A 45,697-nucleotide genomic window follows, 5' to 3' on the forward strand; every position below is an offset into this window, starting at 1 on the left:
GGGAAGGAAGACTGTGGTGAATCGGTTGTCCAACCCCGCCGCGGAGCCCGGGCTGTTGGTCCCGCGGCGGGGTGAACGATGAGTCGTCAACCGGTGCGGCGGCGCCGGGGAAGCGCCGCCGCGGGTGACTGGGTGGCAGTTCCTAGTGGAACTGGCCCTCCTCGGTGGAGCCCTTCAGGGCAGCCGTCGAGGTGTTCGGGTCGACAGTGGTGGCGATGCTGTCGAAGTAGCCGGCGCCAACCTCACGCTGGTGCTTGACGGCGGTGAAGCCACGCTCGGCAGCAGCCTTGAACTCGCGCTCCTGCAGGTCGACGAAGGCGGTCATGCCCTCACGGGCGTAGCCGTGCGCCAGGTCGAACATGCCGTAGTTGAGCGAGTGGAAGCCGGCGAGGGTGATGAACTGGAACTTGAAGCCCATCGCGCCGAGCTCACGCTGGAACTTCGCGATGGTCGCGTCGTCCAGGTGCGCCTTCCAGTTGAAGGACGGGGAGCAGTTGTAGGCGAGCAGCTGGTCCGGGAACTCGCTGCGGACGGCCTCGGCGAACTGCTTCGCGACCTCGAGGTCCGGAACACCGGTCTCCATCCAGATGAGGTCGGAGTACGGGGCGTAGGCCTTGGCGCGAGCGATGCAGGGCTCGATGCCGTTCTTGACGCCGTAGAAGCCCTCGGCGGTGCGAGTGCCGTCCAGGAACGGGCGGTCACGCTCGTCCACATCGGAGGTGATGAGGGTCGCGGCCTCGGCGTCGGTGCGGGCGATGACGACCGTCGGGACGTCCGCGACGTCGGCCGCGAGGCGAGCCGAGGTCAGGGTGCGGATGTGCTGCTGGGTCGGGATGAGCACCTTGCCACCGAGGTGGCCGCACTTCTTCTCCGACGCGAGCTGGTCCTCCCAGTGCGAACCGGCAACGCCGGCCGCGATCATGGCCTTCTGCAGCTCGTAGACGTTGAGGGCGCCACCGAAGCCGGCCTCACCGTCGGCGACGATCGGAGCGAGCCAGTTGTCGACCGAGGTGTCACCCTCGACCTTGGCGATCTCGTCGGCGCGCAGCAGCGCGTTGTTGATGCGGCGCACGACCTGCGGCACCGAGTTGGCCGGGTAGAGGCTCTGGTCGGGGTAGGTGTGGCCGGACAGGTTGGCGTCGCCGGCGACCTGCCAACCGGACAGGTAGATGGCCTTGAGGCCCGCGCGGACCTGCTGCACGGCCTGGTTGCCGGTGAGGGCGCCGAGGGAGTTGATGTAGTCCTCGTTGTTGACGAGGTCCCACAGGATCTCCGAACCGCGGCGAGCGAGGGTGGCCTCTTCGACCACGCTGCCCTGGAGCTTCACGACCTGCTCAGCGGTGTAGTTGCGGGTGATGCCCTTCCAGCGCGGGTTGGTGTCCCAATCCTGCTGGATCTGCTCTGCGGTCTTCGGGGTGCCGGTGGTCGACATCAAGACTCCACTCTCTTCGGATCAACTGCCCGTTGGGGACCTCGTCCAGTACGTCCGTACGGCTTCGCATCCTTGCCAGGGCCTTGCTGTGTACCTATCGAGAGTGACACAGGCAAAAACTGCCGTCTACCTGTTGCGAATGCCAACCTTGGCTAGTTTCTCAAACCGTATTGTTAACTTTGCAAAGCCCGTGACCCGTTCTAGAACAGGTTCCAGTCGCACGTAAGTTACCGTCAGGTAGCGAAATCGCAGGCAGAGGCACCTGTCGAACGGAAGACCAATCGTCCGCTCGGCGGACCTCCCTCGAGACGGCGATGCGTCCGTCCTCACGCGTCGACACGCCGAATGTGAGGGCAATCACCGAGGGCAAACCTTCGCATCGGAGCGAATCCGGGCGGCCTTCACAAGTCGCGCGGCTCGTGTCGGCGACCTTCGATATGGTCCGGGCATGGCACACCCCGACGACTTCAGCGCCCTCGAACCCGTCCGATTCGTGGCAGGAATCACCGCCTCCAGCATCATCTACTCCCCCGGCGGGCCCGAGTACCACGGCCACAGCTCCGTGCTCGACGCCCACGGAATCGAGGGGTCTGGATACGACTTCACCGGCGCGCTCCAGGCGGTCCTCACCGACAGGTCGCCGGAGTCGATGAGTGCGGTCGGGTTCGACCCGGAAGCCGGCATGGTCAGCGTCTACGGCAACGACACCGACGCGCTGCTCGTCGCAGCGAAGGAACTGCACACCCTCGTCGTCGACGCCGCCGCACTCGACGCCGCACTCCACCGCGCCGCAGAACTCGGCTTCGAGGACTAGGACTACGGTCACGGGGATGCGACTGCGACTGGGACGCCCCGACATCGCCGCCTACCGCGACCGCTTCGACGTGCCCCCGGCCCGCGACGGCCTCGCCGTCACGTTCCTCGGTGTGTCCAGCCTGCTGATCGACGACGGCTCGTCGGCGATCCTCACCGACGGGTACTTCAGCCGACCGACGATGGCACGCGTGGGGCTGGGTCGCATCGCTCCCGACCCCACCCGGATCTCGGCGGTCCTCGACCGAGCCGGAATCACCGCCCTCGACGCGGTGATCCCGGTGCACACCCACTTCGATCACGCGCTGGACTCCGCGGTCGTGGCCGAACGAACGGGTGCGGCACTCGTCGGTGGCCCGTCGGCTGCGCAGATCGGCCACGGGCACCCACTGCCTCCCGAGCGGATCGTCGTCGCGGAGCCCGGAAGCACCCTGCGGTTGGGCGGCTACGACGTCACGTTCGTCGCGTCGCATCACTGCCCACCCGACCGGTTCCCCGGCACCATCACGGCTCCGGTGCGGACACCGGTTCGCGCGTCCGCGTTCCGCTGCGGCGACGCCTGGTCGATCATCGTGCGCCACTCCACATCCGGCCGCTCGGCGCTGGTCCAGGGCAGCGCCGGCTACGTTTCGGGGGCCCTCGCCGGGCAGTCGGCCGAGATCGCGTACCTCGGGGTCGGCCAGCTGGGGGTGCAGTCCGACGAGTACATCGAGACGTACTGGCAGGAGACGATTCGGGCCGTCGGCGCCCGCCGAGCGGTTCTGATCCACTGGGACGACTTCTTCCGTCCCCTCACCGAGCCGCTGCGCGCGCTGCCCTTCGCAGGAGACGACCTGGACCGCACCATGACGGTGCTGGCCCGGCTCGCCGATCGGGACGGCGTCACACTCTCCTTCCCCAACGCGTTCGCTCGCGAGCACCCCTGGTCCTGACACCGAGGGTTTTCGTTGCCCACCGCGCGATCCGCGCCGTGGTGCACTTCTCGAACGGAACCGCCGCACCCTATGGTGCGTCCAAGTCCACGACCGCACCGCACACTCGACAGAACCGACCCGAAAGTGAACGCATGAGCACCCACCTGCCTGTTCGACGTCTACTCGCCACCGCGCTGCTGTCCGCGGCGGTGGCCACCGCCGTCACGGGGTGCGGCGGTGACGCGTCGAGTACCGCGGCACCGGCGCCGGTCGTCGAACTGTCGGCGTCCGCGACGCCCGCCGAGCGGCTCGAGGCGGCGGTGGTCAACACGTTGGCGGCGGGGCCGATTCGCGTCTCGTCCGTCGCGAACGGCATCTCGACGGAGAATCAGCTCGACTACTCGAAGCGGGTGACCTACTCGTCGATGGAGAACGACTCGTCCTCGCCCGTCAGTAGCGTGTTGATGCGCGACAACGTCGTCTACGTGCGGTTCGCCAAGGACACGAACGGCGCGAAGGCGGGGACCTGGTACCGCGCCCCCGCCGACGAGGGGATGACCCGAATGTTGGCGAAGTCCTTCGACATCGACTGGGTCAAGAAGGTGATCGTGAGCTCGACGGACATCGTCGAGAACGGCGCCGAGGATGTGAACGGCTCACAGGCGACTCACTTCGTCGTGACTCCCGACCGCGACGTCATGGTCGACCTCGCACTGCAGGCGATCCCCGACGCCCTGGTGTCCTCGGGCACGGTGACGCGGGAGGCCCTCGCGTCCCAGGTCCCCGCGGAGCTGCACTACTGGGTCAGCGACGCCGGCTACCTGGTGAAGGAGGACGATGGTTCCCAGGTCAAGACGTACTTCGGTTTCGGTGAGCCGCTCGACCTCCCGGAGTTCGACGAGTCCACCGTCGAGATGGTGCCCGCGAGCTGACAGGTCACCGGAACCCCCGCTGCACAAACCTTTTCGTTCAGTCGCAGGGCGATTCGACGCCGATCACCCCTGTGCACACTCCACACGGTGTGTGTGCAGGGGTGGTGCGACGACGGATGTCGCCTACTCCCGCGTCACTGCACGGTCCCAGTCCGAGAAGCCCGCGACGGGTGCACCCAGCGGCGCGCTGCGCTTGCGGCTGACGTAGTCGGCCGTCACCGAGTACGCGGCGCCGACGTACTGGCCGGACGCGTCGTAGGTGATCGACTTGTCCTGGGCGAAGCCCATTCCCGCGCCGACTGATACCGCGTCGATGTTCGCGCCGAGGAACACGTAGTCCCACGCGAACTCGCTCTCCTGCCGCGTGATCGCGGCCTTCACGGCGTCGAGCGCCCATTCGGTGCTGGAGTTCTCCTCACCGTCGGTGACGACGAGGACGATCACCGTCCCGGGACGTTCGTGCTCCGGAAGCGCGGCGAGCTCCTCACCGATCTCGGTGGTCAGCCGTCCGATTCCGTCGAGCAGCGCGGTGCTGCCCCGCGGGCGCAGTTCCAGCGGCGGTACCTGGTCGATCGGGATCGACGTGTAGACCCGCTCGTAGTCGTTGTCGAACTGGGCCAGCGTCACGATCGCGTCGCCAGGCTGCGTGCGCTGTTCGGCGATGAAGGCGTCGAACCCGCCCTCGGTGTCGGACTTGATCGACTGCATCGACCCCGACCGGTCGAGCAGGACGGCGATCAGGGTCAGATTCGGGTTCGTCATGGGAACTCCTGGGAGCGTTCGGGCCGACGGATCGGCGCCGCCTGGTGGCCAGCCCTGCAGGATGCCATCAGCCACCGACACGTCCGCCGAACATCCGCTCTGCGCAGGCCTTGTGGCGCTGCCACACGGCAGATCCACGCAGAAATCCCCTGCGCACACTCCGGAAGGTGTGTGCACAGGGGATGTGCGACCGCGTCAGATGCTCCGCATGACCGCCTTGATTCCGACCCACAGCCCGACCGCGCACGTGACGAGCGCGGCGACGATCCCCCATGCGACGTCGGCGTCCCACATGATGCCGGTGAACAGGGCGCGCTCGGCGTCGACGATGTAGGTCAGCGGGTTTACCTTCGACGCCGCCTGCATCCAGCCCGGTCCCGCCTCGAGGGGAAGCATCATGCCCGCGAGCAGCAGCAGCGGGAAGATCACCGACTGCTGCACTCCCCAGAACACCCACTCGCGGCCCTTCGCCGCGAGTCCGAGTGCGTACGACAGCGCACCGAGGCCGATCCCGAAGACGCCGAGGATCAACAGCCCGACCAGGACGTGCAGCGGATAGAACGTGAGCCCGAACGGGATCGCGACAACGGTGATGAGCAGGGCCTGGACGACGAGGGGCGCGAACTCCTTGAGCGCGCGGCCGACGAGGATCGAGGAGCGGTCCAGCGGGGTCGCGAGGATCCGTTCATAGGCGCCGGTCATCAACTCGTACAGCAGGTTGCCGCCGACCATGCCGGTGCCGAAGATCGCGATCATCACGAGCACGCCGGGCAGGAACCACTGCAGGGCCGACTCGCCCTCGATCCCGCCCGCGCCGAGCATCCCGTCGAGCAGCGGCCCGAAGAGGCCGAGGAACACCAGGGGCTGCAGCAGCGAGAAGATCAGTGAGAAGGGATCCCGCAGGACTACGAGGATCTCGCGGGTGAACACGGCTCCGGTGTCGTGCAGCCACTTTCCGACGCGGGAGCGGTCGGCGACGGGGTAGGGCGTTGTCTCGGTTCGGGTGATGACGTCGGTCATGCCGCCTCCTCGCGCAGGGACCTGCCGGTCAGGTTCAGGAACACGTCGTCGAGCGACGCGGGTTTGACATCGGTGGACGCCACGACCACACCGGCCGAGTCGAGCGTGCGCAGCAGCGGCGGAACGAGTTCCGGACCGTTGTGCGTCGTGAGCGCGAGGCGCACCGCGCCGCCGTCGGTGACGGTCTCGGTGACACCGGTGACCGCGGACGGAAGCACCGACCGCGCTGCCGCGACGCCCTCGCCCGAGACCAGCTCGACGGTGACGACGTCGTCGGCATAGTCGCGTTTGAGCACCGCGGGCGTCGCGTCGGCGATGACGGTGCCGTGGTCGATGAGCACGATCCGTTCGGCCATCGCGTCGGCCTCGTCGAGGTAGTGGGTGGTCAAAAGCAGTGTCATCTCGTTCTGCTCCCGCAGCCGGAGCACGTGGTCCCACAGGTTGGCGCGGGCGTGCGGATCGAGCCCGGTGGTCGGCTCGTCCAGGAACAGCAGCTTCGGATGGTTCATCAGCCCCATCGCGACGTCGAGGCGTCGACGCTGGCCACCGGACAGCGACTGCACCGTCCGCTTCTCCATCCCCGTCAGTTCGAGGGCCTCGAGCAGGTCGGCGGAGCGTCGGCGTGCTACGTCGGCGGGCACGGAGTAGAACCGCGCCTGGTTGCGCAGCTCGTCTCCCACCCGGTACGAGTAGCCGCCCGCGTTGCCCTGCCCGACGTACCCGATGCGCGCGCGGACGTCGGCGGGGTTGCGGACGACGTCGCAGCCGGCGACCTCCGCGGTCCCGGACGTGGGGCTCAGCACCGAGGTGAGCATCCGCATCGTGGTGGACTTCCCGGCCCCGTTGGGGCCGAGGAACGCGACGAGTTCCCCCTGTTTCACATCGAGGTCGACGCCCTTGACCGCTTCCACGGTCTCCTTCTTGCGACGAAAGGTCTTCGTGAGCCCCCTCGCCCGAATCGCATTTTCCGTACGCCGTACCGATTCAGTCACGAGATTTACGGTACGCTGCACGAGAAATCCGCGCAACGGCATTTTTTCCGGAAGGTTCCATGAGCGACGCGACACCCGAGACGCCCGCGGCGGACAACCAGCGCTTCGCGCCCCTCTGGGAGGACCCGGCACCGGCGGCCACCCGCGGGAGGCCCGCTCGCGTGAACCGCGCCCAGGTGGTGGACGCAGCCGTCGCTGTCGCCGATGCGAGCGGCCTCGATGCGGTGTCGATGCGGTCGGTCGCGCGAGCGCTCGGCGTCGGGACGATGACGCTCTACTCCCACGTCCCCAGTCGCGAACACCTCGTCGACGCGATGATCGACCGCGCCTACGCCGACTTCGACCTCCCCGACCGGGAACTCCCGTGGCGTCCCGCGCTGGAGGCCTACGCCCGCGGATACTGGTCGCTGCTGCGCACACATCCCTGGCTGCTGTCCGTCAATACATGGCGAATGCCGCTGGCGCCGAACGTGTTCGACGCCGAGGAGTCCGGCCTTCGGATTCTCGTCGACACCGGACTCACCGCGGGGCAGGTAGTCGAGACGATCGCGATCGTCAACCAGGCGGTGTCCGGGTTCGCGCGGGCCGCCGCCGCCGAAGACGCCGACGTGAGCCGTCAGGGCACCGACTACGAGGCCTACTGGGCGTCCCAAACGGACTTCTGGCAGAACACCTTCGAGCCGAGCCGCTATCCGACGATGACACGACTGTGGACCGTTGGCGCCTTCGACAACGGAGCGACACCGTTCGAACTGCGCATCGGAGCACTCCTCGACACCATCGAACTCCTCATCGAGAAGTCCGGCGGCAGCGCGATTCCCTCGTTCGACGACTGCATGGCGGTGCCGTGGCCGGATCCCGACACGGACTGCCCGGCGCCGCCGGACCCATCCGACTGATCGCTGCACTTCCCGGCCTCGGCGTTGCATCCGACGGCGTCGACGGGCCGGTTGAGCCTGGCGGCGCACGCGGAAGCTAAGCATGCAAAGGCTCGATTGCGAAGACCGTGGAACGCATCTAACCTGGTGCAATGGCCAAGACCTTCGTCGGGGCACGCCTCCGGCAGCTACGCACCGAACGCGGAATGAGCCAGGCCGCGCTGGCCAAGACGCTGGAGATCTCGGCGAGCTACCTCAACCAGATCGAACACGACGTCCGCCCCCTGACCGTTCCGGTCCTTCTCCGCATCACCGAGGTGTTCGGCGTCGACACGTCGTTCTTCTCGTCCCAGGACGACACCCGGCTGATCGCCGAACTCCGCGAGGTCGCGCTCGACCAGGAGATCGGGTTCGACGCGGACCCGCAGGAGCTCGCCGAGATGGTGTCCGCGCACCCGTCGCTCGCCCGCGCGGTCGTCAACATGCACCGCCGCTACCGCAACACCACTGCGCAGCTCGCGGCGGCGACCGAGGACCGGTACAGCGACGGCAGCGGCTCCGGCTCGATCACGATGCCGCACGAGGAGGTGCGCGACTACTTCTACCAGCGGCAGAACTATCTCCATGAACTCGACACGGCCGCGGAGGATCTCACCGCCCGGATGCGCTTCCACCGGGGCGACGTCGCGGGCGAGATCGCCAAGAGGCTGCAGAACGTGCACGACGTCCAGATCGTGCAGCGCATCGATCTCGGCGAGGGTGTCCTGCACCGGTACGACCCCGACGCCCGCGTCCTCGAGATCTCACCCCACCTGTCGGGTGGCCAGAAGGTGTTCAAGTTCGCCGCCGAACTCGCGTACCTGGAATACGGCGACCTCATCGAAAGTCTCGTCGACGAGGGCAGTTTCACGTCCGAATCCTCCCGGTCACTGGCGAAGCTGGGCCTGGCGAACTACTTCGCCGCGGCGACCGTCCTCCCCTACGGTCAGTTCCACGACGTCGCCGAGGACTTCCGGTACGACATCGAACGCCTGTCTGCGTTCTTCTCCCAGTCCTACGAGACGATCTGCCATCGACTGTCCACCCTGCAGCGGCCCAAGCTGCGCGGGGTGCCATTCTCGTTCGTCCGTGTCGATCGCGCCGGGAACATGTCGAAACGCCAGTCCGCCACCGGTTTCCACTTCTCGTCCAGCGGCGGCACCTGTCCGCTGTGGAACGTCTACGAAACCTTCGCGTACCCGGGCAAGCTCATGACGCAGATCGCGCAGATGCCCGACGGCCGCAACTACCTGTGGGTCGCGCGCACCGTGGAGCGTCGCGCGTCGCGGTACGGCCAGCCGAGCAAGACGTTCGCGATCGGCCTCGGTTGCGAACTGAGGCATGCACACCGCACGGTCTACGCGGACGGCCTGAACATCGAATCCGATGCTGCCGCAACCCCGATCGGCGCCGGCTGCCGGGTGTGCGAGCGGATGAACTGCCCGCAGCGGGCCTTCCCGCCACTCGGGAAGGAACTCGACATCAACGAACACCGCAGTTCGGTCTCGCCGTACCTGATCGCCGACACCTGACGACTACTGGTCGAGCGCGGACAGGGTTCCCACGCTCACCCACGCGGTGCGGTGCCCGGGTCCGGGCGACCGCGGTCGGGTCAGGACGTGTACGGCGTGGTCGTCGTCGACGGTGGTGACGGCAAGGCAGTGTTCGGATTCCCAGTGCACCGCATGCCGACCCGGTTCGACGGACCCGAGTCCGATCCAGGCGCCCCACGCCCCGTCGGCACTGCGGTTCCGTAGCCGAACCGCGCCGTCGGGCGTCGTGGTGACCACCGCGGGCTCCACACCGCCGTACGCGGCGACCGCAACGGATGCGGCGCCGTCGCCGATCAGTTCCCAGGAGTCCTCGGCGACTGCGTCCGACACAACTCGACTCCGGACTCCCCCGTCGTGCGTCACCACCACCACCTGCACACCGCCGGGGCACGGCGCGGTCGCCACCGATCGCGGTTCGTGCACACCGAGACGTCGCCACGTGCAGTCGTCGCGGCCGGGGTCGAGCAGGCACGACACCAATTCGCCGTCGATGGTGACGCCGACCAGCAGCACCGCGGATCCGACGGGACAGATGTGAAAGCCCGGCCGCAGCGGACCGCCCACGACCTGCCCGGCCGCGGCGCCCGACGTCCCCGCCATGCGGAGCTCCCCGTCGGCGGACAGGTGGAGCTCGACGGGACCGGCCGGCGTCGGCGCGGTGCCCGTGCGGTCGGCCACCACGCCTGACTGACCCACGTCGACGACACCGCGCAGGCGGAGACGTCGGAACACCTCGGGGTCCGGCATCCACCTCCCGGCGACCTCCCGCGATGCCGGGCGTCCCCCGCTCGGGCGGTATCCGGTGTGCACGGCGCCGAGGTAGCGGCCGGCGGCACCCTCCGCGAGAAGCCGGACCGTGTAGTCGGCGTCCTGGTCGAGCCCGTCGAACCGTGCCTGGTGCACCGTCCCCCGGTCCGTCCCCGCGAATCCCGGCCTCCGGCCGGGTGCGGTGATCTCCGCCCAGCAGGCGACGGGAAGGGCTGTGCTCCACCGCAGGTGCACCGAGTCCGCCCCGACGACCGCCCGGCTGACATCGATGCGCTGTGTCGGGGCCAGCGCGACCGGAGCCGTCTCGAGCACCGTCGTCAGGACCAGGGTCGCCAACACCTGCCCGACACCGGAGCGAAGCGTGAACGTCTGGGTCTGATTCAGGGCGACTTCGGTGACCGCCGATCCGGTCCGACCCGCCCCGAACGGTTCGTCTCCGCCTCCGTCGACACGTCGGCTGAGCCGCCCGGACGACAACAGTTCGGTGTCCCACACGACCGTCACCGGCCTGGTCTCGCGGACGCCACTCGGCACGAACGCGACCGGGTTGTCGGCAGGCGACACGGTCAGCGTGGCCATCGAACCCTCCTGCGATCGGGACACTCGCGGCATCGGTGTCCGTCACACTGACACACCAGCCGCTCAGCCTGACACATCTGCGCTGCGTCCGGAGTTTCGCCGGGCCGTCCCGACTGGTTGCAATGTCCCTCGGACGCCGCGGACGCGGTGCTAGCTTCCTACCGAACCAAGGACCACCGACGTCGAGGAGGCGCCATGGCACGCGATCCGCAGGCACTCCTGGCCGGCCGCCGGGTGCTCGTCACCGGGGCGGCACGCAGCATCGGCGGTGCCCTCGCCCGACGCCTCCATCAGCGCGGCGCGCGCGTCGCACTGCTCGGCCTGGAACCGGAACTGCTCGAACAGGTCGCGGTGACGTGTGGTCGAGCGCCGTGGCGACACTGCGACGTCCGCGACCGGGAGGGCGTCGATGCCGCCGTCTCCGAACTGGTCGAGGAACTCGGCGGGCTCGACGTGGTGGTGGCGAACGCGGGCGTCGGGGCGCAGTTGCCGATGTTGGGCGGCGACCCCGACGTGCTGCGGCACACCGTCGACGTCAACCTGATGGGCACCTATCACACGCTGCGCGCCGCGGGTGAGCACCTTGGCCACCCCGGCGGCTACGCACTGCTGGTCACGGCCGGTGCGGCCGCCGTGCACCTGCCGTTGCGCGGCGCCTACAACGCGACGTCCGCCGCCGTCGAGGCACTCGGCAACACGCTGCGGGTGGAGATGCGTCACCTCGGAACGAGGGTCGGTGTCGGCTATCTCGGCGAGATCGACACCGAGATGGTGGCGATCGGACTGGACAGCGCGGCCGCCGACAAGATCAGATGGTCGGGAATGTTCACGAGCATGTCGCCGCTGGACACGGCGGTGACCGCTCTGGAGAGGGGGATCGCGTTGCGTCGCAGACGAATCTACGCACCGGGGTGGGTCGGCGGGCTCGTGCACCTGAGGGCGCCGGCGCAGCGGGTCGTCGACCTGCGTCGCCAGCCGACGATGGCGGCGGCTCTGGCGATCGCCCGCACCGAACGGCCGCGGTTCACCACCCACCTTCCGGACCGAACCCGATGAGCGCCCGGATCGAGCCGGGTCGGCTGCGCCGCCTCGGCCCCGCCAACTGGGTGGTCTGGCGGGTGGTCTCGGCTGCGTCGGGCACCGCGGACGCGAAGCTGTTCAGTACCCTCGGCCGCGCCGGGGGCACCTACCGCGGCTGGCTGCACTTCGCGGCGACGGTGCTGCGGCCCGGCGGCAGGATCTCCCGGCACGAGACGGAACTGGTGATCCTGCGCGTCGCACACCTGCGGGACTGCACCTACGAGATGGACCACCACATCCGGCTGGGGCGGCGCGCGGGCGTCACGGCGGAACTGCTGGCGAACGTGCTCATCGGTCCGGAGGCGGGCGGTTGGAGTGACCGGCACCGCGCGATGCTCGCCGTCGTCGACGACCTGATCGCGACGAAGGATGTCTCCGACGGCGCCTGGGCGGGCCTCGCACGGCACCTCGACGACCGCGGGATGATCGAGTTCGTCCTGCTCGTCGGCCAGTACGACATGCTCGCGACCACCATCACGGCGCTACGCATCGACCGCGACACGTTCCGCTGATCCATTCACCCCGAGGGGTGGTCGCGCCGCTGTGCTCACACCGGACCGCGTGAGGGCAAGCCCGTGTGACGTTGTCAACGACGAGGTCTCCGCAGCTCACGGATGTGGCGTCCAGCCAGCTAGCCTGGCTACTTTCGGCCGCGACACTCGTCCGTGCCCCCAATCGGCAGGAAATCCCGCTATGTCCGTTGAGGTCCAGGACACCTCACACCCGACTTCTCCGAACGACAATCCCAACCATGCCCGCCGCTGGTTGGTGCTGTGCATCGTCGGGCTCGCACAGTTGACGGTCGTGCTCGACGCCACCATCGTCTCGATCGCCCTCCCGCAGGCCCAGCTCGATCTCGGGATCAGTGACGGCGACCGGCACTGGGCCGTCACCGCGTACGCGCTGGCGTTCGGTGCGCTGCTGCTTCTCGGTGGACGCATCGCGGACTTCTGGGGCCGCAAGCGCTCCTTCATGGTCGGCATGATCGGCTTCGCACTCGCGTCGGCGATCGGCGGTGTCGCCCAGACGGGTCTGCAGTTGTTCGCCGCGCGGGCAGGCCAGGGCGTGTTCGCTGCCCTGCTCGCGCCCGCCGCACTGGCGATTCTGACGACGACGTTCACCGAGGGCCGCGAGCGGGCCAAGGCGTTCGCGGTGTACGGCGCCATCTCGGGTGGCGGCGCCGCCGTCGGCCTGCTGCTCGGCGGCCTGCTCACCCAGTACGTCGACTGGCGTTGGTGCCTGCTGGTGAACGTCCCGATCGCGCTGTTCGCGCTCGCCGTCACCGCTCCGAACGTGCGGGAAACCAAGGCACACGGTGACGTTCGCTACGACGTTCCGGGAACGGTTCTCGTCGCCGTCGGACTCGGTGGGCTCGTGTACGGGTTCACGCAGGCCGAGAAGCACGGCTGGGACTCGGCACAGACGATCGGCTTCGTGGCCGCAGGCCTGCTGGCGTTGGCGGCGTTCGCGGTGGTGGAGAAGCGCTCGTCGCATCCACTTCTGCCGCTGTACATTCCGTGGGACCGCAATCGTGCGCCTGCCCTGATCGGGTCCGTCGTGATCGGCTCGGTGCTGATCGGCGGCACCCTGTACCTGACGTTCTACCTGCAGATCGTGCTCGGCATGAGCCCGTTCGTCTCCGGTGTCGCGTCGCTTCCGCTGACGGTCGCGATCACCGTCGCCGCCGGTGTCGCGGCGCAGGCGAGCACCCGCATCGGCCCGAAGCTGCCGATGGCCGTCGGTCCGCTCGTCGCCGCGGCGGGTCTGGTGCTGATGCTGACGCGGATCGACGTCGACAGCTCCTACTGGACCGTTGTGTTGCCCGCACTGCTCGTGCTCGGTTTCGGTATCGGCCTGATGATCGCGCCGATGCAGAACATCGCCCTTGTCGGCGTGCGGGACCACGACGCGGGCGCCGCGAGCGCCCTCGTCAACGCCACCATGCAGATCGGTGGCGCGCTCGGGACTGCACTGTTCACAACGATCTACGTGTCGGCGAAGTCGTCGGCTTCTGCGAGCAACCCTGCCGCGCATCCGTTCTCTTTCGAGGTGTCGGGTTACGCGCACGTGTTCGGGTGGGCGGCGGTGTTCCTCGTGATCGTCTGCCCGCTGGTGGTCGCATTGGTGCGGGTCACGAAGGACGAACTGCCCACGGAGGGTGCGGTCGGGGTGCACTGAACCAGCTCTGATCGAAAGCGGCGGGGCACCTGGACAATTCGTCCCGGCGCCCCGCCGCCACTCCACCGAGGAGTGGCTACAGGGCGGCGCGCAGGACGTCCACGACCTGGGTGGAACTGCGACCGATCAGACGCTGCAGGTCGCCGCTCTCGGTGTCGAGCGCGCCCACCTGGATTCCTGCATCGGCACTGGCGAGCATGCCCGCGAAGAACGCGGGAAGACCCGCGCCTTCGAGTACGGCCTGGAACTGCTCGACCGGAAGATCCTGGTACGCAACGTCCTTGCCGGTGGCCTCGGACATCTTCGCGGCCAGTTCGGCGAGGGTGAGACGCTCGTCGCCGCCGAGCTCGTACACCTTGCCTTCCTGCCCGTCGGACAGCAGCACGACCGCGGCGGCATCGGCGTAGTCGACGCGGGCCGCGCCTGCGACCCGTCCGTCGCCGCCCGCCCCGGCGAGGACCCCGCGCTCCGCGGTCCCGGCGAGATCCTGCGTGTAGTTCTCCCAGTACCAGCCGTTGCGCAGCAGCGCGTGGTCGATGTCGGACTCCGCGAGGAGCTCCTCGGTGGCCTTGTGTTCGGGAGCCAGGGACAGCGGACTGTTCGCCGCGTCGAGCACCGAGGTGTAGGCGACGAACCCGACCCCGGCGGCCTTCGCCGCGTTGACGACGTTGGTGTGCTGAGACAGGCGCTGTCCCACCTCGCTGCCGGAGATCAGGAGCAGCTTGTCGACGCCGGCGAGGGCAGATTCGAGGGCGGCGGGGTCGGTGTAGTCGGCCACGCGGACCTGGACGCCCTTGTCCGCGAGGTCGGCGGCCTTCCCGGCGTCGCGGACGACGGCGACGAGGTCGCCGGGTTGTGCGCCACGCGCCAGCAGTGCGTCGACGGCGAGACGGCCGAGGTGTCCGGTTGCTCCGGTGACGGCGATGGTCATGACGGGATGCTCCTCCAAGAGACGGTTGACGCTTCAAGGCGTCGCACTATCCATCATGCACTTATTTTTCGTAAGTGCAATATCCAGAGTTAGCGCTACCCGTATTGCCGGTAGTAACCTGGCGTCATGAGCGTCCCCGACCTGCCCGCATCCGAACCCGGCCTCGACTTCGCGGCCGACGTGTTCGAGCGAGCCTGTCCGTCTCGCGAGGTGATCCACACGGTCACCGGGCGTTGGGGAACGCTCGCGCTGGTCGCGCTGAGTGAGGGCCCCTATCGCTTCAGCGCGCTTCGCCGCCGGGTCGACGGGGTCAGCGAACGGATGCTCTCGCAGACACTTCAGCAGCTCGAACGTGACGGCTTCGTGCACCGCGACGTCCAGGAGACGATCCCACCGAGGGTGGAGTACACCCTCACCGCGAGAGGAGTGCAGGTCGCGGCACAGTTGCAGTCCCTGATCGATCTCGTCGAGGCCCAGATGCCCGACATCCTCGCCGACCAGGCAGCGTACGACGCCAAACGCCGGTGAGTCCTTGTGGCCCGCGTGCGGACCACAAGGACTCACCGGCGATGGAGCCGCTCAGAGCCAGCCGCCGCGCTCGGTGATGTCGGTGGCACCCTCGACGGCGTCGTGGGTGCAGCTGAACCCGACGACGCTGCGGCCGTCCGACAGCTCGACGCTCGTCAGCGCCATCGGAGCGGGCAGCGCCCCGAGGAAGGTGCCGAGGCCCGCGGCGGGCACTCGGAACACCTCGCCGCGGATCGGTGCGCCGCGCCCCGGGCCGCGCCGCACCAGGCCGGGCTTCGGCGGGACGGTGTCCAGCGCGTACAGCCGGTAGGCGTCCGTGGTGGTGACGGTGCCGGTGAACCTGGCACCGATGTCCTCGAGCTGGAAGTGCAGCGGCTGCCCACGCAGATGCGCGCCGAACACGGCCAGCTCCACTCCCCCGTCGACGAGCGCAGGTGCAGGCGCCCCTGCGAGCCGGGCGCCGAGATCGACCGCCACCTGGTCCTCGAAGGCGGGGACCACGAACATGACGCCGAACGGATGCCCGTCCGCGGTCGCCGCACCGGGAACCGCGACCGCGGCCATGTCGAGCAGGTTGCAGAAGTTCGTGTACGTGCCCATCCGCCGGTTGATCCCGATCGGGTCGGCCTGCACGGCGGCGATGGTCGGATGCTCCGTCGTCGTCGGCAGCAGCAGCGCGTCGCAGCCCGCGAGGGTGGCCGCGGCGGCGACCTTCGCGCGGTGCAGCGCGTCCAGGTCGGTGACGAGTTCGTGCGCGGCAGGAGCCTTCGCTCCCGCGACGATCGCCGCGACGGTGGGATCGGCTCCGGCGGGCGAACTTTCGAGGAACTGCCCGACCGCGGCGTACCGCTGCGCGACGACGGCACCGTCGTACAGCAGCGTGGCCGCGTCGAGCAGGCCGGAGATGTCGACGGTCCGCGTCGCGACGCCGGTCGCCTCGAGAGCCGAGACGGTGACGTCGAACGCGGCCCGGTATTCGGGGCTCAGAGGCGCCAGGTCCTCGGCGCGCGGCACCGCGACCACCGGAGCGGCCGGGGCGGCGAGCCGGACGTCCGCGGGCCACACCCGACTGCGGGGGTCGCGGGTGTCGGGACCGGTCATGACGCGCGCCGCGGCGACGGCACCGTCCAGGTCGGCGGCGAACACCGTCAGGCAGTCGTAGTCGATGCATGCGGGGACAACGCCGTGAGTGGGGATCACGCCGAGCGACAGCTTGAGGCCGACCAGTCCGGCGAACGCGGCGGGCACCCGGCCCGATCCCGCGGTGTCGGTTCCGATGCCGATGTCGGCGACGCCGAGCGCGACCGCGACCGCCGAGCCGGAACTCGAACCGCCCGACACCCGTTCGGGATCCCAGGAACCGCGCACCGCGCCGTACGGACTGCGGGTACCGACCAGGCCGGTCGCGAACTGGTCGAGGTTGGTCTTGCCCAGCACGATCGCGCCCTGTGCGAGCAACCGCTCGACGCCGCTCGCCGTCTCGGTGGCCTGGTACGCGTACTCGGGACACGCGGCGGTCGTGGGCATGCCCGCGACGTCGACGTTGTCCTTGACCGCGACGAGCAGTCCCGCGAGCGGCAGGTCCGCTCCGGCGGCGAGCCGCTCCTCGACGGCGCGCGCGTCGGCGAGGACGTCGGTTTCGCTGCGGAGCAGGATCCACACCTCTGGCCGGTCGACCTCGGCGAGGCGCCGGAACGCCCGCACGACCCGATCGGTGGGCGTCGGGGCCCCGTCCAGTTCAGCGACGCTGCTGACTGCATTCATGATCACGCGACTCCCATCACCACGAGCGGGGTACCGGGCTGCACCTTTGCACCCGGTTCGACGAGCACCTCGAGCACCGTTCCCGCACTGGTGAACGGTACCGACATCTCCAGCTTCATCGCCTCGAGCACCACGGCGTCGTTCCCGGGCTCGACGACGTCACCCGGTTCGACGGCGACCCGCCACACCGTCCCGACCATCGGCGCCTCGACGACCGTCGCACCCGGCGGAAGCACCAGTTCGGCGGTGTCCGGTTCCGGTTCGGGTGCGACCTCGACGCGATCGAATTCGCCCGCGGCGCGCCATGCCTCCTTCTCCGCCTCGAACGCGGCACCCTGCCGGGTGTTGAACTCGGCGATCGACTCGGCGTTGTCCTCCAGGAAACGCAGGTGATCGGCGAGCGCGAAGGTGCCTTCGGTGATCTCGGCGTTGAACCTGCCCGCCTTCGCCTCGGCTCGGAACTCGGTGAGCTGGTCGGGGGTGACGGGCTCCCACACGATGCGGTCGAAGAATCGGAACAGCCACGGCTTGCCGTCCTCGAACGGGCCCTGCTGGCGGTAGCCGGACCAGATCGGGACCGTTCGGCCGATCAGCTGGTAGCCGCCGGGCGACTCCATTCCGTAGACGCACAGGTACTTCCCGCCGATGCCGACCGCGTCGGACGGCGTCCACGTGCGGGCCGGGTTGTACTTCGTGGTGACCAGCCGGTGCCTCGGGTCGAGCGGAACCGCAAGGGGTGCACCGAGGTACACGTCACCGAGTCCGAGCACGAGGTACTCGGCGTCGAAGACCGCGTCGCGCACCTGGTCGACGGAGTCGAGTCCGTTGATGCGGCGGATGAACTCGGTGTTCGACGGCAGCCACGGCGCGGTGTCCCGGACTCCTGCGCGGTAACGGTCGATGGCCTCGGCTATCGACGGGTCGTCGAACGACAGTGGCAGTCGGATCGTGCGGCTCGGCACCACGAGGTCACCGGTCGCGGGCAGGAGGTCCTCGATGTCCTGCAGGACGTCGAGCAGCGCCCGCAGCGGCAGCACTGCGGGGTCGACGTGCAGGTGCAGGGACCGCACACCCGGGGTGACGTCGATCAGGCCGGGCAGCGCGCGCTCGGCGAGGGCCACCGACAGGGCGTGCACCCGCATCCGCAGCCCGAGGTCGAGTTCCATCTCGCCGTACTCGACGAGCAGGTTGTCGTCGCCGCCGCGCAGGTAGACCACGGCCGGGCGACCGAGGATCTCCTCGCGCCGGGCGAGCACGCCGCCGTCGGACGTCGTGGCGTGGGCCGCCGAAGGCGGAAGGAGTGCCGCACGAACCGAATTCGACTCGCGCAGCAGGTCGGCGCCCGCGTCGGTGACGGGCACGAACCGCACCTGGTCACCGGGCCGGATCTGGCCGAGCTTCCACCGGTGGGCGCTGGTGACGGTCAGGGGGCACGCGAACCCGCCGAGGCTCGGGCCGTCGGGGCCGAGCAGGATCGGGGTGTCACCGGAGACGTTCAGGGCACCGACGCTGTACGGGTTGTCGTGCAGGTTGGACGGGTGCAGGCCGGCCTCGCCGCCGTCGCTCCGCGACCACGTCGGCTTCGGGCCGTCGAGACGGATGCCGGTCCGGTTGGCGTGGGCGGCCGCGGTCCAGGTGGTGTCGTAGAACTGCGCCATGTCGGAGTCGGTGAAGTACGAGGGCGCCGGCTGCGGTCCCTCGCCGACGGCGAGGTGCCAGGTGTGCGCGAACACCGGGCGATCCTGCACCGCAACGACCGTCGGCTCATCGAGACCGTCGACGACGGCGCGGGTCAGTACGTCGCCGGTGGCGACGGCACGACCGGTGACGCCGCCGAACCCGCCGAGCGTGAAGGTGGACGCGCTGCCCAGGTAGCGGGGCGCGTCGATGCCGCCGCGGACGGCGACGTAGGTGCGCAGTCCCTCCCCGGCCGGGCTCCCGACGTCGAGGACGCCGCCCGCGGGCACCTCGACCGGCTCCCACATCGGCACCGAGATCCCGTTCAGCGTCACCGGCGCGGGCGCCCCGCCAACGCAGACCACGGTGGCCTCGGCGAACTCCAGTTGCGGTCCCTGCAGGGTGCATTCGAGCCCGACCGCGTCGGTCGGGTTGCCGACGGCCGCGTTGACGAGGGTGAAGGACAGGTCGTCCATCGGGCCCGACGGCGGGATCCCCACTTCCCAGTACCCGAGCCGACCGGGGTGATCCTGCAGGGTCGTCATCGTCCCGGCGCGCAGCACGTCCACCCGCGCTCCCCCGACCACGAGGTCGGCAAGGGTCCCGGTGGTCTGCCCTCCGTCGAGCACCACCGGAAGCGCCGCGATCGCGCGCAGCTGAGGAAGGTTCGTGGCGATGCCGTAGACGGCGGTCTCGTCGAGCGCCGCGCCGAGCGCCGCGAACGCCCCCGCACGGGTCGCGCCCGAGGTGACGATCTTCGCGATCATCGGGTCGTAGTGCTCACTGACCTCGGTTCCGGTGTCCACCCACGACTCCACGCGGGTGTGCGCGGGGAACTCGACACTGGTCAGCAGACCCGCGGACGGGCGGTAGTCCCGTCCCGGGTCCTCCGCATAGACGCGGGCCTCGACGGCGTGGCCGGTGATCTCGGGGCCGCTGTCGGGCAGCGCGTCGAGCATCGTCCGGTCCCCGCCCGCCAGACGCAGCATCCACGCGACCAGGTCGACGCCCGTGATCTCCTCGGTGACCGGATGCTCGACCTGCAGTCGCGTGTTCATCTCCAGGAACGACGCCTCGCCGCGGTCCACGTCGTAGACGAACTCGACGGTGCCCGCCGATCGGTAGTCCACCGATGACGCCAGCGCCCGCGACGACGAGAGCAACTGCTCGACAACGGAATCCGACAGCCCGAAGGCGGGGGCCTCCTCGACGACCTTCTGGTTCCGGCGTTGCAGCGAGCAATCGCGGGTGCCGAGGCTGAGGGTGCGGCCGGCGCCGTCACCGAACACCTGCACCTCCACGTGCCGGGCGTGCGCGACGAACCGTTCGAGGAACACCCCCGACGACGAGAAGTTCGCTGCCGCGAGCCGCTGCACGCGGTCGTAGGCGCCGCGCAACTCCACCGCGTCGAAGCAGGCCTGCATGCCGATCCCACCGCCACCGCCGACCGCCTTGAGCATCACCGGGTAGCCGACCTCGTCGGCCGCGACGAGCGCCGCCTCGACGCTCTCGAGCATCCCGCTGCCCGCGACGAGGGGCACCCCGACCGCGCGGGCCGCCTCCCGGGCCGAATGCTTGTTCCCGAACACCCGCAGCTGATCCGGGGTCGGACCGACGAACGCGATCCCGGCCGCCTCGGCAGCGGACGCGAACGCGTCGTTCTCCGACAGGAATCCGTACCCCGGGTGGATTGCCCCCGCGCCGGACGCGAGCGCCGCCTCGATCACCGCGTCGGCACGCAGGTACGACTCCTGGGCGGGCGCGGGCCCGAGCCGGATCGCGACGTCCGCCAGCTCGACGTGCGCCGCCGCCGCGTCCGCATCCGAGTACACCGCCACCGTCTTGAGGCCGAGGATGTGGGCGGAACGCATGATCCGGCAGGCGATCTCACCTCGATTGGCAACGAGCAGGGTGTCGAACGAGAGGGCGGTCATGTCACGGCCTTTCGGTGTGTGATGCGTGGGCTGGGAGCAGAGCCGACGGAGCGACCGGGTGTCAGTCCCGGACGGCGTTGGCCATCCGCGCCATCGCCAGGGCCTGCTGGGCGCGTTCGATCACGACCGCCCGGGATTCGTCGATGTGCGCGAGAAGTGCGTCGTGGGCACGCTGGAGGTGTCCGTCGAGGACGAGTTCGGCGACCGCGATGTGCTCCTCGACGGTCGCGCGCATCCGGTCGGGGGTGAGGTAGTCGAACATCCGCACCGGGCGCACCTTCGCGTTGACGTTCGTGAGGGCGTCGACGAGCGCGCGGTTGCCGGACGACGCGAGCAGCGTGGTGTGGAACTGCTCGTCGAGGACGACGAAACCGGCGTCCGGGTCGGGCATCTCGCCGCGGAACCCGTACCACCGCTGCAGCTCGGGACCGAGGACCTCGGGGGCGTGGAGTTCCCCACTGCCCTGCAGGATCCGCAGGATGCCGCGCATCTCCAACGTGATTCGCACCTCGTAGAGGTCGGCGAGTTCCTCGAGTCGCGGCCGGTAGGGGAAGAGTCCGTTGTCGTCCCGTTCGACGAGTCCGTCGGCCTGCAGCCGCGCCAACGCCTCCCGCACCGGGGTCCGGGACACGCCGTACAGTTCGGCGAGTCGTTCCTCGCCGAGCCGGTTGCCGGGGCCGATTCGTCCGCTCATCAGATCGCCCCGCAGTTGCAGGTACACCTGCTCGCGCAGCGAACCTCTGGCGGTACGCACGGCGACCACGTCATCCTTGGTGGTCATCGTCAAATGGCCATCGCTGCGCGGACGGCGTCGGCGGAGTCGGCGCCACCGGTTCCGGTGGACGTGACGTGGCCGGCGGCGAGGACGCTGTAGTTCTGCGCGGCCTGCAGTGCGAAGCCGATGTGCTGCTCGACGAGCAGGACGCTCAGGTCGCCCCGGCGGGTGAGATCGATGACGGTGCGTTCGATCTCGGCGACGACGTTCGGCTGGATGCCCTCGGTCGGTTCGTCGAGGATCAGCACCTTCGGCTCGGTGATCAGGGCACGGGCTATGGCCAGCTGCTGGCGCTGGCCGCCGGACAGCAGCCCGGCACGGCGGTCGAGCAGGTCCTTCAGTGCCGGGAACAGGTCGAGGGCCTCCGCGATCAGCACCTTCCCGCGCTTGCGCCCGTCCGCGACGACCTGCAGGTTCTCCGCCGTTGTCAGCTGGCCGAACGACTGCTGTCCCTGCGGGACGTACGCCAGACCGCGAGCGACGCGGGCGCTCGGCCGGAGTCCGGTGATGTCCTCGCCGCCGAGCCGGATCGTGCCCGACGAGATCTTGATCAGTCCCACCGCGGCGCGCAGCAACGTCGTCTTGCCCGCGCCGTTGTGTCCCATCACCGCGGCGACGCCGCCCTCCGGCACCGTCAGCGAAACCCCGTGCACGACCTCCGTTCGGCCGTAGCCGGCGTGAATGTCGACCAGTTCGAGCATCGTCATGCCTCCTTCGCATCGTGTGCACTCGCGACGGCTGTGCCGTCCACGTGTCCGGTGCCGAGGTAGACGGCCTGGACCTTCGGATCGGCCTGCACCTGCGCGACGGTGCCCTCGGAGAGCACCTTCCCCGCGGCGAGCACCGTCACCGACGTGGCGAACGCGCGCATGAAGTCCATGTCGTGCTCGACGACGACGACGGTTCGTTCACCTCCGATGCGGCGCAGCAGGTTTCCGGTCTCCTCGCGTTCCTCGAGACTCATGCCCGCGACGGGCTCGTCGAGGAGCAGCACGTCGGCGTTCTGCACGAGCAGCATGCCGATCTCGAGCCACTGCTTCTGGCCGTGGGCCAGGATGCCCGCGGGGGTGTCGCGCTGGCGGGTGAGGCCGATGGTGTCGAGGGCCTCCTCGATCTGCGGCAGCACGTCCTTGCGGCGTCGCAACAGCGTCAGCGCCGAACGGCCTGCGCCCGCGGCGATGTCGAGGTTCTGCAGGACCGACAGGTCCTCGAAGACGCTCGCGGTCTGGAAGGTGCGGCCGACCCCGAGGCGGGCGATGTGGTGGACCTTCTTGCCGATCAGTTCGACACCGGACTTGGTGGCCGAACCGGTGGCGGGCACGAGTCCCGTGATCGCGTCGACGAGCGTGGTCTTGCCCGCGCCGTTGGGGCCGATGAGGAACCGCAGGTCGCCCTGCAGGAGCGTCAGGTCCACGTTGTCGACGGCCTTGAAGCCGTCGAAGCTGACGGAGAGCCCGCGCACCTCCAGGTAGTCGCTCGACATGCCGGCGTTGCCGCCCATCTCGGGCGCTTTCACTGCTTCGACTGATCCGGACATCAGGACACCTTCACGGGTTCGGGCACCTCGGCCTGCGCGGGTGCGTCGGGCTCGGATTCGGGGCTGTTCGTGCGGCGCCGTCGCAGCAGTGCCACGAGTCCGGCGACGCCTGCCGGGAAGAAGCCGACCACGACGATGAACAGCAGGCCCTGGGCATAGATCCAGCCGGACGGGAAGGACTCGGAGAATGCGGACTGTGCCCACGCGACGCCGATCGCGCCGAGCACCGGCCCGAGGAGCGTCGCCCGGCCGCCGATCGCGACGCCGATCAGGAAGGCAAGGGACGGAACGATTCCCACGTCCGCCGGGGAGATGATGCCGACGATGGGGACGAACAGCGCCCCGGCAATACCGGCGAGGAAGGCGGCGACGACGTACGCGACGAGTTTGATGTTGGCGGGGTCGTAGCCGAGGAACCGGACCCTCTCCTCCTGGTCCCGCACGGCGACCAGGAGCTCGCCGTAGCGGGAGTTCATGAGCTGCCGGATGCCTGCGACCGCCAGCAGCAGCACGGCCGCGGCGATGAAGAACAGCATCCGCTTGTTCGCGGGGTCGGCGAGGTTGAAGCCGAAGAACGTGCGGAACCTGTTGAGCCCGTTGCTGCCACCGATGGTCTGCTGACCGACGAGCAGGATCGCGAAGGCCGCCGCGAGCGCCTGCGAGAGGATCGCGAAGTACGCGCCCTTGACCCGGCGCTTGAACACGCCGAGTCCGAGCAGGAACGCCACCAGCGCGGGGAGCGTCAGGACCGCGATGATCGCGACGACCGGCGAGGCGAACGGCTGCCAGTAGCCGGGCAGCTCGCTGATACCGGCGATCTGCATGAAGTCGGGGACGTCGTCGCCGCGAAGTTCGGCGTCGGCGATCTTGAGGTGCATCGCCATCGCGTACGCACCGATGCCGAAGAACACACCCTGACCGAGGGTGAGCATTCCTCCTCGCCCCCAGGCCAATCCGATACCGACCGCGACGAGCGCGAAGCACAGGAACTTGCCGAGCAGGCCGAGCCGGAAGTCGGACAGCACCGCGGGTGCCACTCCGAACAGGATGACAGCGGCGAGGGCGAACCCGCCCCACACGCGAACCTTGGGATGTGTCAGGACGTTCACACGAGGCTCCTCGTCTTGACGGCGAACAGACCCTGGGGCCGGATCTGCAGGAAGACCACGATGATCACGAACACGATCACCTTCGCGATCGACGCGGTGGTCGAGTACTCGATGAAGGAATTCAGGATGCCGAGGGCGAACGCGGCGATCACGGCGCCCTTCATCTGACCGAGCCCGCCGACCACGACCACCAGGAACGCGTCGATCAGGTAGCTCTGTCCGATCGTCGGGCTGGTCGAGCCGATCAGCGTCAGCGCGACACCGGCGACGCCTGCCAGGCCGGATCCGATGAAGAAGGTGGTGACATCGGTTCGACGGGAGGAGATTCCGCTGGTCTCCGCGAGGTCGCGGTTCTGCACGACCGCGCGGATCCGCCGCCCCATCGAGGAACGCTTGAGGGCCGTTGCCAGTACGACCACCGCGACCACGGCCAGCACCATGATGAAGATGCGGGTCTTGGGGACCACCGCGCCGAAGATCTCGACGCCACCCGAGAGCCAGGACGGGGCAACGACGTTGACCGCCGGCGCGCCGAAGATGTCCCGGGCGAGCTGCTGCAGGATCAGTCCGACACCGAACGTCACCAGCAGCGTGTCGAGCGGACGGTGGTACATCCGCTTGACCAGGAGGGTCTCCAGGAGGACACCCATCAGTCCGCCGACGACGAAGCCGACCACCAGCGAGACGAACAGTGATCCCGTGGCGCTCGAGATCACCTGCTGCACCACGTAGGCCGTGTAGCTACCGGCCATGATGAACTCGCCGTGGGCCATGTTGATCACGCCCATCTGACCGAACGTCAGGGACAACCCCAACGCGGCGAGCAACAGGATGGAGCCGATGCTCAATCCGGTGAAGAGCTGTCCGATCACGACATCCATGAAAGATGCACTGCCTCTCTACTGGTCGGCTTCGTCGTATTCAGGCTGCTGCTACTGCTTGCTCAGGCCCTCGGCCCACGGGTAGGTCTCGAGGTACGGGTCCGGCTCGATCGGCTGGCCGGAATCCCACACCGTGTAGATCAGTCCGTCGCTGCGGATTTCACCGATGCGTGCGGTCTTGGTGATGTGGTGGTTGTCGCCGTCGATGGTGACCAGGCCCTCGGGCGCGTCGAACGTGACGCCGTCCGCGTTGGCCTGGATGTCGGCGACCGCGAAGGAGTTGGCCTTCTCGACCGTGTTCTTCCACAGGTAGACCGACGTGTACGCGGCCTCCATCGGATCGGACGTCGGCTTGTTCTGCCCGAACTTGGCCTTGTACGCGTCGACGAACGTCTTGTTCACCGGGGTGTCGATGGTCTGGTAGTAGTTCCACGCGGTCAGCTGACCCTCGATGTTCTGGACACCGATGCCGCCGACCTCCTCCTCCGCGATGGAGACCGAGACGACCGGCATGTCCTGCGGGGTCAGGCCGACGTTCTTGTACTCGCGGAAGAACGCGACGTTGGAGTCACCGTTGAGGGTGTTGAACACGGCGTCGGCGTCGGCGGTGCGGACCTTGTTGACGATGGTCGAGAAGTCGGTGGAGCCGAGCGGGGTGTAGTCCTCGCCCTTGACCTCGATGCCGTTGGCCGCGGCGTACGCCTTGATGATCCGGTTCGCGGTCTGCGGGAAGACGTAGTCGCTTCCGACGAGGTAGAGGGACTTGACGCCCTTCTCCTTGAGGTAGTCGAGCGCCGGGATGATCTGCTGGTTCGTGGTGGCGCCGGTGTAGAAGATGTTCGGCGAGTCCTCGAGCCCCTCGTACTGGACCGGGTAGTACAGCAGCGAGTTGCGGTCCTCGAACACGGGCAGCATGGCCTTGCGGGACGACGACGTCCAGCCGCCGAACACGGCCGCGACGCAGTCGCTGCTGATGAGCTTCTCGGCCTTCTCCGCGAAGACGGTCGGTTCGGAGGCGCCGTCCTCTCCGACCAGCTGGATCTGCTTACCGAGGACACCGCCTGCGGCGTTGATCTCCTCGACCGCGAGGGCGATGGAGTCGCGGACGGTGACCTCGGAGATCGCCATCGTTCCGGAGAGGGAGTTGAGCGAACCGACCTTGATCGAGTCACCGGAGGTGTCGACACAGGACGCGGCGGCCGTGTCGCCGGACGCGGTGTCGGATGCCTTGCTACCGCAGCCGGTCAGTACGAGGCCGAGGGCGGCGACGGCAGCGGGCGCGGCGAGCGCGCGCTTCGAGATGTGACGCATGTACGGGCCTTTCGGTCGAGAACGTCAAGGAGGGGGGCGGACGTGCTGGTGAAGCCTGTATCCGGGCCGCGTATACAGCGTCGTATTCGCAACGAGTGCAGACAGTAGACGGAAGTTGTTGCACCAGAATGACTCTCGATCACCAGTTGATTTCGTATGTTGCGTCGCCGTGAACAAGCACTCACGCGGTCGCGGAACCCGTGTGCGGACACGAAAAAGGGCGCCCGACCGTAATGGTCGAGCGCCCTTCGAAGGAACCTGCGGTGCTAGTGCCGAGTTCGGTGGTCTAGCCACCGAACTCGCGCACAGGCCGCGGAGCGGCCTAGAAGTTGATCATGTGGCCGGCGAGGCCGTGGATGGCTTCCTGCAGCGCCTCCGACAGCGTCGGGTGCGTGTGGACGTTGCGCGCCAGTTCGTTGACCGTGAGGTCCCACTTCTGCGCGAGGGTCAGCTCCGGCAGCAGCTCGGAGACGTCGGGACCGATCAGGTGACCGCCGATGAGCTCGCCGTGGGTCTTGTCCGCGATCAGCTTCACGAAGCCGGTCGGGTCGCCGAGTCCGTGCGCCTTGCCGTTGGCCATGAACGGGAAGGTCGCGACCTTGACGTCGTACCCCTCCGCCTTCGCCTGCTCCTCGGTCAGACCGAAGCTGGCGACCTGCGGCTGACAGAACGTCGCACGCGGCATCATCCGGTAGTCGCCCAGCTCGAGGGTCTCGGCGCCGCCGATGGTCTCCGCGGCGACGACGCCCTGCGCCTCCGCGACGTGCGCGAGCTGGAGCTTCGCCGTGACGTCACCGATGGCGTAGATGCCAGGCACGTTGGTGCGCATCCGCTCGTCGATGGCGATCGCGCCGCGGTCGGTGAGCGCGACACCTGCGGCCTCGAGGCCGTAGCCGGTGACGTTCGGGGCGAAGCCGACGGACTGCAGCACCTTGTCGACGACCACCGTGTCGACGGTGCCGGACTTGTTGTCCTTGATGGCGACGGTGACCTTGGTGCCGTCGTCCTCGATCGTCTGGACGGCAGCGCCGGTCTTGATGGTGATGCCGAGCTTCTTGTACTGCTTGGCGATCTCCTTGGAGACGTCGGCGTCCTCGTTCGGCAGCGCGCGGTCGAGGAACTCGACGATCGTGACGTCGACGCCGTAGTTCTTGAGGACGTAGCCGAACTCCATGCCGATCGCGCCCGCTCCGACGACGAGGATCGAGCCGGGGAGGTCACGGGTGAGGATCTGCTCCTCGAAGGTGACGACGTTCTTGCTGAGCGAGGTGCCGGGCAGCAGCTTGGTGGTGCTGCCGGTGGCGATGATGACGTTGTCGAACGTGACCGACTCGGAGCCGCCCTTGGTGAGCGCCACGTCGATGGTCTTCGGACCGGTGAAGGTGCCGCGACCGTCGTACTCGGTGATCTTGTTCTTCTTCATCAGGAAGTGGACGCCCTTCACACGGCCGTCCGCGACCTGGCGGCTGCGATCGAAAGCGGCGCCGAAGTCGAACGACGCCTCCCCCGAGATGCCGAAGGTCTTGGCTTCCTTCGTGAAGATGTGTGCGAGTTCCGCGTTCCGCAGCAGCGCCTTGGAGGGGATGCAGCCGACGTTGAGGCAGACACCGCCCCAGTACTTCTCTTCGATGATGGCGGTTTTCAGGCCCAGCTGCGCCGCGCGGATGGCTGCGACATACCCACCGGGACCGGCACCGAGGACAACGACGTCATAGTGTGAGGTCACGAGCTACGAGCCTAGTCCTGCACGGTTTCGATGTCCCGCGGGTGGTCCGGTTACCGACCGGTAGCGAACCCGGCCGACACTCGCTCGATGTCGTGCGAACGAAGGATGGACAGCGGCGCTGTCATCCGAACGAGGTAATTACCCCGGAGAACCTGGCCGACCGGTGCGCGGGCGACGACAATCGAAGACGTGGTCGTGGGCCCGTCAGGACCGGGTCCACGATCACGCCCCCACGTCGGCGTGCTCCCCAGGTGTGCCTGAACGCCCAGCAGAACCGATGCGTGCGCCATGCAGTCAAACACCCTGCGGCCGCCATTGACAATGGCGACCGACCCAACAGTTCGGTAGAAAGGGAAAGGACCGGGGTTTGTCGGTTCGCACCGGCGCGCGCCCGCCGCCCCACGATGGAAGGTGTCATCGATGCGCGTTCGGACCTCCTCACGCCGCGTGTGTGCTGCCGCGGCAGCACTCGCCTTGCTCCCCCTGCTGGCGGCCCCCGCGTACGCCCAGGCCGACCCCGCTCCGGCCGTCGTGACCGGCGACTCCCCGCACCTCCAGGGCGTCGAACACGACAGTGACCGCTTGGTGACGGCGAACGTGTACTCCGCTGCGATGGACCGGGTCATCCCCGCCGAGGTCATCACCCCCGCCGACACCAGCGCCCCCCGCCCCACCCTGTACCTGCTCAACGGCGCGGGGGGCGGCGAGGACTCCGCGACCTGGCAGCGTCGCACCGACATCATGAACTTCTTCGCGGACAAGAACGTGAACGTCGTCACCCCGGTCGGCGGCGCGTTCAGCTACTACACCGATTGGGAGAAGGACGACCCCGCACTCGGGCGCAACAAGTGGCAGACGTTCCTCACCCAGGAACTCCCACCGATCATCGACGACACTTTCGGCACGACCGGCGTCAACTCCATCGCGGGCATCTCCATGGCGGGCACGTCCGTGCTGAACCTGGCGATCGCCGCACCCGACCTCTACCGCAGCGTCGGCGCGTACAGCGGCTGCGCCGAAACCTCCACCGAGGCCGGTCAGGCCTACGTCCGCACCGTCGTCGAATCCCGCGGCGACGCCGACGCCACCAACATGTGGGGCCCCTTCGACGGACCCGGCTGGGTCGCGAACGACCCCGTCGTCAACGCAGAGAACCTCCGGGGACTCGAGCTGTTCGTCTCCGCGTCCTCGGGTCTGCCCGGCGACCACGACACCCTCGACTCCCCCGGCATCGACGGCAGGCCGAACGTGCTGGCCAATCAGGTGATCGTCGGTGGCCTCATCGAAGCCGCCGTCAACCAGTGCACGATGCACCTGCAGACCCGTCTGAACGAACTGCAGATCCCCGCGACCTTCGACTTCCGTCCCGCCGGCACCCACTCCTGGGGCTATTGGCAGGACGATCTGCACGAGTCGTGGCCGATGCTGGCGGCGTCGATCGGGGCCTGACGTCCGCTGCCGGGACTTCCTCGCTCATCTTCGAGCCGGAGGACGCCGACGGCGTCTCACGACTGATCCCACGCTTCGACGACGATCCATTCGCCCGCCGGCATCGCGACGACAGCGGACAGATCGACGGCCGAGTCGTTCGTGAGCCCGGGTCGTGCGGACAGCCGATCCGCACCGGCGAGGAGGACCTCGGCGGGGACCGCATAGACGCTCGGGTATCCACCGCCGCGAAGCTGCTTCGATGGTGCGGGCTCGCCGCCCACAGGGTCGATCCAGTCGAGCCCACCGAGTCCCGCAGTCCAGGACGCGACGCGGTCACCGTCGAGGTCCGGCGAGATGTGCGAGGACCAGGAAACCTGACGTTGTTCGTCCAGTCGCGGATCATCAGGCCCGAGGACCGGCTCGTTCGGCCTGATGACGGTGATGTTCCAACCCAGCATGGTCGCCAGTCTGTCACCTGCGTCACCGACGTCGTCGCTTCGCGGACACCGGTCCGTCCGGCCCGGGTCGGCTCCATTCGGCACGCAGGGTGCCCACCTGCACGCGGATCCGTACGTCACGGGTATCAATGAGCCATGGCAACCGACGCACACGATCCGTACCTGTGGCTCGAGGACGTCACCGGTGACACCGCCCTCGACTGGGTACGCGCACGCAACGCCCGCACCGTCGCCGAGTACGCGGAGTCCACCGAGTTCACGGACCTGCGCGAGCGCATCCGCGCGGTCCTCGACACCGACGCCCGCATCCCGTACGTCCGCCGTCGCGGCGCCTACCTGTACAACTTCTGGCGCGACGCCGAGCACGTGCGCGGCCTGTGGCGACGGACGACGATGGACTCGTACCGCACCGACTCCCCCGACTGGGAACTGCTGGTCGACATGGACGCCGTCGCCCGCGACGAGGACGAGAACTGGGTGTGGTCCAGCGCGCAGGTTCTGCGCACCGAGGACGACGCGGATCAGACACGCGCCCTGATCAGCCTGTCCCGCGGCGGAGCCGACGCCGTCGTGGTCCGCGAGTTCGACCTCACCCGAGGAGAATTCGTCGCGCCCGAGGACGGTGGGTTCTATCTCCCCGAGGCCAAGTCGGACATCGGCTGGGTGGACGTCGACACCGTCTACGTCGGCACCGACACCGGACCCGGATCGCTCACCGACTCCGGGTATCCGCGTACCGCCGCACGTTGGGAGCGCGGCACCGACCTCAGTGACGCCACACCGGTTTTCGAGGGCGAGCACACGGATGTCGCGGCGTCGGTCTGGTACGACCGCACCCCCGGATTCGAGCGGTCCTTCGCCGATCGCGCCGTCGACTTCTACACGTCCGTCAGGTACGAGATCACCCGCGACGGCGGGTTGACGCTGATCGACGCCCCCGGCGACGCCCGCGTCTCCGCGCACCGCGAGTGGTTGCTGATCCGGACGCGGTCGCCGTGGACCGTCGGCGACACGACGCATCCTGCCGGCGCACTGCTCGCGGCCCGCTACGACGACTTCCTCAGCGGCTCCCGCGACCTGACGGTGCTGTTCGCACCGGACGCGCACACGTCGCTCGAACAGTACGTGTGGACCCGCAATCATCTTCTGCTGGTGACGCTTTCGGATGTCCAGACCCGATTGCGTGTGCTCACTCCAGGCCCCGGCGGCTGGGTCGAGTCCGCGATCGACGGTGTCTCCGAACTGACGTCGACGGACGTGATCGACGTCGACGCGGTCGCATCGGACGAGTTCTTCCTCAACTCCAGTGGCTACCTCACGCCGTCCACCCTCCTGCACGGCTACGTCGGCGAACCCGTCGAAGCGCTCAAGCAGGCGCCGTCGTTCTTCGACGCGTCGGCACTGTCCGTCTCGCAGCACTTCGCGACGTCGGACGACGGCACGTCCGTCCCCTACTTCGTGGTGCGGCGCGACGGCCACACGGGTCGCTCCGCGGGCTCCGCTCCAGCGGCACCGGGACCGACGCTGCTGTACGGCTACGGCGGCTTCGAGAACTCGATGCTCCCCGCGTACAGCGGCGGACTGGGCCGGGGCTGGCTCGAACGCGGCGGCACCTACGTCGTCGCGAACATCCGCGGCGGCGGCGAGTACGGCCCGCAGTGGCACACCCAGGCACTGAAAGCGGGCAGGCACCGGGCGTTCGAGGACTTCGCTGCGGTCGCGGGCGACCTCGTTGCGCGCGGCATCACCACCGCCGCGCAGCTCGGCGCGCAGGGCGGCAGCAACGGCGGGTTACTGATGGGCGTCATGTTGACGCGCTACCCGGAACTGTTCGGCGCCATCGTCTGCCAGGTGCCGCTGCTCGACATGCGCCGCTACCACCTGCTGCTCGCGGGTGCGTCGTGGATGGCGGAGTACGGCGACCCCGACGACCCCGAACAGTGGGAGTTCATCTCGAAGTATTCGCCGTACCAGAACGTCGACCCGGACCGGGCGTACCCGCCGGTCCTGATGACCACCTCCACCCGCGACGACCGGGTGCATCCCGGGCACGCCCGCAAGATGGCCGCGCTCCTCGAGGAGCAGGGCCACGAGGTGCACTACTACGAGAACATCGAGGGCGGGCACGGCGGCGCCGCCGACAACGCGCAACTCGCGTTCAAGTCGGCGCTGGCGTACGAATTCCTCTGGCGCACCCTCAGCTGACCGGCGGGTGGATCAGCCGAGCATCACGACGCGTTGCAGCGCCCGCAGGTCGGCTTCGATCCGGCGGAACAACTGGTACACGGCGATGAATCCCACGATGCCACCCAGACACAGCAGACGAACCGTCACCTCGACGTGCCCGGCGCCGGTCGCGCCCGCGAAGCTGAGCCCCGCGACCCCCACCAGCGGTACCGCCGCCGCCACCGCGAGGTAGCGGGTGCTGAGCACGCCGAGCACGCGAAGGTCGCGGCCGTCGTCGCTGTGGATCTCCCCGTGCGACAACAGGACCGGGTACAGGCTGCGAACCGCGTAGAACGTGAGGATGAAGTACGGGTAGGCGACCGCCACTGCCCCGCACACCGCGAGCGACGCGATCAGGTGAGTGAAGGCGCCCGAGGGGATCCCGCCCGCCACGATCTGCAGACTGATCGGATAGACGAGGCCGGCGACCAGCCACATCGTGAACGCTACGACCACCGACCGATGACCCAGGCCCAGCGTGGCCCGCCGGGCCCTCCCCAATGTCTGCGCGTCTGTCGACCCGCCCGACTGAACCTTCCTCGGCACCGTGATCGCCAACCGGCACCACCAGACGATCAGCAACCCCGCCAGTGGGAACGCCACCAGCCCGATCACCAGATGCACCTGGTCGAGACTCTCCTGCGCAACCGGTGCGAGGCTGCGGATGATCGTCTCCCGGTTGTAGTAGTAGTTGTAGGCGGTCGCCAGCAGGTTGGGGACGCCGATCGCCACGATCATGATCGGCAGCGTCCATCGCACCGCCGCGGACCGCCGGCTTCCGGGCCGCGGGTCGACGAGGTCGCGGGCACGGGGATCGAGACACAACGCGAACTGCCGGGCCAGTTTGCGCCCGGTCGACCAGCGCCGGTCCGGCTGCGGCTCCAGCGCGGTCAGCAGCACCCGGCGCAACGCAGGCGGACACCCGTCGGGCAGCCGCCCCGCGATCGTCTCCGCGACACCGGCCCTGCGCCGTTCGAGCGCCGCCGCAGGGTTCTCGTCGTCCGGGAACGGACGCTCACCGGTCAGCAGCTCCCACATCATCACGCCGAGCGAGTAGATGTCGCTGCGGGTGTCGATCCGGGCGTCCGCCGCGGCTCCCGCCGTCCCGCCCGCCGACACGGCCAACTGTTCCGGTGACATGTACGCGAGCGACCCGGCCACCACACCCGTCGACCCCGGCACCGCGACGGTGTCGCCGGAACTGACGTTGAAGTCGGCGAGCTTCGGAATCCCGTCGGCGGTCAGCAGCACGTTGGCCGGCTTCACGTCGCGATGCAGGACACCCTGCTCACGGGCGTGTTCGAGCGCCTCCGCGAGCCGGAGCCCGATCCAGGCGACCGTCTCCGGCCACGACAGCATCGCCAACTCGTCGCGCACACTGGACTCCCCTGGACCCGTGACGCCCTTGCGGGACAACTGCCGGTCGATCGAGTCCAGCACCAGCTGCCCGGTTCGCCGCTCGGGTGGCGTGTCCCGCACCGACCGGACGACGTCGAGCAGCGTGCCACCGGGCACGAACTCCATGAACAGCGCCCGCAACCGACGATCCTCGAGGACCCGCTGGTCGTACACCCGCACGATGTTCGGGTGGTCGAGCTGGGCGAGGGTCTGCGGCTCCGCACCGACGTTGCGGGACAGCTTGAGCGCCACCCAGCGCTGCATCGCGGTCTGCCGGGCCAGGAACACCCGCGCGAACGCTCCGTGCCCGAGCTCGGCCACGAGGTCGAAGTCGTCGAGCCGTTCCCCGACCTGAAGTTCCGCACCGGCAGGCAGCGCGGACGGAGCGGCGTCACCGGACCGCGGATCGTGCTCGAGCAGCCACGCGAAGCGCTCCGCCTGCTCCGGGAACTCGGCGACGTAGTCGTCGGCGCGGACCTCCTCACCGCTGAGCCGCCGGACCCGGTACTCCTCGTAGATCAGCTCGGGCGGAATCGGGCCGGCGAGCAGTTCCGGGAAGTCGAGGCAGTAGTCGGCGATCCGTTTCGGCTTGCGCACCCGAATCCACCGGTACGCCAGGTCGACCATGACCAGTTCGATCAACGCGGCACGCCGGATCGCATCGGTGTCGGGCAGGTAGTCCCGCAGGTCGGCCGGGGGCCGGTTGTTCGCTTCCCATTCGGCCACCAGCCGCGCGACCCCGGTGTCCACGACGACACCGACACTGGGACCACCCGACCTGGTCGTCGCATCCGATCCGGTGCCACCGGGGCCGAGCAGCGTGCCCGCACCGACCTCGGTGGGCGGGCCGCCTGCGACGGTCGCGTCATCGGGACGATCGGGATCCGGATACAGATCAGGTTCCAGGGGCATCTGGCCTCACGTCACTCCCGGTCCCGCAGCCACGCGACGACCCGGTTCACCGTGCTCCCACAGTTGCGGATCCATCCGTTGTGGCCGAGCGGCTCGTCCTGATGCCAGGTCGTTACCTCCGCCTTCGGGAACTTGCGCACCAGGTGCCGGATCGCCGACTTGGGGGCGAGGTCGTCGGCCTGCATCGAGATCGACAGCACGGGCAGCGTCAGCTCCCCGATCGCCTTCTCGTAGTCGATGTCGGCTCCTGCCGGTTCGATCAGGCCCGTCCGCGCGAACCGCGACCAGTCCGAGATCAGCACCTTCGACTGTCTGCCGACTCCACCGACGTCGAGACGGTCGCCCGGCCAGAACCCCGCGACGTTGGCGGTCACCGACATCGCCGCGGACCCGACCAGCAGACCCGCACCCCGCACGACCCCGTGCCCGCGGTGGAACGGCGATCCCGACGCCACCAGGATCACCCCGCCGAGCGCACCGTGGACGCGCGCCGCGTACATCACGCCGATCTGACCGCCCATGCTGTGCCCGAGCAGGTACGGCGTGCTCTCGTCGAACCGTTCCCGAACCACCTCGAAGACGGCCGGATAATCCACCGACGCCAGCTCCTGATAGCCGTAGGCACTGTCCGGCCCCGGCCGAGGCCTGCTGTCACCCTGGCCGCGCAGTTCCCCGATCGCGGCGTTGTACCCGCGCTCGACCAGCGCCTGCGCGAACAGGTCGTAGTAGCCCCCGGGCACTCCGAGACCCGGAAAGATCACCACGACCGGCGCTGCGGCGCGGCCCTCGAACAGTCGGACCGGCACCACGGTCCCGTCCGCCATCTGAATCGGAATCGTCTCCACAGTTCAATACTCTCTCCAGAACACCGCGCCCGATAGTGTTCGGACATGGCACTCTCAGACCCGTTGCTGCTGCCCGCAGGCAGCGAGTTCACGCCGGACGATCTGATCTTCTATGCCGATCGCGACAATCGCAGCCTCGACGAGGCGTTGGCCGGCGCCGATGTGCTCGTCAGCTGCCCCCACTCGGGGGCGCTCATTCCCGCTGAACTGGCACCGTTTCTCGCCCCCGAGTTCACCCGGCGGCTGCAATTCGACTTCACCGACTGCTCCACCGGCCCGATCGTGAGGCGGTGGGCGGAGATCGACCCCCGGATCGTGTATGTCGAGAATCCGCATCCCCGGATGGTCCGGGACCCCAACCGCGCCAGGCCCACCGACCTGTGCGCGGACCTGACGGAGGCGTTCGCGCGGGTCCGGGCGGCGGGCCCGTACCAGCGCGTCGACCTCACCGGGGTGGATGCGATTCGACCGGTGACGTTTTCGTTCTTCCCCCTGCTCCGCGAACCCGACGGCGAAGACGGAGTCCGTCGGCTCGCCGACACCTTCGCCGACGTGGCCGCGCGCGGCCTCGAGGTCTACGAGCGCACTCGCGACGAATTGATCGGCCGGATGGTCGATCTCGCGTTCGAGAAGGCTCGCGCAGGGGGCAGGCGGGTGGAGTTCACCACGCTGTCCTTCCACGACACCATGAACACCACGACGACCCGTGACGGTGCGGTGAACGTCGAACGCGCACCGGCCGATCGGCTGCCCGCCGTGGTCGCCCTGTCCAATCGCGGTGACCACGAAGGCAATCCGCGTGGGGAGAACCCGGTCACGATGGCACCGGCGGATCTCCGGGCGCTGGCGGACGCGCATCGCGCCGGTTTCGCGGTCGACGACGCGGCGGTGGTGGCGTTGAACCAGCCGTACCTGGGCAGCCAGGAGATCATCTCGGCGGGTGCACGCTTCGCGGGACTGGCCTCGCGGGCGGCTGCGGCGGGCGTCTCACTCGCTGCGGTGCAGGCCGAGTTCCGGCGCGAGTTCCTGCTCGGACCGACCCTCACCGCGGAACTGCACGAGCCCGGGGTGGGATGGCCGAACGCCGATCCCGACCACGTCGACGAGGTCGCCCGGGCGTGCAAGGCCGGCTGGGACTCCTACCGCGACCGCTGACCCGGCCGCGGCTCAGCCGAGAATCACGCCGAGCACCGAGCCCGCCGCGATGGTGGTGACCGCCAGCACCAGCGTCGGGACGAAGAACGAATGATCGACGAGTTTGCTACCGAGCTTGGTGCTGCCCGACTCGTCGAAGTTCGCGGCCGCGATCTGTGATCCGTTGGTGGGGAGCAGATAGATCCCGGCGAACGCACCCGCCCACATGCCGCTGATCAGTCCGGGTGCCAGTCCCGCGGTCAGACCGATCGGCACGATGGTCCGGGTCGCCGTCGACTGGCTGGTGGTGAGCACACAGACGAGGAACACGCCGAGCGCGAAGATCCACGGCGCGGCCTCGACCAGGTCCCCGATCGTGCTGGTGATCAGTTCGAGGTGCGCGCTGATGAACGTGTCGGTGAGCCAGGCCAGACCGAACAGGGCGATCGCGGAGACCATGCCTGCCTTGAACACCGACATGGTCGGCACGTCCGCGACCGAGGGCTTGCTCACCAGCAGGATCAGGGTGCCGACCACGAACATGACCATCTCGATGATCGGTGTCATGCCAAGCGGGCTGCCGTCGGCCGCATCCGGTCGAATCCCCTTGAACAGGCCGAAGACCACGATGGCGAGTACGCCGGCGAGGAAGATCAGGGCCGCGTTGCGTCCCTGCGTCGTGGACTTCAGTTCCACCGCGCTCGCGCCGCCGGACGGCGCGGACAGTTCACCGGCCGCGATCTTCGCCTGGATCTCGGGGTCCTCGGCGATGGACTTGCCGAGCCGGTTCACCACGAACGAGGTGAGCACGATGCCGATGATCGCCGCCGGGAGCGTGATCTTGATGATGTCGATCAGTTCGAAGTTGTACGGCTCCACGTCGGTCAGGGTGACCATCGCCGCCATCGCCGCCGAGACCGGGCTGCACGCCAGCGCGACACCCGTCGCGACCACCGACAGCGACAGCGGACGCGACGGGCGGATCCCGTTGCTGTAGGACGCGTCGTAGATGACCGGCAGCAGCGGATACAGGATGTTCGAGGTGCCCGCGCCGACCGAGAACAGGAACGACACCAGCGGAGCGATGAGGGTGATCTGCTTGGGGCGCTTGGAAATGACGTTCGCCGCGATCGACACCATCCAGTCGATGCCGCCCGCCGCCTGCATCATCGACGATGCGAGCACCACAGACAGGACGATCAGCAGGGCGTCCACCGGTGGGGTGCCGACGTTCTCTCCGAAGACGAAGACGAGCACCGCGACACCGGCACCGCCCCACAGACCGAGCGCGACACCGCTCGACCGGGTGCCCATGACGATGGCGCCGAGCACCACGATCAGCTCGAGCGTGATCACCAGTGCGTCCACACGCATCCACCCCGTCCGCCGACGGGTCCACTGCCGGACCCGGCTCGTCCGGGATGTTACGCACGGCAGGCCACCCCGCCGGGGAACCGCGCCGTGGCCGGCGCTCGGTTCGGACGCCGCGTCAGTAGCTGAACGTGGTGGCGCACCCGTCGCCGATCCAGCGCCACATCGGGATCGTTCCGCCGATCTCCGCGTTCGACACCAGCGCGCCGTGGTCGAGACGCTTGGCGTCGAAGCAGATCGAGCAGACGAGAAGACGTCCACCCGCGGCATCGAATCTCTTCGCGAGGTCGGGCAGCGACGGACATCCCTCGCATGCGACGCCCTGCATGATCCCGTCGACGGCGAGCCGCACCGCCTCCTTGGTCAGGAACATCAGGGTCGGGCGACCCTCCTCGGCGGCGCCGACCGCGACGAGGAACGCCACGGTCACCTTCTCCGGGTCCTCGAGGCCCGTGGTCAGACTGATCACTGCCTTGTTGGAATTGTGTGAGTTGCTCGAGTTCTCGTTCATGCCTTCGAGCTTTCGCCGCACCACGACTCCCGGAATGAGGCATCGGCCCCATCTTCAGGAGCCGACACCTGCCGGACTCCCGGCCAATCCGTGGTCGATCGCGGCGAGCGACGCCTGGATCCGGTTGCTGACACCGAGCTTCGTGTAGACGTGCTCCACGTGGTTGCGCACGGTCTTCTCGGAGATGACCAGTTCAGCGGCTATGTCACGGTTCGAACTGCCCTGCGCGACCATCCGCAGGACCTGCACCTCGCGGTCGGTGAGCCCCGCCGGCCACGGAGTGCGGCGCGGCCCGCGATGCCCGGCAGCGGTGAGGACGGCTTCAACGGACTCGGGATCGAGTCGGCCCGACCGGGCGTCCCGCCGCAACGACTCCGCCGCCTCGGATGCCGTGTGCGCGGGACGGGACGGTCGCGGTTCGATCAGCCGCCGATAGGCGTCCGCCGCGGCGAGCACCCGCGCGGAGGGACCGAGATCGGGCGCGGTGGTGCCGCGCGGAAAACCGCTGCCGTCGAGCCGCTCCCGATGCTCGGACGCGACCGCGACGACGTCCTCGAGGCCGGTGACCCGGCTCAGTATCCGTCCGGTCAGGTACGGGTACAGCCGCACCCGCTCCCACTCGGCAGGCGTCAACGGCCCGGTCTTGTCCCAGATCCGGTTCGAGACCCCCATCCTCCCCAGGCCGTGCACCAGTCCGGCCCGGTACAGGAGACGCTGCTCCGCATCGGACATGCCCCGACTGCGAGCGGCGCCTCGGGCCAGGTCCGCCACCGCGCGGGAATGACCGAGCAGGTGCGGGCACTTGAAGTCGACGAACTCCCCCATCGCGCCGAGGAGGGTGTCGAGTTCGTCCGGGGTCAGGCGGCGGTCCCGGTCGGGCGCGAGGTCCACGGCAGCGGACCAGACGTCGTCGTCGAGCAGGCCGTCGGTGATCTCGGCTGCGTCGGCGACGAACACGTCGACCACCTGTGGGCAGAACTGCCGTCCGCGCCGCGCGGCGACAACCTCGACTGCGCGCCCGACCCCCGCCGTCCGCAGGTGTACCTCGGCCACGTCGGCGACCGCGATCACCCGGGACGCCACGGGGATCGCCTCACCTTCGACGCCCGCGGGCAGTCCGCGTCCGTCCCACCGCTCGAACGTGTACGCGAGGACGTCGACGACACCGTCACCGAGGCCTGCGCGGGCGGCGAGCGCCTGCGCCGACGTGCAGTGCGAGGTGATCAGTCGGGTGACCCGGGACCGCGCCGTCCACCCCACCGTCACCGCGTTCAGTCCGCGCGCCCACGTCCCTCGGTCCTCACCGGCGTGACGCAGGATCAGCCGGAGCATCGGCCAGCCGACCATCTCGATCCCGTACGTGTCGGCGCGGAACGCGATGTCGTCACCGACGAGCGCGGCCAGTTCGTGGGAGTCCGCGTGGCACCCGATCCAGCCGACGAGGGTGCCGTAGTAGACCGCGGCCCGGTCGGCCTCGGGAACACCGAGCCGCTCGGCGAGCCGGGACGCGATCAGCGACGACCGCAGCATGTGCTCCATCGGCTGCCCGAGACCGAGATCGATGGCCAGCGACAGTGCCGCCAGCACTTCCGCCCGCCTCGGCCCACCCGCGGCGTCGAACGCCGCATTCGCGCGCACCAGACGATTGTCCCCCACACGCCTGCCGCACACAGCACGGCGGCGCCGACCCCGCGTTGAGCGGGATCGGCGCCGTCGTGGTCGCCTAGGTCAGCGGGCGGATGTCACAGGCCGATCGTGCGAGCGATCCACGGCCACGACTTGTGGAGGTCGTCCTGCCAGTAGCCCCACGAGTGGGTGCCGTTCGGACGGAAGTCGAACGTCGACGGGATGTTCAGTGCGTTCAGACGCTTGAACAGGTTGTTGGTGCACAGCAGGGTGGCACCCTCGATGGCACCGCCGAGCAGGACCTGGTTCGCGAGAGCCGCATTGCTCCCCGTCTTCGCGAGGGTGTCGTGTGCACCCGGGAGACCGTTTCCGCTCGACATGTAGATCTCGGTGCCGCGCAGCTTCTCGGCGTTGACGACCGGGTCGTTCTCGACCCACCCTGCACCGCTGGTCGGACCCCACATGTTCTCGGTGTCGCCGCCGCCACGGGACTCGACGACCAGCTTGATGTAGGCCTGGCCCGCGGGGGTGCTGGTCTCGGCGCAACCGCTGTAGCCTGCGACGCTCTTGTACAGGCCCGGTGCCTGAATCGCGAGGTTGAGGACGCTGGTTCCGGTCATGGAGATCGCGGCGAGCGAGTTGACGCCGTTACCCTTGAACGCTCCGTCGATGATCGGAGGAAGTTCCTGGGTCAGGAAGGTCGTCCACTTGTTGCGGCCGAGCTCCGGATCGTCCTTGAGCCAGTCGGTGTAGTAGCTGAACGCGCCACCGATCGGGGTGACGACGTTGACCCTCTTGTCGGAGAAGAACGACGCCATGTCGGTGCGACGCTGCCAGGTCGCGGAGTCCTCGCCGCCGCCTGCGCCGTTGAGCAGGTACAGCGTCGGGCGCGGAGCGCTCATGTCGGCGGGCATCTGGATCTTGACCGGGATGGTCTTGTCCATCGACACCGAGTGCACGTAGGCGGTGACCTGACGGCCGGTGCCGTCGACACGCTCCAGCGACGACCCGTTCGGGGAGACCGCGCTCGGAGCGGCGTTCGAGACGCCACCCACGCCGAGCAGCGGCAGAACGGTCAGTGCGGCGGTTACGGCCGCAATGCGACCGAACCTGCGGCCGGGTCCACGGAACTTGGGCATCTTCCCACCTTGTGATCTGTCGGGCGCTGCGGTCTGTCGGGCGCTCTGTATGCGTGTGATCTGGCTTTGCTCGGGGGGCGCACCCATTCAGCAGTGCGACCCCACCATTACCTGTGGGGTCGCGACGATCGAGTGCGCGCTCACAGTGTGTCCGAGTCCGCGCCCGTTGTCCAAAGTTTCGTCGAAGTTTGTGGACGAATGTCCTACATCGCTCGACCCTCCGGACGTGCGGGCCGCGGCCCCGGCGCGGCACGAGGCCGACCCACCCGAAGGTGAGCCGGCCTCGCGTGGAACCGGGTGGGACCGTCAGGCCCCGGGAGGAAACGGACTCAGAAGTCCATGCCGCCCATGCCGCCGGTCGGGTCGCCCATGGGAGCAGCGGCCTTCTCCGGCTTGTCGGCGACAACGGCCTCGGTGGTCAGGAACAGGGCCGCGATGGACGCCGCGTTCTGCAGCGCCGAGCGGGTGACCTTGACCGGGTCGTTGATGCCCGCGACGAGCAGGTCCTCGTACACGTTGGTCGCGGCGTTCAGGCCGTGTCCGGTGGGGAGGTTGCGGACCTTCTCCGCGACGACGCCCGGCTCGAGGCCGGCGTTGAACGCGATCTGCTTGAGCGGAGCCTCGAGGGCGACGCGAACGATGTTCGCACCGGTGGCCTCGTCACCCTCGAGCTTCAGGTCGTCCAGGACCGGAGCGGCCTGCAGCAGGGCCACGCCACCGCCGGCGACGATGCCCTCTTCGACGGCAGCCTTCGCGTTGCGGACGGCGTCCTCGATGCGGTGCTTGCGCTCCTTGAGCTCGACCTCGGTCGCAGCGCCGGCCTTGATGACGGCGACGCCGCCGGCCAGCTTCGCGAGGCGCTCCTGCAGCTTCTCGCGGTCGTAGTCCGAATCCGACGCCTCGATCTCGGCGCGGATCTGGTTGACGCGACCGGCGATGGCGTCGGCGTCGCCTGCACCCTCGACGATGGTGGTCTCGTCCTTGCTGACGACGACCTTGCGGGCGCGGCCCAGCAGCTCGATGCCTGCGGTCTCCAGGGAGAGGCCGACCTCTTCGCTGACGACCTCGCCACCGGTGAGGATGGCGATGTCGGCGAGCTGCGCCTTGCGGCGGTCACCGAAGCCCGGAGCCTTGACGGCGACGGACTTGAAGGTGCCACGGATCTTGTTGACGACCAGGGTCGACAGGGCCTCGCCCTCGACGTCCTCGGCGATGATCAGCAGCGGCTTGCCGGCCTGGATGACCTTCTCGAGCAGCGGCAGCAGGTCCTTGACCGTGGAGATCTTGGAGCTGACGAGCAGGATGTACGGATCCTCGAGGACCGCTTCCTGACGCTCGGCGTCGGTCGCGAAGTACAGCGAGATGTAGCCCTTGTCGAAGCGCATACCCTCGGTGAGCTCGAGCTGCAGGCCGAAGGAGTTGGACTCCTCGACGGTGATGACGCCTTCCTTGCCGACCTTGTCCATGGCCTCGGCGATGAGCTCGCCGATGGACGCGTCGCCTGCCGAGATACCGGCGGTGGCAGCGATCTGCTCCTTGGTCTCGACCTCCTTGGCGGTGTCGAGCAGCTTGGCGGTGACGGCCTCGACGGCCTTCTCGATGCCGCGCTTCAGACCCAGCGGGTTGGCGCCGGCAGCGACGTTACGCAGACCCTCACGGACGAGCGCCTGAGCGAGGACGGTGGCGGTGGTGGTGCCGTCGCCAGCGACGTCGTCGGTCTTCTTGGCGACCTCCTTGACCAGCTCGGCGCCGATCTTCTCGTAGGGGTCCTCGAGCTCGATCTCCTTGGCGATGGACACGCCGTCGTTGGTGATCGTGGGGGCGCCCCACTTCTTCTCGAGCACGACGTTGCGACCCTTGGGTCCCAGCGTCACCTTGACGGCGTCGGCGAGGCTGTTCAGGCCACGCTCGAGGCCGCGGCGGGCCTCTTCGTCGAACGCGATGATCTTGGCCATTGCGAAGTGATCCTCCGGATTGGGGGTGACACGCAAGGCGACCGCTCGTCGGGCCGCCTCAGTTGTTCGCGGGGTGACCGCACGCGGTTTCCCCGTTCACATGGCCAGGCTCGGTGCCCGCGACGGACGACCGGGGGTGTCGATGGATCCCGGTCTCACCGTCCCGACCTGGCACTCACGCGTCGTGAGTGCCAAGTGCATTTTTAGCACTCACCGGGGGTGAGTGCAAGGTATCGGCGGTCCGCCGCGGGCACCTGTGTGTCAGAAAATCAGCGGCGGATCAGCGGATCAGGCACACGGCGCCGGTGTTCAGGTTGACCGCGAAGGACAGCGGACCGACGCAGTTGACGCCTCCCGACTCGGCCGTCGCACCCGAACCCCAGCCGGCCAGGGCCAACGTGGTGTTGCCGTTGTCGGTGCTCGCCTTCGCGATCCCGCCACCGATCGCGAAGGCGTTCGCCTGACCCGCCGCCTTCGACGTGCTCAGCGCGATACCGAAGCCGGTGGCGAACGTGTTCGCGGTGCCGCCCTGCGCGACGCTCACCGCGGTGCCGCTGTCCATCGCGCCCGCGTTCGCGGCACCACCGACCGTGGCGGTCGCGCCGCAACTCGCGTCACCGATGACGTGGATGTCGTTCGGCGACGGCGGCGAGACGCAGTCCACGCGGGCGGCGGACGCGACACCCGTCCCGGCGACGGCGAGCCCGCCGACGACCGCGAGTCCCGCCGCGATCGACGCGCCGGTGCGCACGAGACGGTGGGAGTGGAAGGACAGGGAACGGGAACGGAACACGGTGCGCACGAAACTCCTCGGGACAGAGTGAACGACAGGACAGTGAACGACGGTGCCGTCGACCGTACCGAATGAAGCGCCGCCGGACCGCACGCTTTCGCCGACCTCTCAGTCGGCTGCACCCTGCTCGCCGTCGAGGGCGTCCAGCAGCGCGGGCAGGTCCGCAACGGAGTCGACGACATGGTCGGGCGTGCCCGAGGCCGACTCGACCGCGGCCTGCCGAAACTTGCCGGTCCGCACCAGAACCCCCGTGAATCCGACGTACTGTGCGGCGAGCACGTCGTTCGCGACGTCGTCGCCGATCATGACCGCGTGCTCGGGGTCGATCCCGACGAGCGCGGCCGCCGTGATGAACCCCGTCGGCGCGGGCTTGCCGATCACCGTCACGCGCCCGCCGCCCGCCGCCTCCAACCCGGGGAGATAGGCACCGGTGTCGATCTTGACCCCGTCGTCGGTCACCCATGACAACCCGCCCTGCATCGCGACGACGGGCACACCCTGCTGCATCAGGCCAACGACACGACTGAGGGTGTCGTGATCGAACTCGGGTCCCGCTCCACCCAGCACGACGACGTCGGGATGCTCGTCGTCGAGGCGGACGCCGGGCAGGTCCTCGGTGACGTCGCCGTGGTTCACGAGCAGACACCGGGCGTCGGGGTACGTCGAACGCAGGTACTCCGCCGTCAGCGCGGCGGCAGTCACGATCTCGTCGGGCGTGACGTCCATACCGGCTGCGCACAGGGACGCGGCGATCTCGGATCGGGTGCGCGAGGTGGTGTTGGTGAGGAAGGCAAGCGGGCGGGCTCGCCGACGGACCGCATCCAGCGCAGCGGCCGCACCGGGGATCGCCTGCCACGACGTGACAAGCACCCCGTCTATGTCGAACAGCACGCCGACAGTCACAGCACCAGTATGCGCGGGATCGGTCACAGCCATCAGGAACGGACGGGTGGCGTCGGCGGCGCCGTCAACGGAAGTGGCCCCGCACCAAGTCGTCGGCTTCCCGCTGGGTCAGCAGTCGTTCCAGTCGCTCGCTGGGCCACGTCTCACGGCGCCGCCAGGTTCGTGCGCTGGGCAGCATCGGAACGGCGTCGGTGTGCGGCATGGAACGGAGTGCGGCAGGAAATTTCACGATGAGCTCCGGGTGTGGGTGCCGACCCTTGGGTCGACCACGGTGTGACTACCCTGTTCATCGCCCGACGCGCACCCCCCATTACACCCTCGCCGACCTCTCTTGACGTACGGCCGCGTCCGGGAAAACATGTGTAACCGTCAGTAGCGCTTACCCTCATGAACCGGAGCACCCTGTGACGAACACCCTCGAAGCGAGCATCGAGATCGACGCCACCCCCGAGGCGGTGTGGAAGGTCGTGTCCGACCTCGAACGCATGGGCAAGTGGAGCCCCCAGTGCAAGGTGATGAAGGTGCTCGGCGGCCCCGTCCGACACGGCAGCCGGACCGTCAACGTCAACAAGAAGGGCCTGCTCGTGTGGCCCACGACGGCCAAGGTCATCCGCTTCGAACCGAGCCGGGCCATCGCGTGGCGCGTTGCGGAGAACCACACCATCTGGACCTACGAGCTCACCGCGACCGACACCGGTACCCGGGTGACCGAGCGCCGCGAGGCCCCCACGGGCACCACGAAGGTCTCGTCGTTCCTCGTCGACAAGTTCATGGGCGGCACCGCGGGCTTCGAGGTCGACATGATCGCGGGCATGAACACGACCCTGGCGCGTATCAAGAGCGAGACCGAGTCGGCCACCGCCTCGGCTCGCTGAGGGCGGG

Annotated in this window: 39 protein-coding genes; 13 read left to right on the forward strand and 26 right to left on the reverse strand. The window is 68.7% G+C overall.

Going from position 1 to position 45,697, the window contains the following annotated elements:
• Positions 1–142: 142 nt before the first annotated feature.
• Entirely contained in the window at positions 143–1,432 is a 1,290-nt protein-coding gene (gene aceA / locus FFS72_RS09420) for an isocitrate lyase (protein WP_050065544.1), read from the reverse strand.
• 448 nt (positions 1,433–1,880) lie between these two features.
• Between aceA and FFS72_RS09430 the strand changes: the two genes are divergently transcribed.
• The 3 genes from FFS72_RS09430 to FFS72_RS09440 all read left to right on the forward strand — a co-directional run bounded on the left by FFS72_RS09430 (position 1,881) and on the right by FFS72_RS09440 (position 4,091).
• Entirely contained in the window at positions 1,881–2,246 is a 366-nt protein-coding gene (locus FFS72_RS09430; protein ID WP_137873676.1) for an Imm51 family immunity protein, read from the forward strand.
• 16 nt (positions 2,247–2,262) lie between these two features.
• Positions 2,263–3,177, forward strand: coding sequence for an MBL fold metallo-hydrolase (locus tag FFS72_RS09435; RefSeq protein WP_137873677.1), 915 nt, complete (start codon positions 2,263–2,265; stop codon positions 3,175–3,177).
• A gap of 134 nt (positions 3,178–3,311) precedes the next feature.
• The gene (locus FFS72_RS09440; protein WP_137873678.1) at positions 3,312–4,091 is read left to right on the forward strand and encodes a hypothetical protein; all 780 of its coding nucleotides are present in this window, start codon (positions 3,312–3,314) and stop codon (positions 4,089–4,091) included.
• A 123-nt stretch (positions 4,092–4,214) separates the two neighbouring features.
• Here the strand turns inward: FFS72_RS09440 and FFS72_RS09445 are convergent, their stop codons facing one another.
• The 3 genes from FFS72_RS09445 to FFS72_RS09455 form a co-directional block, all read right to left on the reverse strand.
• A complete protein-coding gene (locus FFS72_RS09445; RefSeq protein WP_171018609.1) occupies positions 4,215–4,853 on the reverse strand; it encodes a vWA domain-containing protein in 639 nt (212 codons plus the stop codon).
• A gap of 195 nt (positions 4,854–5,048) precedes the next feature.
• Entirely contained in the window at positions 5,049–5,873 is an 825-nt protein-coding gene (locus tag FFS72_RS09450) for an ABC transporter permease (RefSeq protein ID WP_171018610.1), read from the reverse strand.
• Positions 5,870–6,784 carry an ATP-binding cassette domain-containing protein gene (locus FFS72_RS09455; RefSeq protein ID WP_249353210.1) on the reverse strand — a complete coding sequence of 305 codons (915 nt, stop codon included), beginning with the start codon at positions 6,782–6,784 and terminating at the stop codon, positions 5,870–5,872. The genes FFS72_RS09450 and FFS72_RS09455 overlap by 4 nt, the downstream gene beginning before the upstream one ends.
• 140 nt (positions 6,785–6,924) lie before the next feature.
• On the opposite strand from FFS72_RS09455, the gene FFS72_RS09460 reads away from it, so the two are divergent.
• The gene (locus tag FFS72_RS09460) at positions 6,925–7,764 is read left to right on the forward strand and encodes a TetR/AcrR family transcriptional regulator (RefSeq protein WP_137873680.1); all 840 of its coding nucleotides are present in this window, start codon (positions 6,925–6,927) and stop codon (positions 7,762–7,764) included.
• A gap of 131 nt (positions 7,765–7,895) precedes the next feature.
• Entirely contained in the window at positions 7,896–9,314 is a 1,419-nt protein-coding gene (gene ramB, locus FFS72_RS09465) for an acetate metabolism transcriptional regulator RamB (RefSeq protein ID WP_137873681.1), read from the forward strand.
• A gap of 3 nt (positions 9,315–9,317) precedes the next feature.
• Here the strand turns inward: ramB and FFS72_RS09470 are convergent, their stop codons facing one another.
• On the reverse strand, positions 9,318–10,682 hold the full coding sequence (locus tag FFS72_RS09470; RefSeq protein ID WP_137873682.1) for a hypothetical protein: 1,365 nt from the start codon (positions 10,680–10,682) through the stop codon (positions 9,318–9,320).
• A 195-nt stretch (positions 10,683–10,877) separates the two neighbouring features.
• Between FFS72_RS09470 and FFS72_RS09475 the strand changes: the two genes are divergently transcribed.
• The 3 genes from FFS72_RS09475 (at position 10,878) to FFS72_RS09485 (ending at position 13,940) form a co-directional block, all read left to right on the forward strand.
• Positions 10,878–11,738: an SDR family NAD(P)-dependent oxidoreductase gene (locus tag FFS72_RS09475; RefSeq protein ID WP_050065537.1), complete on the forward strand. Its 861-nt coding sequence runs from the start codon at positions 10,878–10,880 to the stop codon at positions 11,736–11,738.
• The gene (locus FFS72_RS09480; RefSeq protein WP_137873683.1) at positions 11,735–12,274 is read left to right on the forward strand and encodes a carboxymuconolactone decarboxylase family protein; all 540 of its coding nucleotides are present in this window, start codon (positions 11,735–11,737) and stop codon (positions 12,272–12,274) included. The genes FFS72_RS09475 and FFS72_RS09480 overlap by 4 nt, the downstream gene beginning before the upstream one ends.
• Before the next feature lie 181 nt (positions 12,275–12,455).
• Positions 12,456–13,940, forward strand: coding sequence for an MFS transporter (locus FFS72_RS09485; RefSeq protein WP_137873684.1), 1,485 nt, complete (start codon positions 12,456–12,458; stop codon positions 13,938–13,940).
• Positions 13,941–14,016: 76 nt separating this feature from the next.
• Here FFS72_RS09485 and FFS72_RS09490 read toward each other — a convergent pair whose 3' ends face one another.
• The gene (locus FFS72_RS09490) at positions 14,017–14,871 is read right to left on the reverse strand and encodes an SDR family oxidoreductase (RefSeq protein WP_137873685.1); all 855 of its coding nucleotides are present in this window, start codon (positions 14,869–14,871) and stop codon (positions 14,017–14,019) included.
• A 126-nt stretch (positions 14,872–14,997) separates the two neighbouring features.
• On the opposite strand from FFS72_RS09490, the gene FFS72_RS09495 reads away from it, so the two are divergent.
• Positions 14,998–15,399 (forward strand): winged helix-turn-helix transcriptional regulator, encoded by a 402-nt coding sequence (locus FFS72_RS09495; RefSeq protein ID WP_137873686.1) that lies wholly within the window; start codon positions 14,998–15,000, stop codon positions 15,397–15,399.
• Between the two features lie 51 nt (positions 15,400–15,450).
• Here the strand turns inward: FFS72_RS09495 and atzF are convergent, their stop codons facing one another.
• The 9 genes from atzF to lpdA form a co-directional block, all read right to left on the reverse strand.
• A complete protein-coding gene (gene atzF / locus FFS72_RS09500) occupies positions 15,451–17,163 on the reverse strand; it encodes an allophanate hydrolase (protein ID WP_137873687.1) in 1,713 nt (570 codons plus the stop codon).
• 2 nt (positions 17,164–17,165) lie between these two features.
• The gene (uca, locus tag FFS72_RS09505; RefSeq protein WP_137873688.1) at positions 17,166–20,774 is read right to left on the reverse strand and encodes an urea carboxylase; all 3,609 of its coding nucleotides are present in this window, start codon (positions 20,772–20,774) and stop codon (positions 17,166–17,168) included.
• 61 nt (positions 20,775–20,835) lie between these two features.
• Positions 20,836–21,555, reverse strand: a complete 720-nt coding sequence (locus FFS72_RS09510; RefSeq protein WP_137873689.1) for a GntR family transcriptional regulator — start codon at positions 21,553–21,555, stop codon at positions 20,836–20,838.
• Between the two features lie 2 nt (positions 21,556–21,557).
• Complete coding sequence (gene urtE / locus FFS72_RS09515) at positions 21,558–22,250, reverse strand: urea ABC transporter ATP-binding subunit UrtE (protein ID WP_137873732.1); 693 nt, start codon at positions 22,248–22,250, stop codon at positions 21,558–21,560.
• Between the two features lie 2 nt (positions 22,251–22,252).
• Positions 22,253–23,086: an urea ABC transporter ATP-binding protein UrtD gene (urtD, locus tag FFS72_RS09520; protein WP_137873690.1), complete on the reverse strand. Its 834-nt coding sequence runs from the start codon at positions 23,084–23,086 to the stop codon at positions 22,253–22,255.
• Positions 23,086–24,195: an urea ABC transporter permease subunit UrtC gene (urtC, locus tag FFS72_RS09525; RefSeq protein ID WP_137873691.1), complete on the reverse strand. Its 1,110-nt coding sequence runs from the start codon at positions 24,193–24,195 to the stop codon at positions 23,086–23,088. Before urtC ends, urtD begins: the two co-directional genes overlap by 1 nt.
• Positions 24,192–25,076, reverse strand: a complete 885-nt coding sequence (urtB, locus tag FFS72_RS09530) for an urea ABC transporter permease subunit UrtB (RefSeq protein ID WP_137873692.1) — start codon at positions 25,074–25,076, stop codon at positions 24,192–24,194. Before urtB ends, urtC begins: the two co-directional genes overlap by 4 nt.
• 51 nt (positions 25,077–25,127) lie before the next feature.
• Positions 25,128–26,387, reverse strand: a complete 1,260-nt coding sequence (gene urtA, locus FFS72_RS09535; protein WP_137873693.1) for an urea ABC transporter substrate-binding protein — start codon at positions 26,385–26,387, stop codon at positions 25,128–25,130.
• A 322-nt stretch (positions 26,388–26,709) separates the two neighbouring features.
• Positions 26,710–28,113: a dihydrolipoyl dehydrogenase gene (gene lpdA / locus FFS72_RS09540; protein ID WP_050065526.1), complete on the reverse strand. Its 1,404-nt coding sequence runs from the start codon at positions 28,111–28,113 to the stop codon at positions 26,710–26,712.
• A 420-nt stretch (positions 28,114–28,533) separates the two neighbouring features.
• Between lpdA and FFS72_RS09545 the strand changes: the two genes are divergently transcribed.
• Positions 28,534–29,562 carry an alpha/beta hydrolase gene (locus tag FFS72_RS09545; RefSeq protein ID WP_137873694.1) on the forward strand — a complete coding sequence of 343 codons (1,029 nt, stop codon included), beginning with the start codon at positions 28,534–28,536 and terminating at the stop codon, positions 29,560–29,562.
• Positions 29,563–29,618: 56 nt separating this feature from the next.
• Here the strand turns inward: FFS72_RS09545 and FFS72_RS09550 are convergent, their stop codons facing one another.
• Positions 29,619–30,002, reverse strand: a complete 384-nt coding sequence (locus tag FFS72_RS09550; protein WP_137873695.1) for a hypothetical protein — start codon at positions 30,000–30,002, stop codon at positions 29,619–29,621.
• A gap of 135 nt (positions 30,003–30,137) precedes the next feature.
• Here FFS72_RS09550 and FFS72_RS09555 point away from each other — a divergent pair, with 135 nt between their 5' ends.
• On the forward strand, positions 30,138–32,207 hold the full coding sequence (locus FFS72_RS09555) for a prolyl oligopeptidase family serine peptidase (RefSeq protein ID WP_137873696.1): 2,070 nt from the start codon (positions 30,138–30,140) through the stop codon (positions 32,205–32,207).
• A gap of 12 nt (positions 32,208–32,219) precedes the next feature.
• Here FFS72_RS09555 and FFS72_RS09560 read toward each other — a convergent pair whose 3' ends face one another.
• A complete protein-coding gene (locus tag FFS72_RS09560; RefSeq protein ID WP_137873697.1) occupies positions 32,220–34,538 on the reverse strand; it encodes a serine/threonine-protein kinase in 2,319 nt (772 codons plus the stop codon).
• A gap of 11 nt (positions 34,539–34,549) precedes the next feature.
• Positions 34,550–35,383 (reverse strand): alpha/beta hydrolase family protein, encoded by an 834-nt coding sequence (locus FFS72_RS09565; protein ID WP_137873698.1) that lies wholly within the window; start codon positions 35,381–35,383, stop codon positions 34,550–34,552.
• 45 nt (positions 35,384–35,428) lie between these two features.
• Here FFS72_RS09565 and FFS72_RS09570 point away from each other — a divergent pair, with 45 nt between their 5' ends.
• Positions 35,429–36,538 carry an N-formylglutamate amidohydrolase gene (locus FFS72_RS09570; protein ID WP_137873699.1) on the forward strand — a complete coding sequence of 370 codons (1,110 nt, stop codon included), beginning with the start codon at positions 35,429–35,431 and terminating at the stop codon, positions 36,536–36,538.
• 12 nt (positions 36,539–36,550) lie between these two features.
• Here the strand turns inward: FFS72_RS09570 and FFS72_RS09575 are convergent, their stop codons facing one another.
• The 8 genes from FFS72_RS09575 to FFS72_RS26385 all read right to left on the reverse strand — a co-directional run bounded on the left by FFS72_RS09575 (position 36,551) and on the right by FFS72_RS26385 (position 45,044).
• Positions 36,551–37,891: an anaerobic C4-dicarboxylate transporter family protein gene (locus FFS72_RS09575; protein WP_249353211.1), complete on the reverse strand. Its 1,341-nt coding sequence runs from the start codon at positions 37,889–37,891 to the stop codon at positions 36,551–36,553.
• Positions 37,892–38,006: 115 nt separating this feature from the next.
• Complete coding sequence (locus FFS72_RS09580) at positions 38,007–38,399, reverse strand: DsrE family protein (RefSeq protein WP_137873700.1); 393 nt, start codon at positions 38,397–38,399, stop codon at positions 38,007–38,009.
• A gap of 54 nt (positions 38,400–38,453) precedes the next feature.
• Entirely contained in the window at positions 38,454–40,037 is a 1,584-nt protein-coding gene (locus FFS72_RS09585; RefSeq protein WP_137873701.1) for an HD domain-containing phosphohydrolase, read from the reverse strand.
• A 104-nt stretch (positions 40,038–40,141) separates the two neighbouring features.
• Positions 40,142–41,164 (reverse strand): alpha/beta hydrolase, encoded by a 1,023-nt coding sequence (locus tag FFS72_RS09590; RefSeq protein WP_050065519.1) that lies wholly within the window; start codon positions 41,162–41,164, stop codon positions 40,142–40,144.
• A gap of 329 nt (positions 41,165–41,493) precedes the next feature.
• Positions 41,494–43,119 carry a chaperonin GroEL gene (gene groL, locus FFS72_RS09595; RefSeq protein WP_137873702.1) on the reverse strand — a complete coding sequence of 542 codons (1,626 nt, stop codon included), beginning with the start codon at positions 43,117–43,119 and terminating at the stop codon, positions 41,494–41,496.
• 280 nt (positions 43,120–43,399) lie between these two features.
• Positions 43,400–43,912 (reverse strand): DUF6764 family protein, encoded by a 513-nt coding sequence (locus tag FFS72_RS09605; protein WP_171018614.1) that lies wholly within the window; start codon positions 43,910–43,912, stop codon positions 43,400–43,402.
• Between the two features lie 108 nt (positions 43,913–44,020).
• Positions 44,021–44,848, reverse strand: a complete 828-nt coding sequence (locus FFS72_RS09610; RefSeq protein WP_137873704.1) for an HAD-IIA family hydrolase — start codon at positions 44,846–44,848, stop codon at positions 44,021–44,023.
• A gap of 31 nt (positions 44,849–44,879) precedes the next feature.
• Positions 44,880–45,044 carry a hypothetical protein gene (locus FFS72_RS26385; RefSeq protein WP_171018602.1) on the reverse strand — a complete coding sequence of 55 codons (165 nt, stop codon included), beginning with the start codon at positions 45,042–45,044 and terminating at the stop codon, positions 44,880–44,882.
• 175 nt (positions 45,045–45,219) lie between these two features.
• Here FFS72_RS26385 and FFS72_RS09615 point away from each other — a divergent pair, with 175 nt between their 5' ends.
• A complete protein-coding gene (locus FFS72_RS09615) occupies positions 45,220–45,690 on the forward strand; it encodes an SRPBCC family protein (RefSeq protein WP_137873705.1) in 471 nt (156 codons plus the stop codon).
• The last annotated feature ends 7 nt before the right edge of the window (positions 45,691–45,697 follow it).

Source organism: Rhodococcus sp. Q (genome assembly GCF_005503035.1).
GTDB lineage: Bacteria > Actinomycetota > Actinomycetes > Mycobacteriales > Mycobacteriaceae > Rhodococcus_G.

Coding starts and splice junctions, on each gene's coding strand:
- aceA (WP_050065544.1), bottom strand. CDS start 1,432: ATGTCGACCACCGGCACCCCGAAGACCGCAGAGCAGATCCAGCAGGAT.
- FFS72_RS09430 (WP_137873676.1), top strand. CDS start 1,881: ATGGCACACCCCGACGACTTCAGCGCCCTCGAACCCGTCCGATTCGTG.
- FFS72_RS09435 (WP_137873677.1), top strand. CDS start 2,263: ATGCGACTGCGACTGGGACGCCCCGACATCGCCGCCTACCGCGACCGC.
- FFS72_RS09440 (WP_137873678.1), top strand. CDS start 3,312: ATGAGCACCCACCTGCCTGTTCGACGTCTACTCGCCACCGCGCTGCTG.
- FFS72_RS09445 (WP_171018609.1), bottom strand. CDS start 4,853: ATGACGAACCCGAATCTGACCCTGATCGCCGTCCTGCTCGACCGGTCG.
- FFS72_RS09450 (WP_171018610.1), bottom strand. CDS start 5,873: ATGACCGACGTCATCACCCGAACCGAGACAACGCCCTACCCCGTCGCC.
- FFS72_RS09460 (WP_137873680.1), top strand. CDS start 6,925: ATGAGCGACGCGACACCCGAGACGCCCGCGGCGGACAACCAGCGCTTC.
- ramB (WP_137873681.1), top strand. CDS start 7,896: ATGGCCAAGACCTTCGTCGGGGCACGCCTCCGGCAGCTACGCACCGAA.
- FFS72_RS09470 (WP_137873682.1), bottom strand. CDS start 10,682: ATGGCCACGCTGACCGTGTCGCCTGCCGACAACCCGGTCGCGTTCGTG.
- FFS72_RS09475 (WP_050065537.1), top strand. CDS start 10,878: ATGGCACGCGATCCGCAGGCACTCCTGGCCGGCCGCCGGGTGCTCGTC.
- FFS72_RS09480 (WP_137873683.1), top strand. CDS start 11,735: ATGAGCGCCCGGATCGAGCCGGGTCGGCTGCGCCGCCTCGGCCCCGCC.
- FFS72_RS09485 (WP_137873684.1), top strand. CDS start 12,456: ATGTCCGTTGAGGTCCAGGACACCTCACACCCGACTTCTCCGAACGAC.
- FFS72_RS09490 (WP_137873685.1), bottom strand. CDS start 14,871: ATGACCATCGCCGTCACCGGAGCAACCGGACACCTCGGCCGTCTCGCC.
- FFS72_RS09495 (WP_137873686.1), top strand. CDS start 14,998: ATGAGCGTCCCCGACCTGCCCGCATCCGAACCCGGCCTCGACTTCGCG.
- atzF (WP_137873687.1), bottom strand. CDS start 17,163: ATGAATGCAGTCAGCAGCGTCGCTGAACTGGACGGGGCCCCGACGCCC.
- uca (WP_137873688.1), bottom strand. CDS start 20,774: ATGACCGCCCTCTCGTTCGACACCCTGCTCGTTGCCAATCGAGGTGAG.
- FFS72_RS09510 (WP_137873689.1), bottom strand. CDS start 21,555: ATGACCACCAAGGATGACGTGGTCGCCGTGCGTACCGCCAGAGGTTCG.
- urtE (WP_137873732.1), bottom strand. CDS start 22,250: ATGCTCGAACTGGTCGACATTCACGCCGGCTACGGCCGAACGGAGGTC.
- urtD (WP_137873690.1), bottom strand. CDS start 23,086: ATGTCCGGATCAGTCGAAGCAGTGAAAGCGCCCGAGATGGGCGGCAAC.
- urtB (WP_137873692.1), bottom strand. CDS start 25,076: ATGGATGTCGTGATCGGACAGCTCTTCACCGGATTGAGCATCGGCTCC.
- urtA (WP_137873693.1), bottom strand. CDS start 26,387: ATGCGTCACATCTCGAAGCGCGCGCTCGCCGCGCCCGCTGCCGTCGCC.
- FFS72_RS09545 (WP_137873694.1), top strand. CDS start 28,534: ATGCGCGTTCGGACCTCCTCACGCCGCGTGTGTGCTGCCGCGGCAGCA.
- FFS72_RS09550 (WP_137873695.1), bottom strand. CDS start 30,002: ATGCTGGGTTGGAACATCACCGTCATCAGGCCGAACGAGCCGGTCCTC.
- FFS72_RS09555 (WP_137873696.1), top strand. CDS start 30,138: ATGGCAACCGACGCACACGATCCGTACCTGTGGCTCGAGGACGTCACC.
- FFS72_RS09560 (WP_137873697.1), bottom strand. CDS start 34,538: ATGCCCCTGGAACCTGATCTGTATCCGGATCCCGATCGTCCCGATGAC.
- FFS72_RS09570 (WP_137873699.1), top strand. CDS start 35,429: ATGGCACTCTCAGACCCGTTGCTGCTGCCCGCAGGCAGCGAGTTCACG.
- FFS72_RS09575 (WP_249353211.1), bottom strand. CDS start 37,891: ATGCGTGTGGACGCACTGGTGATCACGCTCGAGCTGATCGTGGTGCTC.
- FFS72_RS09580 (WP_137873700.1), bottom strand. CDS start 38,399: ATGAACGAGAACTCGAGCAACTCACACAATTCCAACAAGGCAGTGATC.
- FFS72_RS09590 (WP_050065519.1), bottom strand. CDS start 41,164: ATGCCCAAGTTCCGTGGACCCGGCCGCAGGTTCGGTCGCATTGCGGCC.
- groL (WP_137873702.1), bottom strand. CDS start 43,119: ATGGCCAAGATCATCGCGTTCGACGAAGAGGCCCGCCGCGGCCTCGAG.
- FFS72_RS09610 (WP_137873704.1), bottom strand. CDS start 44,848: ATGGCTGTGACCGATCCCGCGCATACTGGTGCTGTGACTGTCGGCGTG.